The organism is Roseateles oligotrophus (assembly GCF_025717515.1).
Taxonomy (GTDB): Bacteria; Pseudomonadota; Gammaproteobacteria; order Burkholderiales; family Burkholderiaceae_C; genus Paucibacter_A; species Paucibacter_A oligotrophus.
This window is the reverse complement of record NZ_JAJIRN010000003.1, coordinates 341,925-397,732: the sequence shown is the minus strand read 5'-3', so window position 1 is coordinate 397,732 and position 55,808 is coordinate 341,925. Positions and strand designations below refer to the sequence as shown.

The 55,808-nt window shown below is 62.5% G+C and carries 52 protein-coding genes (2 of these 52 cut by a window edge); 32 read left to right on the top strand and 20 right to left on the bottom strand.

The features are described 5' to 3' along the window. The 8 genes from LNV07_RS07900 to glcF form a co-directional block, all read left to right on the top strand. Positions 1–2,239 carry the 3' portion of an ATP-binding protein gene (locus LNV07_RS07900; RefSeq protein WP_263570639.1) on the top strand. The gene continues 74 nt to the left of window position 1, outside the view, so only the last 2,239 of its 2,313 coding nucleotides appear in the window; the start codon falls outside the window, past its left edge; its stop codon occupies positions 2,237–2,239. Positions 2,240–2,280: 41 nt separating this feature from the next. Further along, positions 2,281–2,763, top strand: coding sequence for a retropepsin-like aspartic protease family protein (locus tag LNV07_RS07895; RefSeq protein WP_263570638.1), 483 nt, complete (start codon positions 2,281–2,283; stop codon positions 2,761–2,763). Next, the gene (locus LNV07_RS07890; RefSeq protein WP_263570637.1) at positions 2,760–3,713 is read left to right on the top strand and encodes a TraB/GumN family protein; all 954 of its coding nucleotides are present in this window, start codon (positions 2,760–2,762) and stop codon (positions 3,711–3,713) included. Before LNV07_RS07895 ends, LNV07_RS07890 begins: the two co-directional genes overlap by 4 nt. A gap of 73 nt (positions 3,714–3,786) precedes the next feature. Beyond that, positions 3,787–4,509 carry a PhaM family polyhydroxyalkanoate granule multifunctional regulatory protein gene (locus tag LNV07_RS07885; protein WP_263570636.1) on the top strand — a complete coding sequence of 241 codons (723 nt, stop codon included), beginning with the start codon at positions 3,787–3,789 and terminating at the stop codon, positions 4,507–4,509. Further along, positions 4,466–6,007 (top strand): FAD-linked oxidase C-terminal domain-containing protein, encoded by a 1,542-nt coding sequence (locus LNV07_RS07880; RefSeq protein WP_397545534.1) that lies wholly within the window; start codon positions 4,466–4,468, stop codon positions 6,005–6,007. The genes LNV07_RS07885 and LNV07_RS07880 overlap by 44 nt, the downstream gene beginning before the upstream one ends. A gap of 3 nt (positions 6,008–6,010) precedes the next feature. Then, entirely contained in the window at positions 6,011–7,096 is a 1,086-nt protein-coding gene (gene glcE, locus LNV07_RS07875; protein ID WP_263570634.1) for a glycolate oxidase subunit GlcE, read from the top strand. Continuing rightward, entirely contained in the window at positions 7,083–7,775 is a 693-nt protein-coding gene (locus LNV07_RS07870; RefSeq protein WP_263570633.1) for a class I SAM-dependent methyltransferase, read from the top strand. The genes glcE and LNV07_RS07870 overlap by 14 nt, the downstream gene beginning before the upstream one ends. Next, positions 7,775–9,016 carry a glycolate oxidase subunit GlcF gene (gene glcF / locus LNV07_RS07865; RefSeq protein WP_263570632.1) on the top strand — a complete coding sequence of 414 codons (1,242 nt, stop codon included), beginning with the start codon at positions 7,775–7,777 and terminating at the stop codon, positions 9,014–9,016. The genes LNV07_RS07870 and glcF overlap by 1 nt, the downstream gene beginning before the upstream one ends. 226 nt (positions 9,017–9,242) lie before the next feature. Here the strand turns inward: glcF and LNV07_RS07860 are convergent, their stop codons facing one another. Beyond that, complete coding sequence (locus LNV07_RS07860) at positions 9,243–10,286, bottom strand: hypothetical protein (RefSeq protein WP_263570631.1); 1,044 nt, start codon at positions 10,284–10,286, stop codon at positions 9,243–9,245. 105 nt (positions 10,287–10,391) lie between these two features. Beyond that, positions 10,392–11,009, bottom strand: a complete 618-nt coding sequence (pssA, locus tag LNV07_RS07855; protein WP_263570630.1) for a CDP-diacylglycerol--serine O-phosphatidyltransferase — start codon at positions 11,007–11,009, stop codon at positions 10,392–10,394. A gap of 424 nt (positions 11,010–11,433) precedes the next feature. Here pssA and LNV07_RS07850 point away from each other — a divergent pair, with 424 nt between their 5' ends. From LNV07_RS07850 to LNV07_RS07830, 5 genes are all read left to right on the top strand, one after another. Then, positions 11,434–12,081: a hypothetical protein gene (locus LNV07_RS07850; protein WP_263570629.1), complete on the top strand. Its 648-nt coding sequence runs from the start codon at positions 11,434–11,436 to the stop codon at positions 12,079–12,081. A gap of 74 nt (positions 12,082–12,155) precedes the next feature. Then, on the top strand, positions 12,156–12,371 hold the full coding sequence (locus LNV07_RS07845; protein WP_263570628.1) for a hypothetical protein: 216 nt from the start codon (positions 12,156–12,158) through the stop codon (positions 12,369–12,371). Beyond that, positions 12,368–13,282, top strand: coding sequence for an HprK-related kinase A (locus tag LNV07_RS07840; protein ID WP_263570627.1), 915 nt, complete (start codon positions 12,368–12,370; stop codon positions 13,280–13,282). The genes LNV07_RS07845 and LNV07_RS07840 overlap by 4 nt, the downstream gene beginning before the upstream one ends. Continuing rightward, entirely contained in the window at positions 13,279–14,358 is a 1,080-nt protein-coding gene (locus tag LNV07_RS07835; RefSeq protein ID WP_263570626.1) for a nucleotidyltransferase domain-containing protein, read from the top strand. The genes LNV07_RS07840 and LNV07_RS07835 overlap by 4 nt, the downstream gene beginning before the upstream one ends. Positions 14,359–14,493: 135 nt before the next feature. Beyond that, positions 14,494–15,294: a transporter substrate-binding domain-containing protein gene (locus tag LNV07_RS07830; RefSeq protein WP_263570625.1), complete on the top strand. Its 801-nt coding sequence runs from the start codon at positions 14,494–14,496 to the stop codon at positions 15,292–15,294. A gap of 10 nt (positions 15,295–15,304) precedes the next feature. Here LNV07_RS07830 and ypfJ read toward each other — a convergent pair whose 3' ends face one another. Further along, positions 15,305–16,186 carry a KPN_02809 family neutral zinc metallopeptidase gene (gene ypfJ, locus LNV07_RS07825; protein WP_263570624.1) on the bottom strand — a complete coding sequence of 294 codons (882 nt, stop codon included), beginning with the start codon at positions 16,184–16,186 and terminating at the stop codon, positions 15,305–15,307. A 118-nt stretch (positions 16,187–16,304) separates the two neighbouring features. On the opposite strand from ypfJ, the gene LNV07_RS07820 reads away from it, so the two are divergent. After that, positions 16,305–17,234 (top strand): sensor domain-containing diguanylate cyclase, encoded by a 930-nt coding sequence (locus LNV07_RS07820; RefSeq protein WP_263570623.1) that lies wholly within the window; start codon positions 16,305–16,307, stop codon positions 17,232–17,234. A gap of 5 nt (positions 17,235–17,239) precedes the next feature. Here LNV07_RS07820 and trhA read toward each other — a convergent pair whose 3' ends face one another. Next, positions 17,240–17,878 (bottom strand): PAQR family membrane homeostasis protein TrhA, encoded by a 639-nt coding sequence (gene trhA / locus LNV07_RS07815; protein WP_263570622.1) that lies wholly within the window; start codon positions 17,876–17,878, stop codon positions 17,240–17,242. Positions 17,879–17,986: 108 nt separating this feature from the next. Between trhA and LNV07_RS07810 the strand changes: the two genes are divergently transcribed. Beyond that, positions 17,987–18,787: a substrate-binding periplasmic protein gene (locus LNV07_RS07810; protein WP_263570621.1), complete on the top strand. Its 801-nt coding sequence runs from the start codon at positions 17,987–17,989 to the stop codon at positions 18,785–18,787. Between the two features lie 7 nt (positions 18,788–18,794). Here the strand turns inward: LNV07_RS07810 and LNV07_RS07805 are convergent, their stop codons facing one another. The 3 genes from LNV07_RS07805 to LNV07_RS07795 form a co-directional block, all read right to left on the bottom strand. Next, on the bottom strand, positions 18,795–20,459 hold the full coding sequence (locus LNV07_RS07805; RefSeq protein WP_263570620.1) for an alkaline phosphatase family protein: 1,665 nt from the start codon (positions 20,457–20,459) through the stop codon (positions 18,795–18,797). Between the two features lie 77 nt (positions 20,460–20,536). After that, complete coding sequence (locus tag LNV07_RS07800; protein ID WP_263570619.1) at positions 20,537–24,511, bottom strand: ATP-binding protein; 3,975 nt, start codon at positions 24,509–24,511, stop codon at positions 20,537–20,539. A gap of 324 nt (positions 24,512–24,835) precedes the next feature. Then, positions 24,836–25,408 (bottom strand): diguanylate cyclase domain-containing protein, encoded by a 573-nt coding sequence (locus LNV07_RS07795; RefSeq protein WP_263570618.1) that lies wholly within the window; start codon positions 25,406–25,408, stop codon positions 24,836–24,838. Positions 25,409–25,662: 254 nt separating this feature from the next. Between LNV07_RS07795 and LNV07_RS07790 the strand changes: the two genes are divergently transcribed. The 4 genes from LNV07_RS07790 to LNV07_RS07775 all read left to right on the top strand — a co-directional run bounded on the left by LNV07_RS07790 (position 25,663) and on the right by LNV07_RS07775 (position 30,209). Next, positions 25,663–26,238 (top strand): ECF-type sigma factor, encoded by a 576-nt coding sequence (locus LNV07_RS07790; RefSeq protein ID WP_263570617.1) that lies wholly within the window; start codon positions 25,663–25,665, stop codon positions 26,236–26,238. Continuing rightward, the gene (locus LNV07_RS07785; RefSeq protein ID WP_263570616.1) at positions 26,235–28,985 is read left to right on the top strand and encodes a serine/threonine protein kinase; all 2,751 of its coding nucleotides are present in this window, start codon (positions 26,235–26,237) and stop codon (positions 28,983–28,985) included. Before LNV07_RS07790 ends, LNV07_RS07785 begins: the two co-directional genes overlap by 4 nt. Further along, positions 28,982–29,332: a hypothetical protein gene (locus tag LNV07_RS07780; RefSeq protein WP_263570615.1), complete on the top strand. Its 351-nt coding sequence runs from the start codon at positions 28,982–28,984 to the stop codon at positions 29,330–29,332. The genes LNV07_RS07785 and LNV07_RS07780 overlap by 4 nt, the downstream gene beginning before the upstream one ends. A gap of 130 nt (positions 29,333–29,462) precedes the next feature. Beyond that, positions 29,463–30,209, top strand: a complete 747-nt coding sequence (locus LNV07_RS07775; RefSeq protein ID WP_263570614.1) for a PEP-CTERM sorting domain-containing protein — start codon at positions 29,463–29,465, stop codon at positions 30,207–30,209. A 5-nt stretch (positions 30,210–30,214) separates the two neighbouring features. Here the strand turns inward: LNV07_RS07775 and LNV07_RS07770 are convergent, their stop codons facing one another. Further along, a complete protein-coding gene (locus LNV07_RS07770) occupies positions 30,215–31,165 on the bottom strand; it encodes a hypothetical protein (RefSeq protein WP_263570613.1) in 951 nt (316 codons plus the stop codon). 187 nt (positions 31,166–31,352) lie between these two features. Here LNV07_RS07770 and LNV07_RS07765 point away from each other — a divergent pair, with 187 nt between their 5' ends. Both LNV07_RS07765 and LNV07_RS07760 read left to right on the top strand, forming a co-directional pair. After that, complete coding sequence (locus LNV07_RS07765) at positions 31,353–32,216, top strand: DMT family transporter (RefSeq protein ID WP_263570612.1); 864 nt, start codon at positions 31,353–31,355, stop codon at positions 32,214–32,216. Between the two features lie 40 nt (positions 32,217–32,256). Further along, on the top strand, positions 32,257–32,757 hold the full coding sequence (locus LNV07_RS07760; RefSeq protein ID WP_263570611.1) for a glutathione peroxidase: 501 nt from the start codon (positions 32,257–32,259) through the stop codon (positions 32,755–32,757). An 8-nt stretch (positions 32,758–32,765) separates the two neighbouring features. Here the strand turns inward: LNV07_RS07760 and LNV07_RS07755 are convergent, their stop codons facing one another. After that, positions 32,766–33,353, bottom strand: coding sequence for a Crp/Fnr family transcriptional regulator (locus LNV07_RS07755; protein ID WP_263570610.1), 588 nt, complete (start codon positions 33,351–33,353; stop codon positions 32,766–32,768). A 77-nt stretch (positions 33,354–33,430) separates the two neighbouring features. On the opposite strand from LNV07_RS07755, the gene LNV07_RS07750 reads away from it, so the two are divergent. Continuing rightward, positions 33,431–34,258, top strand: a complete 828-nt coding sequence (locus LNV07_RS07750) for a sterol desaturase family protein (protein ID WP_263570609.1) — start codon at positions 33,431–33,433, stop codon at positions 34,256–34,258. Here the strand turns inward: LNV07_RS07750 and LNV07_RS07745 are convergent. Then, entirely contained in the window at positions 34,242–34,907 is a 666-nt protein-coding gene (locus LNV07_RS07745; RefSeq protein ID WP_263570608.1) for a Crp/Fnr family transcriptional regulator, read from the bottom strand. The two genes, LNV07_RS07750 and LNV07_RS07745, sit on opposite strands and share 17 nt — an antisense overlap. A 63-nt stretch (positions 34,908–34,970) precedes the next feature. Between LNV07_RS07745 and LNV07_RS07740 the strand changes: the two genes are divergently transcribed. Continuing rightward, positions 34,971–36,095 (top strand): DUF2332 domain-containing protein, encoded by a 1,125-nt coding sequence (locus LNV07_RS07740; RefSeq protein ID WP_263570607.1) that lies wholly within the window; start codon positions 34,971–34,973, stop codon positions 36,093–36,095. Between the two features lie 4 nt (positions 36,096–36,099). Here the strand turns inward: LNV07_RS07740 and LNV07_RS07735 are convergent, their stop codons facing one another. From LNV07_RS07735 to LNV07_RS07720, 4 genes are all read right to left on the bottom strand, one after another. Next, on the bottom strand, positions 36,100–36,546 hold the full coding sequence (locus LNV07_RS07735) for a hypothetical protein (protein ID WP_263570606.1): 447 nt from the start codon (positions 36,544–36,546) through the stop codon (positions 36,100–36,102). A 216-nt stretch (positions 36,547–36,762) separates the two neighbouring features. Beyond that, complete coding sequence (locus LNV07_RS07730; protein WP_318013699.1) at positions 36,763–37,617, bottom strand: N-acetylmuramoyl-L-alanine amidase; 855 nt, start codon at positions 37,615–37,617, stop codon at positions 36,763–36,765. A gap of 34 nt (positions 37,618–37,651) precedes the next feature. Then, positions 37,652–39,178, bottom strand: a complete 1,527-nt coding sequence (locus LNV07_RS07725; protein ID WP_263570605.1) for a glycoside hydrolase family 10 protein — start codon at positions 39,176–39,178, stop codon at positions 37,652–37,654. Further along, a complete protein-coding gene (locus LNV07_RS07720) occupies positions 39,175–40,476 on the bottom strand; it encodes an MFS transporter (protein ID WP_263570604.1) in 1,302 nt (433 codons plus the stop codon). The genes LNV07_RS07725 and LNV07_RS07720 overlap by 4 nt, the downstream gene beginning before the upstream one ends. A gap of 179 nt (positions 40,477–40,655) precedes the next feature. Here LNV07_RS07720 and bufA2 point away from each other — a divergent pair, with 179 nt between their 5' ends. The 3 genes from bufA2 to LNV07_RS07705 are packed head-to-tail and all read left to right on the top strand — an operon-like array spanning position 40,656 to position 42,641. Beyond that, the gene (bufA2, locus tag LNV07_RS07715) at positions 40,656–40,916 is read left to right on the top strand and encodes a BufA2 family periplasmic bufferin-type metallophore (RefSeq protein WP_263570603.1); all 261 of its coding nucleotides are present in this window, start codon (positions 40,656–40,658) and stop codon (positions 40,914–40,916) included. 58 nt (positions 40,917–40,974) lie between these two features. Then, positions 40,975–41,850 (top strand): MNIO family bufferin maturase, encoded by an 876-nt coding sequence (gene bufB / locus LNV07_RS07710; RefSeq protein WP_263570602.1) that lies wholly within the window; start codon positions 40,975–40,977, stop codon positions 41,848–41,850. Continuing rightward, entirely contained in the window at positions 41,847–42,641 is a 795-nt protein-coding gene (locus LNV07_RS07705; RefSeq protein WP_263570601.1) for an HvfC/BufC N-terminal domain-containing protein, read from the top strand. Before bufB ends, LNV07_RS07705 begins: the two co-directional genes overlap by 4 nt. Here LNV07_RS07705 and LNV07_RS07700 read toward each other — a convergent pair. After that, entirely contained in the window at positions 42,623–43,504 is an 882-nt protein-coding gene (locus LNV07_RS07700) for a hypothetical protein (protein ID WP_263570600.1), read from the bottom strand. The genes LNV07_RS07705 and LNV07_RS07700 overlap by 19 nt on opposite strands. A 292-nt stretch (positions 43,505–43,796) precedes the next feature. Between LNV07_RS07700 and aqpZ the strand changes: the two genes are divergently transcribed. The 6 genes from aqpZ to LNV07_RS07670 all read left to right on the top strand — a co-directional run bounded on the left by aqpZ (position 43,797) and on the right by LNV07_RS07670 (position 52,848). After that, complete coding sequence (gene aqpZ / locus LNV07_RS07695) at positions 43,797–44,489, top strand: aquaporin Z (RefSeq protein ID WP_263570599.1); 693 nt, start codon at positions 43,797–43,799, stop codon at positions 44,487–44,489. A gap of 137 nt (positions 44,490–44,626) precedes the next feature. Next, complete coding sequence (locus LNV07_RS07690; protein WP_263570598.1) at positions 44,627–45,178, top strand: response regulator; 552 nt, start codon at positions 44,627–44,629, stop codon at positions 45,176–45,178. A 163-nt stretch (positions 45,179–45,341) separates the two neighbouring features. After that, a complete protein-coding gene (locus LNV07_RS07685) occupies positions 45,342–47,090 on the top strand; it encodes an MFS transporter (protein ID WP_263570597.1) in 1,749 nt (582 codons plus the stop codon). A gap of 83 nt (positions 47,091–47,173) precedes the next feature. Beyond that, positions 47,174–48,781, top strand: coding sequence for a DUF342 domain-containing protein (locus tag LNV07_RS07680; RefSeq protein WP_263570596.1), 1,608 nt, complete (start codon positions 47,174–47,176; stop codon positions 48,779–48,781). Between the two features lie 96 nt (positions 48,782–48,877). Further along, positions 48,878–51,256, top strand: a complete 2,379-nt coding sequence (locus tag LNV07_RS07675) for a penicillin acylase family protein (RefSeq protein ID WP_263570595.1) — start codon at positions 48,878–48,880, stop codon at positions 51,254–51,256. Positions 51,257–51,549: 293 nt separating this feature from the next. Further along, positions 51,550–52,848 (top strand): glycerate kinase type-2 family protein, encoded by a 1,299-nt coding sequence (locus LNV07_RS07670; protein WP_263570594.1) that lies wholly within the window; start codon positions 51,550–51,552, stop codon positions 52,846–52,848. Here the strand turns inward: LNV07_RS07670 and LNV07_RS07665 are convergent. The 5 genes from LNV07_RS07665 to LNV07_RS07645 all read right to left on the bottom strand — a co-directional run. After that, complete coding sequence (locus LNV07_RS07665; protein WP_263570593.1) at positions 52,837–53,205, bottom strand: NIPSNAP family protein; 369 nt, start codon at positions 53,203–53,205, stop codon at positions 52,837–52,839. The two genes, LNV07_RS07670 and LNV07_RS07665, sit on opposite strands and share 12 nt — an antisense overlap. Continuing rightward, on the bottom strand, positions 53,202–53,744 hold the full coding sequence (locus LNV07_RS07660) for a DUF1579 domain-containing protein (protein ID WP_263570592.1): 543 nt from the start codon (positions 53,742–53,744) through the stop codon (positions 53,202–53,204). Before LNV07_RS07660 ends, LNV07_RS07665 begins: the two co-directional genes overlap by 4 nt. A gap of 149 nt (positions 53,745–53,893) precedes the next feature. Continuing rightward, entirely contained in the window at positions 53,894–54,391 is a 498-nt protein-coding gene (locus tag LNV07_RS07655) for a cache domain-containing protein (protein ID WP_263570591.1), read from the bottom strand. A 35-nt stretch (positions 54,392–54,426) separates the two neighbouring features. After that, positions 54,427–54,957, bottom strand: a complete 531-nt coding sequence (locus LNV07_RS07650) for a cache domain-containing protein (RefSeq protein WP_263570590.1) — start codon at positions 54,955–54,957, stop codon at positions 54,427–54,429. A 33-nt stretch (positions 54,958–54,990) separates the two neighbouring features. Next, positions 54,991–55,808, bottom strand: the 3' portion of a protein-coding gene (locus LNV07_RS07645; RefSeq protein ID WP_263570589.1) for a methyl-accepting chemotaxis protein. Its footprint extends 745 nt past the window's final position; 818 of the gene's 1,563 nt are visible here — the last part of the coding sequence; its start codon lies beyond the right edge, outside the window — the gene reads right to left on this strand; its stop codon occupies positions 54,991–54,993.

Genomic DNA, 55,808 nt, shown 5'->3' with positions numbered 1-55,808 from the left:
GTGCACGCAGTTCGTGCTGACGCTGACCGTCAAGCATGCGGGGCGCTTCAATCTGCGCCGCGACTTCAATGGGCTCTTGTCCTTCACCGGCCGCCACTTGGTCTGGCCAGTGCGCGTGTTGGGCCGCCTGCGCGACTACCTGAATCAGCGCTGCCTCTCCAATGAACTTTGGAATGGCCATGAGGCGCTGAGCGACGAAGCTTTTTTACAGCGCCACGGCATCTGGAGCGGCCCTTTCTCGGAGTCGACGCTGTTCTTCTACCTCGATGAATATGTCAAGGACGCCCCCAAGGACATGATGGCCTTGCTGGCCACCACCAGCGAATGGCTGGACCGCCAACTCAAACGCGAATCAACGCTGGTCGAGAAAAACATCGAGGCGCTGGGCACGCTGCTGCAACTGAACCCGGCCGAGCGCGCGTTGCTGCTTTACGGCACGCTGGCCCGCTATCAGCGCGAGTTGCGCGGTGCGCTGGTCGAATTCAAGGTCAATACCGCGCAAGAGGCATTTGCGGCGATTGCCGCAGTAGCGGGCGTCAACGCGCAAGAGGTGGCCGAAGCGCTGCGCGCAGGCTCAAGGCTGGAGCGCATCGGCATGGTCGAGAACCTGATCTCCGAGCACAACATCACCGATCTGGCCGACTTGATGAAGGTCAGCGATCAGCTGCCACCGGTCTTGATGCGCGAGTACAAAGGGCCGCATGATTTGATGGCGGTGTTCACCCGGCCGGCCTCGCGCAGCCTCTTGAGCGCCGACGATTTTCAGTTCGTCGCCGATGACCTGGCCGTCTTGAACACCATGCTCGGCAATGCTGTTATGCGCCACGAGGCCGGCGTCAATGTGCTGCTGTATGGGCCACCCGGCACCGGCAAGACCGAATTGGCCAAGGTCGCCGCGCAGGCCGCCGGCCTGGACCTGTACGAAGTCGAATATGCCGACCGCGAGGGCAATTCCCTCTCCGGCCGCGACCGTTACCGCTCGCTGCAGATCAGCCAGGTATTCCTGAAGGCGAGCGAAAACGTGGCCTTGCTGTTCGATGAGGTCGAGGATGTGTTCCCGCCGCTTTCCAGCGACACCGCGCAGCTGATCGCCCGGCTTGATTCGGCGCTTGAGGCGCCGGCCTCGGGTTCGGTCAGCGGCAAGGCCTGGGTGAATCAAATTCTGGAAACCAATCCGGTGCCGGTGATCTGGATCACCAACCGCATCGAGCAAATCGACCCGGCCTTCCGGCGCCGTTTTCAGTACCACCTGGAGTTGAAGTCACCGCCACCGGGTGCACGCCTAGGCCTGGTCACCAAGGCCTTGGCCGATGTGCAGGTGAGCCCCGAGTTCACCGCCAAGCTGGCCGAGCGGCGCGGTTTGACGCCGGCGCAAATTCGCACCGCCGTGCGTTTTGCCCAACTTGCCGGCCAGGCCAATGACTGCGAGCAAATGATTGAGCGCCAGCTCGAGAACGCCGACAAGGCGCTGGGTCAGCGCAGCCGAGAGCGCTTGGCTCGTCCGGTGGTGACGCAATATGCACTGGATCTCTTGAACTGCGAATCGCGCTTCGAAATCCCCCGCATCGTCGCCGCGCTGGAAAAGCGCGGTTGCGGAAATTTATGCTTCTACGGCCCACCGGGCAGTGGCAAGACGGCCTTGGCGGAGCATATCGCGCAGGCCTTGGGTCGGCCCTTGATGGTCAAACAAGCGAGCGATCTCTCCAGCAAATTTGTCGGCGAGACCGAACAAAATATGGCGCGCATGTTCGAGGCCGCAGCGGCCGAGAACGCCGTCTTGCTGCTCGACGAGGCCGACAGCTTTTTGCGCAGCCGCCGCATGGCCGAGCGCAATTACGAAGTGTCCGAGGTCAATGAAATGCTGGCCGGCATGGAGCGGTTTGCCGGCATCTTTATCTGCACAACCAATTTGTTCGAGGACCTCGACGAGGCGGCCTTGCGCCGTTTTGCCTTCAAGATCGGTTTCAAGCCACTGAGCGGTGCGCAGCGCGAACGGATGTTTTTGCGCGAGGCGCTGGGCGAAACGCTGGACGAAGGGAGTCGCACGCTGGATGCCGATCAAATACAACGTTTGGCCGCCTTGGATGCATTGACCCCGGGCGACTTTGCCGCCGTGCGTCAGCAGGTGGAGATTCTCGGCGAGGCGCTGACGGCGGATGAATTTCTGGCCCAGCTTGAGGCCGAGCACCGCATCAAACCTCACGTGAGGAATCGTCGCTCGATTGGCTTCAATCATTGAGCGATTCGATTTTGCTGCGGAGTTCATGGCAAGCTAGCGCCATGAACAAAGAATTGCCGCAAGGCCTCAAACTGCTGACGATCTGGTTGCTGATCTTGCTCGTGGTCTTCATGGGCTTCAAGGCCTGGGAACATCAACGCGCACAAAGCCTGGTCTCAATCGATGGCGGCGCCATCGTTCTCAAGCGCGGCCCCGATGGCCATTTCCATTGGCCGGGTGAGGTCAACGGGCTGGCGGTGGATTTTTTGGTCGATACCGGCGCCACCAGCACCGCCTTGCCTCAGGCCTTGGCCGAGCGGGCCGGTTTGGTGGCGGAAGCGAGCGTCAGCTCTCAGACCGCCGCCGGTGTCACGCGCGGCTACCGGGCTCGCGCCAATATCGCGTTGAGGGGCGGCGTGCAAGCCGAGCGTTTGGCGGTGACCGTGCTGCCCGCCCTAGGCGCGCCGCTGCTGGGCATGGACATTCTGGCCAAATTGGACTTCAAACAGCAGGACGGGACATTGCATATCCGGGCGGATCGGTGAGGCGCTGGCTGCGCATTTATTGCTCGTTTTTGTTGAGCCTGGGTTTTGGCGGCCCTGCCTGCGCCGCCGCCTGCCCTCCAGCGCCGACGCAAGCGACTGCGGCCCAGGCCGCGGCTTGGAGCCGCCTGGCTCAAGACCATGGCCTGCTCTACCGCATCAGCCGGGATGGCCGTGATTCCTATGTCTACGGCAGCTTGCACATCGGCCGGCCGGAATGGGCTTACCCGGGGCCAAAGTTGCGCGCAGCGCTGGAGCGAGTCGACGTCCTGGCCTTGGAACTTGATCTCAGCGATGCGGCGACCTTGCAGGTCTTGAGCCAGCCCCCCGCGCACGCGCCTGAGCTCAAACTCACGCCCGCGCTGCGCAAACGGCTGGACGCGCAGGCAAGCGCCGCCTGCTTGCCGGCCGAGGCCTTGGCGCGTCAACACCCGTTGATGGCGCTGAGCACCTATACGGTGCTGGCGGCTCGCTGGGATGGCCTCGACCCAAGCTTCGGCCAGGAGACCCTGCTGACTCTGTGGGCGCGCGAACATGCCCTGCCCATCATCGGGCTCGAAGACGCTGCCGGCCAACTGCGGGCCTTGATCCCTGCCGATCCGAAGCTGGCCCTGCTCGCCCTGCAAAAAGGTTTGGCGCAACTCGAGCAAGGCCGCGTTCGGCCCATCATGAAGCGCCTGGCACAGGCCTGGGCGCAGGGCGATCTGGCGACGATGCAGGATTACGCGCACTGGTGTGACTGCGTGGAAGACGCGCAAGATCGCGCCGATTTCGTCCGCCTCAACGATGGCCGTAATCCGACGCTGGCCGCAGGAATCGAGGCCCGCCACGCGCAAGGTCAGTCCGTGCTGGCCGCTGTCGGTGCCTTGCACCTCAGCGGACAGCAGTCACTGCTCAAGCAATTGAGCCAGCGTGGCTTTGTTGTTCAGCAACTGCATCCCCGGCCTAACTGACAAGCTCTTCGGCAGTCGCCGGCGTACCATTCGTTCATCTCCACCCCATGCCAACTTCGCCCGAAGGAAATTTATGACCGACAACAGTTTCAGCAAATTCGTACCCGGTTTTGATTTTTTACAAGGCCTGGTGAAAGGTGCCGGCGCGGCTCTGCCCGGCGTCGGCCAATGGGTGGCACCGACCCTGAACCCGGAGGAGTTGGCCAAGCGCATCGATGAATTGCGTACCGTGCAATTCTGGCTGGAACAAAACGCCCGCATGTTGGGCGTGACCATCCAGGCGCTGGAGGTGCAGAAGATGACGCTGGCGACGCTGAAGTCGATGAATGTGCCCTTGGAACAATTGAGCGAGGCGCTACAAGCGCCTGTCGCGTCCACCTTGGTAAATCCGCTCGCCGCCGCTTGGCCTGGCTTGACGCCCGAAGCGAAAGCACCCGCTACCAAGGTCGCGCCAACGCCTCCGGCCGCGCCAGCATCAACGCCCGCCGCTACTGCGAGCGAGACTGCCGCGAAGCCCGCAGCGCCGGCCGCCGTTGACCCCTTGCAATGGTGGGGTGCACTGAGCCAGCAATTCACCCAGCTGGCAGCCAGCGCCATGAAGGACAGCGTCACCGATGGCGCCAAGAATCTGGCCGGCAATATCGTCAAGCAGTCACTCGATGTCGCCGGGGATACCCTACGCAAGGCCGGTGCCGTGCCGGGCGCCGTGGCGGGGCAAGTGGCCAAAAGCTTGGCGCCGGCCAAAGCCACCAATGCTGCGCCCAAGGCCGCTCCCGCGCGCAAGCGCAAGGTCTAAGGGGCCGGCGGACTTGAGCAAGATCGACCCCGCGCAGCGTGCACACGCGCAGGCCAAACTCGTGCAGGCATTGGCGCAGGAGTTGCCGAGCCATGCGCTGCTTTGGCATGCCGAAGACACCACGCCCTATGAATGCGACGGCCTGACCGCCTACCGCCAACGCCCCTTGGCGGTGGCGTTGCCGGAAACCGAGGCGCAGGTCGCGGCCGTGCTGCGCATCTGTCACGGCCTGCAAGTGCCGGTGGTGGCGCGCGGTGCCGGCACCGGCTTGTCGGGCGGCGCGATGCCGCATGCGCAGGGCCTGACGCTGGGTTTGGCCAAGTTCAAACAAATCATTCAAATCAACCCGATTGCCCGCACCGCGACCGTTCAATGCGGCGTGCGCAACCTTGCCATCTCCGAGGCTGCAGCGGTCCACCGCCTGTATTACGCCCCCGACCCGAGCAGCCAGATCGCCTGCACCATAGGCGGCAATGTGGCCGAGAACTCCGGCGGCGTACATTGCCTCAAGTACGGCCTCACCTTGCATAACGTCTTACGTGTGCGCGGCTTCACAATGGCTGGCGAGGTGGTCGAATTCGGCTCCGAGGCCCTGGATGCCGCCGGGCTGGACCTGCTAAGCCTGATCGTCGGCAGCGAAGGTATGTTGGCCGTCATCACCGAGGTCACGGTCAAACTGATCCCCAAGCCCGGCTTGGCGCGCTGCGTGATGGCCAGCTTCGATGACGTTCGCAAGGCCGGCTTGGGCGTGGCCAACATCATCGCCGCCGGCATCATCCCGGCCGGCCTCGAGATGATGGACAAGGCGATGACGGCCGCCGTCGAAGACTTCGTCCATGCCGGCTATGACCTGAGCGCGGCGGCTATTTTGCTGTGTGAAAGCGACGGCACGGTCGAAGAAGTGGCCGAAGAAATCGAACAGATGCAGGCGGTCTTGATGGCCAGCGGCGCGACCCATTGCGAAGTCAGTGTGGACGAGGCGCAGAGGCTGAAGTTCTGGAGCGGCCGCAAAAACGCATTCCCGGCCTCGGGCCGCATCAGCCCCGATTACATGTGCATGGATTCGACCATTCCGCGCAAGAACCTGGCCGACATCCTGCTGGCTATTCAACAGATGGAGAAGAAGTACCAGCTGCGCTGCGCCAATGTCTTCCACGCCGGGGACGGCAATCTGCATCCACTGATCATGTTTGACGCCAAAGACCCGGATCAAATGCGTCGCTGCGAGGAGTTTGGCGCCGACATTTTGGAAACCAGCGTTGCCCTCGGTGGCACGGTGACGGGCGAACATGGCGTCGGCATCGAGAAGCTGAATTCGATGTGCGTGCAATTTTCGGCTGCTGAACTGGCGCAGATGCATGCCGTCAAGCTGGCCTTTGACCCGCAAGGTTTGCTCAACCCCGGCAAGGTGATCCCGACGCTGCACCGCTGTGCCGAATATGGCCGCATGCATGTCAGCCGCGGGCTCTTGGCCCATCCCGAGCTGCCGAGGTTCTGAGCGATGCCGCATCAAATCGAACAACTGCAGGAACAAATCAAAGAGGCGGCCGGGCGCGGCGGCAAGCTGGAGATTCGCGGCCAAGGCAGCAAGGCCTTTTACGGCCAGCAAGCCAAAGGCGAGCCCCTGGACATGTCGGGCTATAGCGGCATCAGCAACTATGAGCCGAGTGAACTGGTGGTGACGGTCAAGGTCGGCACGCCGATTGCCGAACTGGAGCAGGTGTTGGCCGAGCGGGGTCAGCACCTGGCCTTTGAGCCACCTCGATTTGGCGGGCGCGGCAGCGTCGGCGGCATGGTGGCCTGCGGTTTGAGCGGGCCGGCGCGGGTCAGCATGGGGGCATTGCGCGAGCATGTTCTGGGCGTGACGATGCTGAACGGCAATGCCGAGGCGATGAGCTTTGGCGGCACGGTGATCAAGAATGTTGCCGGCTATGACGTCTCGCGATTGATGGCGGGTTCGATGGGCATTCTGGGCGTGCTGCTGGAGGTCTCTTTGAAGGTGCTGCCCTTCCCCAAGGCACAGGCAACGCTGCGTTTGGAGCTGAACCAAGAGCAGGCATTGAATCAACTGAACCGATGGGGCGGCCAGCCGCTGCCGATCAATGCCAGCGCTTGGTGGGATGGCGCCCTGCTGCTGCGACTGGCCGGCGCGCAGGCGGCCGTCCGCGCTGCCTTTCAGGCCATCGGGGGCGAGCTGATTGAGCCCGAGTTGGCCGCGCCGTTCTGGGCAGGTTTGCGTGACCACAGCGATGAGTATTTTGCCGGCGCGGCGCGCGCCGTCGAAGGCGGCGCCAAGCTTTGGCGCTTGGCATTGCCTCAGACCGCGCCGGCCTTGAGCTTGCATGGCGAGCAGCTATTGGAGTGGGGCGGCGCGCAACGCTGGGTCGCCACACCCATGTCCGGCGCTTTGGTGCGCGAGGCAGCGGCCAAGGCCGGCGGTCACGCCACCTTGTTTCGCGCCGCCGACAAAAGCGGCGGCGTATTCACACCGCTATCGGCGCCGTTGGCGCGCATTCACCGCGAGTTGAAAAAATCATTCGACCCGCAAGGCATCTTCAATCCAGGCCGGCTTTATGACGAACTTTGAACCCAGCGCCGATGTTTCGATGACCGAGCAAATGCCTCGTTACTACGCGCAACGCGCGCTCGAATACGAACAAGTCTTTGCGCGCCCGCACCGCCAGCCCAATATCGCCACGCTCAAACAATGGCTGGGCGAGCAGTTCAGCGGCCGCCATGTGCTGGAGGTGGCGACCGGCACCGGTTTTTGGCTGCCGGCTGCCTCCGCCGATGCCTTGAGCTGGCAATGCACCGATATCAATGCCGAGGTGCTGGAAGTCGCCAAGAGCAAATCGCTTGATTTCTCAAAGCTGAGTTTTCGCTTGGCCGATGCCTACGCCCTGGATCTCGTGCCCGTGGGTGCGAAATCGCCGTTTGATGCCGCCTTCGCCGGCCTGTGGTTTTCGCATATACCGCTGCACCGCCAAGCTGCTTGGTTAGCTCAGCTGCATGCGCAATTGGCACCGGGCGCGACGGTCATCTTGATGGACAACCGTTTTGTGGCCGGCGACAGCACGCCGATCTCGCGCGTCGACGCGCAGGGCAATGGCTACCAGATGCGCAGCCTGAACGACGGCAGCCAGCATGAGGTACTGAAGAACTTCCCCAGGTTTGGGCAAATGCACACGCTGCTGGACGCAGACGCGCAAGACATCGAATGGCAAGAGCTCGACTATTTCTGGACCCTCAAGTACCGCCTGCGCTGATGCAAATCCAACTTGCCCCCGAATTCCAAGGCAGCGCGGTTGGCGCCGAGGCCGAAGCCATTCTGAGCCGCTGCGTGCATTGCGGCTTCTGCACCGCCACCTGCCCGACCTACCAATTGCTGGGCGACGAGCTGGACGGACCGCGCGGCCGCATTTACTTGATCAAGCAAGTTCTGGAAGGCGTCGAGCCGACGCGCAGCACCCAGCTGCATCTGGATCGCTGCCTGACATGCCGTAACTGCGAGTCCACCTGCCCTTCGGGTGTGCAATATGGGGCTTTGCTGGAGATCGGCCGTGGCATCGTCGAGGCCAAGGTGGAGCGGCCGAGGCAGGAACGAGCCGTGCGCTGGCTGCTGAAAGAAGGCCTGACCTCCCCCGCCTTCAAACCCGCGATGAAGCTGGGCCAATGGCTGCGTCCGCTGCTGCCCGACAGCCTGAAGGACAAGGTCCCGACGGCGACAAGCGCACGCGCGCTTGACTGGCCGACTCGCAGCCATGACCGCAAGGTTGGGCTGCTGATCGGCTGTGTGCAGCCCAGCATGGCGCCCAATATCAATAGCGCGACGGCTCGTGTGCTGGACGCTGCAGGCATTCAAACCCTGGTGGCCGAGGGCGCCGGATGCTGCGGCGCGATCCGCAGCCATTTGAATGATCATGCCGGCGGCTTGGCCGACATGCGCCGCAATATCGACGCCTGGTGGCCGCTGGTTGAAGGCCTGACCGAGGCCGGCAAGATCGAAGCGCTGGTCATGAATGCGTCCGGCTGTGGCCTTATGGTCAAGGACTACGGCCACGCCTTGCGCGCCGACCCAGACTACGCCACCAAAGCCGCCAAGATCAGCGCGATCACCCGCGATCTGAGTGAATTGCTGCCCGATCTGCTGCCTCTGCTGAAGCCATTACTGAACGGCGCACAGCAAAAACTGGCCTATCACCCACCCTGCACCTTGCAACATGGCCAGCAGTTGCGTGGCGGCGTCGAGGCGGGGCTGCGTGAACTGGGTTTTGATGTGCAGCTGGCCAGTTGCGACAGCCATCTCTGCTGCGGTTCGGCCGGCACCTACTCGGTGTTGCAGCCCGAGTTGTCCAAGCAGTTGCGCGACCAGAAGCTGCAGGCCCTGGCGCCGCTGCATGCGCAGGCCATCGTCTCGGGCAATATTGGCTGTATTCAGCACCTGCAAAGCGGCACCGCGACACCGGTCCAGCATTGGGTGGAGGCGCTGGATCAGGCACTGGTCTGATAGTCGCCATGAATAGTGCGCTTACCGCACGCATCAGGGCAAACACCAAGACCACAGAAAAACCAAATTCCCATAATTGGCCACAAATACAGGAGGGGGACGCCGACGAGGGCCCCAAGCCAGCCAGCCTAAACTGAACCAGGCCAGCCAGCCAGATGAGTCCGGATACCGTGATCGGTGTCCGGACTTTTCTTTTTTCAGAGCTCTGCCCCTTGCTCGATCAGCATCATTGCTCGCGCGCGGACAGCCTCTCCCGCAAGCGAAGCATCAACGTATCGACGACAGGTAGTGCATTCCACGCCGGATCTTGCCTGTCACAATGTGCCAACGCGTCTGCCGATGCGCGCAAGGGCGCCGTCAGATGCGCATAACGCCGATTCAGCACGGGATCATTCAGCAATTCAAGAAAGCGCAGGTGGATATACAGAGCCGGCAAGCTCTTGGCATGGTGACTTCCGATGCTTGTGCCGCCAACATGCATGGCAGGCAAATCCTCTTGCGAGGAGAGAAACTTGATCTGCTGTCCCTGCGCAAGTGCCACTCCCAACAACACATGCAGGGTGTCACGGAAGTTGTGATACGACTTCCAAAAAGTCCGCTCGCCGAGGCCGATCTGAGCCATGGCGCTTCGAGCCGAGGGAGGTATCTCCCGATAGAGCTGCGCGCCGATACCAAACCGCCGCATTAAAAGCCTCAGCGGCTCCGCGTTAAAGAAGAGCAGAAAAGTCAGCGGAAACGTGAACTCAACGCTGCGGCTCTCTTCGCCAAAAAGACTGAGCAAGCATTCATCCGCTGCTGGTTTCAATTGATCAAATATGGCACCGTCAAACACATAGCAGTCATGGTCGATGATGCCGAAGTTGCCGCGGTGATTTTCCAGCAGCAGATTGATCACATGGCCGTGCTCGATGCTGGCCCAGGGGACTGTCCGCAACACAAACATCGGCAAATCTGGAAAGCGTTTTATCAGCAAATCGCGCTCCCATTGCCGTGCGCCGTTGCTAAGCAACACCAAATCTGCCCGCCCTTTCAGCAATGCCAAGCAAGGCAATAGAAAATGCAAGGTGAACGGCATCACGATGACATAGAACCGCGGCAAGGCGCTGTTTGGGAGACTGCCCTGGAACCGGACAAAGCGCCGCAAATTGAACGCTTGTTGCACGCGCCCACCGTCGAGTCGCTGCGCGAATACCCGCCACACCCTCAATAGCGTTGCCGTCGGTACGTGCAATAAAAGCACGGCAAAAAGGCCCCAGCCACGCTCGCGCATTGGCCGCATCGCCGCGCTTAGGCGCCGCAAAAAAAGTCTAAACCGCCAACCCATCAACAGGTCCGAAATTCCGACTGGGCCATAAGTCAAGCCAGCGTCAGCGGCTCAGAGCTTCGGGACGCGGATTCGGCTCACCATCAGCGAGCCCGACAGCGCATACAGCAGCACCAGGGGGTGCAAGTAGAAGCCGGCGATATCCAGCTTGCCGAACCACATCTGGTCACCCAGCGCACCTTGCGCGGCCGCGATCCACATCACGATGACCAGGACCAAGGACGTGGGGATGGGCGTGCCCTCGAAGTATTTGACCTTGTCACCGCCTTCGCTGAGCGCCTCTGCCGTGACGTTAAAACGGGCCAAGCGGGAAACCCCGCAAGCAACGAAAAAGACCAGCACGATACGATCAAACAAGCCCTGCATGCCGCAGGCGTATGCAATCGCGGCCGGGGCCACGCCGAAGGAGATCACGTCGGCGAGCGAGTCCAATTCGCGCCCCATCGTCGATGACTGCTGGCGCCAGCGCGCCACGCTGCCGTCCAACACATCAAACACAAAGGCCAAAGGAATCAAGGCGCAGGCGTAGTAAATATGCTTGACGTCGCCGGTCTGCAAGAACGTCATGACCGAGAACAGCGCGCCCATGCCGGCAAAGGAGTTCGCCAAGGTAAACCAGTCGGCGAGATGGAACTCGCGGATCATGGAGAAGGGTTTGGGTCGAGTCATGGGCGAAGCATAAGGCAAGCCAAAGGCCTGCCCAAGCGCCTTTGGCTTGCCCCTGAGAGTAGACCGCCCCGGGACTCCCCCTAGAATTTGGAAGAAAAGGAAGCGCCCTACCCCCTGATATAAGGGGGGCTTCGCCGTATCGCCAGAAGGCGGCATGGTGTCCAATGGGACCGCAAGAACCGTGAAACTGCGAACAGTCGCTATTTTTTGCGAGATTGGCCTGAGTTTTGTGTACTTGTGATCATTTGCGCTACACAGAACATTTAGGCGCTTGCTTTTTTAGCACAAAATGCTGTCTGAATATTTTAAGGTAGAGCATTTTCCGCCGCCTCGCTACACAACTATGCATGCTGTGTACGCGCTGCTTAAGGGCGATGCTGGCACCGCAAGATCCCAATTTTGAATCGACCGAGGCTTTAACACCATGAACGAGCAGACGAACGACAAAGGTAGTGACGACCAACAAGCCTCTGCGGACGACAAGGTTGATCAGGGTCGGCGCCGTTTGGGCACGGCCAGCGTCACCGGTACGGCGGTCTTGCTGTCTCTGCCGAGCCGCTCGGCGGTGGCGGGTTGGGGTTCCTGCACCGGATCTGAGCTGGCCTCGGGTAATTTGTCACGCGCTGCGACAGCCAACCCTTGTGGCTGCAGCCCCGGTTTCTGGGGCCCGGCAAACCTAAATGGCACAGCTTTGTGGAATAAAACACCAAAGCTATATACCAAGTACCCTCGGACTGCCAAGTTCAACACCGTGTTTGGCGTGACATTCTTTAAAAACACAGCCAACATTACCTTGGAGCAAGTCTTCCCGCAACAGAAAGCCGGGCCAGGGAAGGGCTATTTCAACAACTTCAATGCTAGTGACAGTACTGCGATGCATGCAGTGGCAGCGCTGCTGAATGCCGAGTTTTACGGCCTGCGTTTCCCAGCGGGTTACGCAGATGGCCTGGCCGCCATTGCAGCCTTCCGGGCCGCATGCACTGGAGGGACTCTCACTACATTCGTTACCCATGTCGACGTCTACTCGAGCAGCAATACTTGGTGCAATGGCAAGGATCACGGTGGCATATAAGTCCACAAGAACTTGTGCCTGAGCTTAACCTCCGCCTTGGTCGAAGCGTCAAATGGCGCGCTTACGCCGACGCTATGGTTGTTCATGTTGGCGAAAGCTGTGAAACCCATTTGCTACCAGTACCGTTTGAGCCACTGCTAAAGGCTCCGTTCAAGGTGGTCGCTGTAGACGAACCCGGTCGCATCGAACTGACTCCGGACGGCGCTGAGGTCAATGCTGGCCTGATTTTGGTGTCGCGCAACTTCATCGAAGAGCTGATCCAGCTCAAAGTTCTCGAATCGATCTCTTGAGGTTAAATCAACTTTCGCAGGCCGAGTTGCAGGCATGTCTGTCGCTTGACGGCCTGCTGATTCCTTGCGGCACATTCAGTGTCAAGCTCCGCTCCGATATACCTACGCTGGCGAGTGGCTTGCTGCAACTTTATGGCGACTTTCCTTTGCTGGGTCCGAAAAGCTATGTCGATTTTGAGGTTGAGCTGAATGCGCCCTCTTGGTTGCGCCGACAATTTCGGCCCCAAGTGGTATTGAAATGCGACGGGCGTATTCCTTTCAAACCCTTGCCGATGGAGCAGGCCTTCGCCATGCTGGAATGGGGGCTGAACTGGGTCATCTCCTCACACGCGCATGACTGCTTGGTGATCCATGCCGCTGTGGTGGAACGCGATGGGCGCGCCCTGATCTTGGCCGCCGACCCCGGCTCGGGCAAAAGCACTCTGTGCGCCGCTCTAGTCCACCGGGGCTGGCGCTTGCTGTCCGACGAGTTGGCGTTAGTTTCGCTGACCGATGGCTTAGTGAGACCGATTGCCCGCCCGATCAGCCTGAAGAACGCCTCGATCGGGATCGTTCGCGCGTTCGGGCCCGAAGTGGTGGTCAGTGAAGCCTGCCACGACACCGCCAAAGGCTCTGTCGCACATATGCGGCCGCCCACCGCCAGTGTGGGGGCGCTGCGCCAGACTGCCATGCCGGCCATGTTGGTATTCCCGAAGTACAGCGCAGGCGCACCGCTGCTGAGTCAGCCCGAAGGTCAGGCCCACGCCTTCATCGAATTAACTCGCCACACCTTCAATTTTTCGGTGCTGGCCGGCGAGGGTTTCGACGCTTTGGGGCGCTTGATCGATCGAGTGCGATCGCAGCGCATTCAATATTCCTCCTTCGATCAAGTCATCCCGGAGATTGAACGCCTGTGGCAGAGTGCAGCATGAGCCCCATCGCAGCGCAACCCTATTTGTTAACTGCTACGCTGCGCCAGCCAGAGCGAGCTCGGCGCTATGGCACGCGAGACTGGGAAAGGCTGGTTTGGCAGAGCCGCGCGGCCGAGTTGATGGCGCAACTGCATCTAGCCCTCGATGCCGCCGACGTTCTGCGGCTCGCTCCAGCGGAAGCGCAACGCCACCTGAATCTAGCCGCGGAAATCGCTGCCCGCCATGCCAGCGCTGTGCAAAGCGAGTTGCGCGAGCTGCAAGAGGCCTTGCATCTACTTGATGTGCCGGTATTGCTGCTGAAGGGTGCGGCCTATTGCGTGCTGGCCAACCCGGCCTCGATAGGCCGGATCTTCAACGACATCGACATTCTCGTGCCCAAGCTGGCCTTGCCGGGAGTCGAGCAGCACCTGACATGGGCTGGCTGGCATCCATCGAACACCAATGCCTACGACGAGCGCTATTACCGCGAATGGATGCATGAAATCCCGCCGATGGAGCACAAGAACCGTGCCACCGTGCTGGATGTCCATTTCACGATTCTGCCGCCCACCTCGGGCATCCGCCCCAATCCTCAAGATCTCTTCGACTCCGCACTGCAATTGCCGGGCGAGTGGTCGTTTTTCCGCGTGCTGGCGCCGACCGACATGGTGATCCACTCTGCCTGCCACCTGTTCTTCGGAGAGTTTCACAAAGGCCTGCGCGATCTTTACGACCTGCACCGACTTCTGAGCGACTTCTCGGCACGAGCTGAATTTTGGCCCGGCTTGGTCGCCCGCGCCCAACATCTTCGTCTGGGGTTGCCGCTGCTGGATGCACTCCAGCAATGCCGCCGTCTGTATGAAACCCAGATCCCGGACGATGTGATTGCTGTGTTGCAAGCGCAGGTCCGAAGTCCGTGGCCGCGCTTTATGCGCGCATGGATTTTCGAGCATGCCCTGCGTCCCGCCCATGCGTCGGCATTCGGACCAAGCACCCGCTTAGCGCACTGGATGGTGTTTGTGCGCAGCCATTGGTTGCGCATGCCGCTGCCACTGCTTGCCTACCATCTCGCCCACAAGGCCTTGTTTGCGCAGTAGCAAGCCTCACGCATGGACTCCGCCTCTAGAGCACAGCCAGAGTGCCCGCGCGCCAATTCCCGAACCGGGACCACCCAGCTCAGGATTTACGGTTTAATCGACATCTAGGCCGCAGCGGCCACGAAAGCGCAGGGCATGATGTTGAAGCGAGATGTGTTGCTGAGGGTATTGGCTTTGGGCTCGGTTTGGCTGGGGCTCATCCCTTCTGCGTCGACTGCCCAACAAGCCGGACCCGCCCCCCTCTCCGTCCTGCTCGAACCCGTCCCGCCCTTCTCCTACCCCGACGCCAATGGCAAACCGGCCGGCTATGCGGTTGAATTGATGGAGGAAATGCTCAAGCGCAGCGGTTTCAGCCATCAAACGGAATTCAACTCCTGGGCGCGAATATATCAACGCGCCGTCAGCCACCCCCATACCTTGGTCGTCAGCATGGCTCGCTTGCCCGAAAGGGAGCACCATTTCCACTGGATTGGTCCAACGGCGGCACGCCGGGTCTATCTGTACCGACTGAAATCTCGCCCCGAAATCCAAGCCCCCACCTTAGAGGCCGCCAAGGTCTACAAGATTGCGGTCGTGCGCGAGGACGCGGCGGAGCGCGCCCTGCTGGCCCAGGGTTTCGAGTTCGGCAAGCAACTCGACCGCAGCCCCGATCATGCTGCGATGCTGCGCAAGCTCTTCATTCAACGCGACGAACTATTCGCCGCCAACAGCACCGTCGCCGCCGCCGTGATGGAACAACTGGGCTATGACTTCAAACAGATCGAGCCCCAAGCCAAGCTTTCTGAAGTGAGCCTGTACATGGGCCTCAGCAAGGGCGAAGGCAGCCAGGAGATCAGCCTGAAGCTACAAGCCGCTTGGGACAGCATGCGCAAGGACGGCACGGTGGCGGCCGTCGCGGCTCGCCACCCCTATGTTGTCCAGGCCAAGAGCGACTAGCCAATATCCGTCAAACCGAGCCGCTCTTGAAGGTATCGCAAGCCTTCAATTCCCCGGACTCCAGGCCGCGTTTGAACCAGCGAGTGCGCTGCTCGCTGCTGCCATGCGTGAAACTCTCCGGCACCACCATGCCTTGCGACCTGCGCTGCAAGGTATCGTCACCGATTTGCGCGGCCGCGTTCAGGCCTTCTTCGATGTCACCCTTTTCCAGCCAGCCCTTGCTTTGCTGGGAATGGAAGGCCCAGACCCCGGCATAACAATCCGCTTGCAACTCCAAGCGCACACTCAGCGCGTTGTACTCTCGCTCCGACACGCGCTGCCGGGCGCCGTCCATCTTGGCCGTCGTGCCCTGCAGATTTTGCAGATGATGACCAACCTCATGGGCGATCACATAGGCCTGCGCAAAGTCGCCCGGCGCACCAAGCCGGTCGCGCAAGGTGTCATAAAAAGCCAGATCGATATAGACCTTGCGATCAGCCGGGCAGTAAAACGGCCCCATCGCCGCCTCGCCCAATCCGCAGCCGGTGTTGCTGCGGCCGCGGAACAGCACCAAGGCCGGCGGCGGGTATTTTTGCTGTTGGGCAGCAAAGTAGCCGCCCCAGACATCTTCGGTATCGGCCAGCACGGTGCTGACAAAACGCGCGCCCGCATCCTGCGGTTTGGCGCCTGAATGTGACTGGGCCGAAGGTGCTGGGGCGGGTGCGCTGCCGCCACCCATCAGACCTAGCACCGTCATCGGGTTGATACCAAAGGCCCAAGAAGCCAGCAAGGCAATCACAATGCCGCCCAGGCTCAGCCCACGTCCACCGGCAATGCCGCCACGACCTCCTTCGCCGCCCCCGTCACGTTGATCTTCGACGTTATCGCTTTGGCGCTGGTCTTCCCATTTCATTGTTGACTCCTCTTGCTGCCATTGACAGAAAATTCAGTGCGCATCGTAACGAGAGAATCACTCGGCAGCGAGACAAAAAATTACAGCAAAATACTCGCCTCAGCGGGAGTAATCGTCAATGACAGATGCAGACTTGCCCTTGCCAGCGGGACTGGCCGACATCTTTCTGCTAGCGCACGAACAGAGTCCGCTGATGGTCGCGCTCTTCGATGCCCAAGACGTGTTGACCTACGCCAACAAAGCCTTCCGCCAAGCCTATGTCATCGCACCCGACGGACGGCTGACTTGGGCGGACATGATGCGCGACAACCATGCTCACGGGCGCGGGGCGGCCATCGAGACCGACGATATCGATGCTTGGCTGGCGGCGGTGACCTCGCGGCGCGGCAAGACACCTTACCGAGCCTTCGAGGCCGACCTCTGCGACGGCCGCTGGATCTGGATGACAGAAACGACCCAACTGCAAGGGTCCATGTTGTGTGTCGCCAGCGACATCAGCGACTTGCGCCAGAGCGGCCGCGCCTTGCGCCAAGCCCATGTCAAGGCGCTAGCCGCCGCCCAGACCGACCCGCTGACCGGCCTCAGCAATCGCCGCCATGGCATGCAGCTGCTGCGCACAAGCCTGTCGCAAAGCGAGCACTGGCCGATCTGTATCGCCGCACTCGACCTCGACTTTTTCAAGCAAATCAATGACAGCCTCGGTCACGGCGCCGGCGACCTGGTGATCTGCGACTTTGCCCGACTGTTGCAGGCCGGCAGCCGCCGCGAGGATGGCTGCGCACGCATCGGCGGCGAGGAGTTCCTACTGATTTTGCCGGCCGCCGGCCTGCCTCAGGCGCAAGCGATTGTTGAACGCTTGCTGGCCAGAGTGCGGCTGTCGCGCCCCTTGGCCAATGAGCCCGCGCGCGGCTACTCCTGCTCCGCCGGTTTGGCCCAAGCCATCTGGGGCGAAAAAGCCGAGGCCCTGCTCAAGCGCGCGGACGCGGCACTCTACCAAGCCAAAGCAGCGGGTCGTGACCAGGTGCTCATTGCCGACGCAGAGCAATAGGCCTTTCAGACGGCATACCAAAGTGCGGCCACAAAATGGCAGCTACTGCCGGCCAGCACGAACAAATGCCAGACAAAGTGCGCGTAGCGCACCCGATGGTCCAGCATAAAAACCACCGCCCCCAAGGTGTAGGCCACACCACCGGCCACCAGCCATGCAAGGCCTGCCGAGGCCATGCGCTCCATCAAGGGACCCAGTGCAAAGATGACCAGCCAACCCATGGCAACGTACAAACCGGTCGACCACAAGGGATGACGCAAGCGATCGAAGAGCTTGGCGGTCATGCCGACCAAAGCACTGGTCCAGACCAGGCCAAACAAGGCCCAACCCCAGCCGCCATGCAGGACGCCCAGGGCAAAGGGCGTGTAGCTGCCGGCTATGAAAAGATAGATGGCTGCGTGATCAAAGCGGTTCAACCATAGCTTGGCGCGGCCCTCTGGCAGCGCGTGATACAGGGTCGAGACCAGATACAAAAGCATCATCGTGACCGAGAACACGGCGGCCGCAGCCACATTGCGCATCGAGCCCTGCTGCGCAGCCGAATAGGTCAGAACGGGCAGCGAAGCCACAGCCAGCAAAAAACCAAGCCCATGGCTGATGGCGTTGGCGATTTCTTCGCCGATGGATTGAGCTCGTGCAGTCATACTGGGATTCTGCCTACGGTCTATGACCAAAAGCTGTGCCATATTGCGGTCTCTATGCCATTCAGATCAATCTTTGCCGATTCTGTTCCCAACGAGCTGGGACGCCCGATGCGCCGCAACTGCTTGCGCGTAACGCTGGTCACGGCCGCTGCGCTTTTGGGTGGCTCTGTCGCCTCCAGCCAAACAAGCCAAGCCACGCCGATCGAGCCACCGCGGGGGCCGGTGATCAAGGTCTTGATGGAGGAGCTGCCGCCCTATAGCTATACCGACGTAGATGGTCGCCCGGTCGGCTACGCTTTCGAACTGGCGCAAGACTTGCTCGCTCGCGCCAAACTGCCGGCCACCTTTGAATTCAACTCCTGGGCGCGGGTGATACTGCGCAGCCGCAACGAGGGCCATGTATTGGTGCCTGCGATTGTTCGGTTGCCGGAGCGCGAGTCACTCTATTCTTGGCTGGGTCAAATCGCTACCCGCCGGGGCACGCTGTTCAGACTCAAAACCCGCCCCGAGATCAAACTGGAAAGCATCAATGCGGCGACCGCCTATCGCATCGGGGTCGTCAAGGATGATGTATCGGAACGGGAGCTGGTCGCGCTGGGCCTGGATGCAACTCAACACTTGGACCGCAGCGCCGACCATGCCAGTCTCTTGCGGCGCTTTTTCGCCGGCCGAACCGATCTAATGGCCTTGAACGCCGCTCTAGCTCCAGCCTTGCTGAAGCAATACGGTTTCGACCCCGGCCTGATCGAGCCGGTATTGAAGTTTTCGGAATCAAGGCCGTCTATCGCCCTGAGCCTGCCGACCGATGAGGCCACGCGTCAGCGCCTGCAGCAAGCCTGGGACGCGATGCGGCGCGACGGCACTGTTGCCGCCATCGCCGCCCGCTATCCCATGATCAGCCAGGAATGAGCCGACACTATTTTGACAAGGGCTGAGGCCAAGGCAAAACCTGACCCTGCGATTTGCTTGGTGCACGCAGCTTCAAGATTTTTGCCAGACTCGGGGCAATATCGACCACCTCGACCTTTTGCGCCACCTCGCCCCGTCCGACCCACTGCGGCCCCCAGGCCAGAATCGGCACATGGGTGTCATAGGCATAGGGCGTGCCATGCGAGCTGCCGGTCGGCCGCGAGCCAAACAACCACCCCGGCTTGACGACGACCTGCAACGGTGCCGCGACTTCCGGATGCCAGGCCTTGCGCATCGCTTCCAGATACGGCGTGGCGGTATCCGAACTCTGCAATTGCGCCAAGGTGAATACGTCGGCGATGCCTGTCATTGGCAACAACAGGCGCTTGGCTTCTTGATACATATCGGCGGGCTTGATGCCTTGAGCGGCCATCAGTTTTTCGTCAAACAAGATGCCGGCGGCCGAAAAATGGGTGGCCCAGCGCCCGGCGCCGAACTTCTTCGCCAGGCCCGCATTCAACTCCGTCATCACCTGCGTCGGGTTGATGCGGCCGGCATCGCGGCCCTGCGATTTGGCCCATTCGGGCGTATCGGCGAAACCGTGATCGGCCGTCAAGACCGCCACATAATTGCCCGCGCCTACCTTGTTGTCCAGGTATTTGAAGAAGTCCTGCAAGTGCAGATCCAGCTGCAGCATATGGTCATGCGAAAGCCGCGACTCTGGGCCGAAAGCATGGTTGATGTAATCGTGGCTGGACAGGCTGACCGACAAGATGTCCGTCTTGGCATCGGCGCCCAATTGCTCGCCCTCGATGGCGGCGCGCGCGAAGGCCAGAGTCAGCTGATCACCAAACGGTGAGGGCAGAATATTGGCGTAGAACAGCGGGCCCGGCTTGTCGTGTTTGTCGCCCAAAATGGCCGGCAGCTTGTTGCCGTTGGCCCCATTGAACTGCCAGGGCTGGCCATCGGGCACCGAACGCGCGTACTCGACCTCAAGCAATAGCGGCGACCAAGCCTTGCCGAAGAAGGCATCGGCCGGCTTGGCCGCATTGAAGCTGCTGACCCATTGCGGATGGCTGGCCATGTAGTAAGTGCTGGAGGCAAACTCGCCGCTTTCACTCATATACATATAGGCCGTGCCTTTGTGGCCGCCCGGCAGAATGGCGCCCCTGTCCTTGCCCGAGATGGAGATCACCTTGGATTCGCTATCTTGCTCGCGCAACACATCACCGACCGTCTCGGCGCGCAGATTGCGCGGGCTGGTGCCGGCCAAGGGGTCGGTCTTGTGGCCGATGTAGTGATAAGCGGTATCGCCGGTGTTGTAGACAGGCTCGCCGGTCTTGGCGTCGCGCCACTCATTGCTGATGATGGAGGTGCGCTGCGGGTAGGCGCCCGTCAACATGGTCGCGTGGCCGGCCGCGGTGACCGTGTGGCCATGGCCGTAATGGGCATTGGCAAACCAGGCACCCTGATCCAGAAAACGCTTGAAACCATCGGCTTGCAGCTGATCGCGGTAGGCCAGTACCTGGCGCATCGGCAGTCCGTCCACCACCATGAAGACCAGCAGCTTGGGTGGCGGGGCGACCGAAGGCGCGGTCGGCGCCGACGCGCAAGCCGTCAAAAAATAGCCGCAAATGGCGGCGAGAAGGAATCCGGGCACGGTCGCTTGCATGGGCTGTATCTTGCGTGAAAAAGGCTACAGCTTAGTCGATCTCGGCGACCGCACGAACCAGGCGGATCGCGCCAGCCTCAGGCCGCCTTGCAGGGGATGACGAGGGTAAAGCAGGCGCCCTCGCCCGGCTCGCTGCTGACCGAGATCGTGCCGCCGAGCACGCCGCTGACGATGTTGTAGCTGATGTGCAGCCCCAGCCCGCTACCGCCCTGCCCCAACTTGGTGGTGAAAAAAGGCTCGAAAACATGGCCCAAATTGCCGGCGCTGATGCCGCACCCGTTGTCGCTGAACACGATCTTGACTTGACTATCGGCCTGAGCCTGCGCTGCCAGCCGCAGCAGCCCATTGCGGCGCCCATCCAAGCCATGCAGCAGCGCATTGATGATCAGATTGTTCAAGACCTGGCCCAGGGGGCCGGGGTAACTGTCCATTTGAATGCCATCGGCAAGCTCCAGCCGCAGCTCATGCTCACCCTGCCCCAGCCGGTTCCCCAAGGTCAGCGCCACTTCGTCGCACAAGCTGCGCAAATCAAAGCAGCGACGCTGCTCCGAGGTCTGGTCCACTGCCAACTGTTTGAATCCACTCACCAAGGTTGCGGCCCGCCCCAGGCTACGCACGACCAAATCGGCCGAGGCCGCATTGTTCTGACAAAACTGTTCCAACTCGGAGCGCCGCAGGCCGCCCGTCTCCATACGCTGCAAGAACTCGGTGCTGATATCGCGCATGGTGCTGGCCGCAAGCAAGCTATTGCCGATCGGCGTATTCAACTCATGCGCGACGCCCGCCACCAGCGAACCCAGCGCCGCGAGCTTTTCTTGCTCGACCAACTTGGCCTGAGTCAGTTGCAATTGGCGGTAAGCCTCCGCATTGTCAATCGCCACCGCCGCATAGGCACCCAGCGTGCGCAAGATGTCCAGTTCGGCCGCGCCGAAAGCATCCGGCCGCTCGCTGAGCAGACTAATGACGCCGATCACCTCACCTTTCAACAGCATCGGCACATAGATCCCGGAACGAGCGGCCTGCGGCTCGGCCCCATTTTGCAGCTGCACCCGCCCCGGCCCGCCGTGAGTTCCACTGAGTTCACGGTTATCTTGGCTGAAGACCTTGATACACAACTCCTTGGCCTCCAGCGCGCATTGCACTGCGGGCTGCTCCCCCGCGTCGAGGCTACGGCGATAAGGCTTGAACGCCTGGCCGCGCTGCATGACGAATTCGAAATTCAACACGCGCTCACGCCTGTCGAGCAGGCCGACGCCAAACACCGAGGCATCGACCAAGTCCTGCACATGCTTGTAGAGCGTCTGCTGGATCGCGCCAATGTCCAAGGAGGTCGTGATCTGACGCCCCATCTCGCTCAGCAAGCCGATATCGCGCCTGGCCTTTTCGGCCACCTCGCGTTGCCCCAAGGCAACTTGCTTCTCCTCGGCCAGCTGCCTTGTGCGCGTCACCACCTCTTGCTCCAGCAATTGCTTGGCTTGCTGCAGGGCCCGCGTGCGCAGCCGGTATGCACCGAACAAGGCCAACACAGCCATTAGGGCCATCCCCGTGCGCCACCACCAAGTGCGCCAAAACGGCGGCAAGACCTCCACCTCGAGCAGCGTCGCCGGTTCACTCCAGACACCGTCGGGGTTGGCCGCCTTGACACGAAGACGGTAGTGGCCCGCATCCAGATTCGTATAGGTCGCCAGGCCCAAGGAGGCTTGGCCGAAGATCCAGTCGCGATCAAAGCCCTCCAGCATCCAGGCATAACGATTCAATTTGACCCGGTCAAAATGCAGGGCAGCCAGCTCAAAACTAACCATGGTTTCGCGCGGACTCAACGTGATGGCCTTGGCCAGATGCAAAGGGCCCGTGATGCCCAGGGCAGCCAAACTGACAGCCGCCGAACTGCCTGCGCCGCTGGCGGCCGCAGCCATGTCGGCCTCGTTCAGCAATGAGCGATTGAGAATCAGTAAATCGCTCAGCACGACCTTGGGCGCTGCGGGATTGTCCCGTAGGCGCTCGGGCACAAATCGAACCAGGCCGGGACCGCCAAAATACAAGCTGCCGTCGGGACCGCGTGTGGCTGCGGCAAAGTTGAAGCCGCGGTCAAACAAACCGCGGCCACCAAAAAAACGCGCTTCCCGCCGCTCGGGCCGAACACGCGTGAGCCCTTGCTCACTGCCCAGCCAGATTTCGCCGTTCAAGGCATCTTGGATGGAATAGAAGCCGCCGGCCGGCAAGCCCGGCAGGTCTCGCCAAGGCTTCAGCCCCCAGGTGCTGCCAGCCGTGGCCAGCAGCTCAAACAGACCTTGATCGGTGGCCATCCAGATGCGCCCGCTAGCGTCTTGGCGCATGCTGTGCACCGTCGGCTTGGCCTGTGTCGGCGGGGCACCGATCACCTGTATGACCGCAGAAAACTTGTCACTGCCTGCATCTCGATATTGCAGGCCACCTCTGCCGCCGACCCAGAACCGCCCCTCGCGGTCGCGCAACAAGCTGTCGATGATGGGGTTGGCCAGCGCACCGGGCTGCTTCGGGTCGGCCTGGTAGTGGCGCACTTTCAAATCGGCCTCGACGCGGTACAGGCCCGATGCCGAGCTGGCCCAGACGCCATCCCCCTCATTCAGCAAGGCGCTGATCGACGCGCTGGGTCCACCGACATTCTCGAGCGCGACGCGTTGACTGCGCTGCAGGCTTGGGTCAAACAAGACCAAGCCGCGATCACCGCCGACCCAGACCTGCCCATTCGAGGCCCAAGCCAAGGCCTTGACATGGCTGATCGGCATGTCCTTCAGCGCGATTTGCCGCACCTTGCCGCTGGGCAAATGCAGTTGGTTGAGTCCGCCGCCATAAGTACCCACCCAAGCTTGCTCGGGCCCGTCCAGCAGCGTCGCCAGCACCAAGGGCGAAGACAGGCTTTGCGCGTCACCCGGAACGCTCAGGTAGTTGCTGAAGCCCTGGCCGCTCAGGTCCACTACATCGGCCCCGTTATCGGTCGTCCCCACCCACAGTCCGCCCGAGCGATCCTGCATCAAGGAGGCCAAGGTATTGCTGGACAAGGCATTGCTGACGCCGGGTTGATGCTTGAACGTTTCGAGCGTGCTTGCGCCTGCGCGCCAACGGTGCAAAACGGCAAGTTCGCCGAGGCCTATCCACATCGACTTGTCGCGATCCAGCAGCAGAGCATGCACCGGTTGCCGCGGGAATCGCAGCGAGGCGCCAAGAGGATCGGGGCGCACGCCCTTGGGCTCATCAACACGCCAAGTCTGCACGCCGCCCACCATGCCGACCCACAAGCGGCCATCGGCATCCAGCGCCAATCGGTGCACCGCCTGATCAACGGGGCTCAGCCCCTCGCCCCCAGCCCCGGCGGTGGTACTGAAGCTGCGACCCTCGGTGAAGCCGTCGGCGCCGGCGCCAATGTGAGCAACCTTGTCGCGCCGAGCCACCCAGACGCCCCCCAAGCCGTCGGAAATCATCGTGCCAACGATGCTGCGCGACCCGCCGGAACTCGGCTGTCCACCCGGCTGCTCACTCGCCTGTGCCTCCGCCGAGTGCCAAGGCGTAAATAGCTCACGGTCGGGGTCAAACAGATAGAGGCCTCCGTTGAAAGCCACCCATAAACGGCCGGCGTCGGCCGGCGCCAAGGCCTGCACCCGGCGCTCACGGTGACTCAGTTCAGCGGGCAGGCGCAGCCGCGTGACGCGCTCGGTCAACAGGTCAAGCCGGTCCAGACCACCACGACTGCCGACCCAGAGCACGGCGCGCTGACCATCTTCCAGCAAGGCCTGAACCATCGAATGGCTCAGCGTTGCCGCTTGCAGAGGGTCATGGAGGAAGTTTCTGACATGACGGCCGTCATAACGAGCCAAGCCACCGGTCGTGCCTAGCCAAATCAGGCCATGTCTGTCTTGCAAGCTACTCAGTACATAGGGGCTCGGCAAGCCGTCATCCAGACCCAACTGGGAGAAGCGAAGACTGTTCAGCGCCTGGGCCACGGCGGGCGGCGCGAGCAAAAGTAGGCCAGCAAGCAGCAACAACAACGATAGCAAGCGGGTGCAAAAAGCCATCTCTTGTGTCCTCATCGCCACCAAGCGCGGATTCATTCACAAGCGACAAGTATCAACGATGCGAGCAAGCTCGAAGTGAATGGCTCGCGATGTTCGGGTTTGTACTCTGTGAAGCCTGACAGGATGGGCTTGCCCCGGGCCATTGCCGCAACGATGGCGCGCACCGAATTGCGTGCTACTTTTCGAACCCCGGCCACCGGCCAAATTCGCACCGAGTCAAACCAGGTTCGACCTCTCCGCAGGTAACGAAGGCAACCGCTTTTGTAAGCCGGGCTCGGCCTGCTGGGCGCGCTGCGGCGCCGGTCAATTTAAGCTATGCGGGCCTTAGCCGGCATGACGCACGGCCATCCGCGGTGCTGACGCTTGCCTGGCGTGGGCGGGCAGGGAATGACTCAGCGCCACTTCGGCGGCTCGGGTCAACTCGCTGCCGCCGATGCGCGGGCATTCGCATTTGGTGATGCCGCTTGCCAAGCTGGCGTAAAGCGGATGCGGCGCCAACTCATAGGCGCCACCCAAGACCTTCTCCAGGCGCTCCTGGATGACGTACACATTGGCGCGTTCGACGTTTTGCAGCACCACCCCAAAGCGCTGCTCACCAATGCGGGCCACCACATCGGTGCCACGCACCCGGCTGCGCAGCCGAGCGCCCAAGGCATCGAGCAAGGCCAGGGCATGCTGGCTAGGTGCGGCGGGCGCGCCCAAGGGCTCGTGCACCGCCACATCCATCAAGAGCACCGCCGGCCGCGTACCGAAACGCCGTCCTTGGTTCAGCTCACGCCCCACCAGCTTGGCAAAGCCTTGCAAGTTGGGCAGCGAAATCAGCTCGGGCAGGCCCATCAGCTCGATGCGCTGGCGCTCGGTGAACAAGGTGATGTCGGCGGTCGCTTCGTTTTGCACGGGATGTCGGAGTTTGTTGCGTCAAAAACTGGCTAGCGTGAGGGGGTGAGGATCACGACCGTTCGGCGACAGCCCGATTTTTCGGCCTCCCTGTCATCAACAAACGTTCATGTCCTCTCTGGATAAAACGGAATTGACCGGCCAAACCCGACATCGATCTGAAAATATTTTTATCCTTGCCCAAGGCTGACTCAGCCACCCGCTAGAGTGCGGGCTGCCATATGGCTTGAATCCCGCTATCTCACCAGAGCCGCATGAGCGACATCACCGTTTTGCTACGCGCAGCCGGCCTCGGCGACGCCGCCGCCGCCGAGGCCGTCGTGGCCCTGCTTTATGCCGACCTGCAAAAGATGGCGCGCAGCCGCATGAAGCAGGCCGGCCACCTGACCCTCTTGGACGCAACCGGCCTGGTGCATGAATCCTATTTGCGCCTGTTTGCCCGGTTGCACAAGTCCGAAGGTGGCCAAGCGCAAGACTTCCCGGACCGCAAGCATTTCCTCGCCTATGCCTCGCGGGTGATGCATACGATCGTGATCGACATGGTGCGCAGCCGCCAAGCGGCGCGCCATGGCGGCGAGTTTGCCCATGTGACGCTGAACACGGCGGTGGCCGACTTGCCGCCGCAAGGCGACGACGAGATCCTGCGCGTGCACGAGGCGCTGGCCGAGCTGGCGCAGATGGACGCCCGCCTCGCTGCGGTGGTGGAAATGCGTTACTTCGGCGGGCTGCTGGAGGCCGAGATTGCCGAAACGCTGGGCGTGACCGAGCGCACCGTGCAGCGTGATTGGCAAAAGGCCAGGCTGTTTTTGTCGATGGCACTCAAAACATGAATGAGACGACGCGCCGCCATATCGACAAGTCCCGCTGGCCGCGCCTGAGTCCGCTGTTGGACGAATTGCTGGACCTGCCCCCCGAGCAGCGCCCGGCCCGTTTGCTGGCCTTGGAGGCGCAAGACGCCGAGCTGGCCGCCGACCTGCACGAGTTGCTATGGCGCCAGCAGGCGATGAATGCCGCCAACTATCTGGCCACGCCCGCGCTGCAGACGATGGCGCAAGCGGACAAGCCCAACAATCTGGCCGGCCAGCAACTCGGCGCCTACACGCTGGAGCGCGAAATCGGCCAGGGCGGCATGGGCACGGTCTGGCTGGCGCGCCGCACCGATGGGCGCTTTGACGGCCTGGTGGCGATCAAGTTTCTCAACGCCGGCTTGCTCGGCCAAGGCAACGCCGGCCGCTTCGCGAGGGAAGGCCAGATCTTGGCCAAGCTGGCGCACCCGCATATCGCCCGCTTGCTGGATGCCGGCATCAGCGACAGCGGCGCGCAGCAGCCCTATCTGGTGCTGGAATATGTCGACGGCCTGCCGCTGGACCAGTATTGCAACAGCAAGGCACTGACGGCGCGCGAGCGCGTGGCCTTGTTCCAGGACGTGCTCGCGGCGGTGGCGCACGCACACACAAGGCTGATCCTGCACCGCGACCTGAAGCCGTCTAATATTCTGGTGACCTCAACCGGCGAGGTAAAGCTGCTGGACTTCGGCATTGCCAAGCTGCTGCATGAAGAGGGAAATGGCAGCTCGGACGCCGCCGCTTCCACCGAGCTGACGCAGCAGGCCGGCCGCGCCTACACCGCACGTTACGCCGCGCCCGAGCAGGTGCAAGGAGGCGAGGTCAGCACCGCCACCGATGTCTACGCCTTGGGTGTGCTGCTGTATCTATTACTGTGCGGCCAGCACCCGACGACGCCAGGCGAAGACGAAGCGCGCACCACGCCGCTGGAGCGCATGCGTGGTCTGGTCGAGGTGGCACCCAAGAAGCTGTCGGAGCAGGTCGCCGAAAAACCCCGGGCACGCGAGCTGCGCGGTGACCTGGACACCATCGTCGCCAAGGCGCTGAAAAAGCTGCCGGCCAAGCGCTATGCCAATGCCGCCGAGCTGGCCGAGGACCTGCGCCGCTGGCTCAACCATGAGCCGATCACAGCGCGGCCGGACAGCACGGCCTACATCCTGCGTAAATTCGTGCGCCGCCACCGCGTCGCCGTGGCGGCCGGCTCTCTCGGCCTGCTAACCCTGAGCGCCAGCGTCGGCATGGCGCTGGTGAAGGGCCAGGAGGCGCAGGCCCAGCGCGTTCAGGCCGAGGGCCTGATCGAATTCATGCTCGGCGATCTGCGCAAAAAGTTGGAGCCGGTTGGGCGGCTGGATGTGCTGGATGCGGTGGGGGAAAAGGCGCTGGGCTATTACGCCGCCCAGCAAACCGGCCGCCTGGACGCCGGCGCGCTGGGCCAGCGCGCCCGGGCGTTGCACCTGATGGGCCAGATCGCTCAACAGCGCGGCAAGCTCGACGAAGCCAGCCGCATGTATGACGCTGCCGCCGGCAGCACCGCCGAACTGCTGCAGCGCGCGCCCAAAGACGGCCAGCGCATTTATGACCATGCGCAAAGCGTGTTCTGGGTCGGTGAAGCGGCTTGGCGGCAAGGCCAGGTGGTCGAGGCGGGAAAGCAGTTCAAGCGCTATCTGGAATTGGCCGAGCAGCTTTGGCCGCTGGCAGCAGGCAAGCCGGATTGGCTGGCTGAGCGAGCCAATGCCAGGGTAAATCTGGGTATTCTGCAGTTCGACTCCGGCGAGGTACAGGCGGCGCTGCTGAACTTCCAGAAGGCCTTACCTGAATATGAGGAGCTGGCCCCAGCACAACCCGATATGCGGGTCGAACAAATCAATACCTTAGGTTGGATCTCCCGAGTCCTTCAATACCAGGGCCGCTACCCGCTTGCCTTGGCAGCCGACCAAGACAGACTGGCGGTGCTGGCCCGGATACCCAACCGCGAACAAGACCACCTATTGCTGAACCTGGAAGCCAATGCCCATCACGACAGCAGCCGCTCGCAGTTCTTCATGGGGAATACCGCGGCCGCGCTGCAGGCAGCCGAAAAAGCAGTCGCGCAATTTGAGAACTTGACGTCGACAGACCAGAGCAATCTGGACTGGCTGGAAAAGCTCAGCTCGCTGCGCCTGGGCTTGGCCGAAATTCGCCTGGCTCGCGGCGAGCAAGACTTGACCCCTTTGCTGAGCAGCCTCAAGTCCGATATCGGGCGTTTGTTGGCCGCCGACGTCAAGCAAATGCGGTGGCAAGGCAATCTGCGTGGCCGCCTACTTTGGCTGCGGGCCAAAGTCGAGCGTAGCGAAGCCCAATCGCAAGCTCTTGCCGTGGAGATGACAGGGTACTTGAGCGATATGCAGGCACGCATCCAGGCTGGCACTCGATTCAACAATGAACTGCGCCTGATACTTGCCCAGTTAGAACTGACCTTGGGTGAACTATTGACCAACAGCGATGCCGCCAAGGCGGGTATGCATTGGAAGGCCGTCGCCGAGCGATTGCGTGCAAATGTCACGTCATCGGATGCGCCGGCGATGACGGTGGCCGCTTTGGCCCATTTGCATTTGAATGCGATTGAAGAAGCGCGTGCCTTGGCCGAAAAGCTTGAGGCCTCCAGCTATCGGCATCCGGACTACATCCAGTTACGAACTCAATTGCAGGCGGCAACACTTAGCGCAACTCATCATTCAACAGGGAAACCATGACAACACCTAGCGACAAGCCCGTCTTTACGTTCACCGTCTACGCCAGCGACGCCACCGACCCGCCCACGGTGACCTGCTCCCCGGCCGAGATCACCGTCGGCACCAGCAACGGGCTGATCGAGTTCGATCTGGCCACGCCGGGCTTTAGCTTCGACCCCGCGACCCCCATCGTGTTCAGCGAGCCCACGACCGACTTCCCCGACCTGTGGGCGATCAGCGCCACCCAGATCATGATGCGCGACCGCTGCACCCATGCCGCCACACTGAACTTCACCATCCATGTGGTGGAGGACAGCACCGGCCTGTGTCTGAGCCACGACCCAACCATCAAGAACCAGCCAAACTGATTTCGACCTGCCCGCGCTGACTTGCCGGGCTGCGATACTCGCGCGCCGGGCAAGCGCGAGTCCTGTGTGTTTTGCTTCGCGTTCTGTTTTCGGCACTCACGAACACGAAAACAGGATCGCAGCAGACATCATGAAGAATCGAGCCCTCATCCGCTTGGCCCGCACGGCCGCCATCGCGGTAGCCGCCACCATGCCCTTGTGGGTGGCCCAAGCCGGCGCTGCCGAGCTGTTCAACAACGGCCCGGTGGTCAATGCCAATGGCTTGTCGGTCAAGGCCGCGAGCGCCGCGACCTTGAGCTTCAGCGCGAAAACCGTTTCCAAGAACGCACTGGCCGAAGACTTCACCGTCACCGGCGCGGACTGGCTGATCAGCAGCATCGACTTCTTTGCGTTGCAGAACAACGCTTCAACCTTCACGCTGAAGGACGTCAGCTGGAGCATCCTGGCCGGCGACGCCAACAACGGCAGCGTCATCGCCAGCGGCGTCACCGCGCTGAGCAACGGCGGCCTGCTCGGCTACCGGGTCACCGACACCACCTTGACCGACAAAACCCGGTCGATTTACCGCGCCAGCGCCGACATCGCCGATGTGAGTTTGACCGCTGGCCACTACTGGTTGCGCTGGAGCATGACCGGCGCGCTCAGCTCCGGCCCTTGGACGGCGCCCACCTCGGACGCTCGCCTTGGCAATGCCATGCAGTCCGCCAATGGCAGCTCGTTCGCCAGCATCCTGGACGCCGGCAGCCAAGTCGGCGTGGAACTGCCTTTTGTGCTCAACGGCGCGATGTTGGCCGCAGTGCCCGAACCATCAACGGCGGCCTTGGCGCTGCTCGGCGGCCTGGGGCTGCTTGCAGCGACCAGGCGGCGGACGCGCTGATCGGCTCAAGACCGCCTCTTCCCCCCCGGCACCACCAGCACCTCGCCGCTGAGCACCCGCTCGATGCTCTCGGACCAGGCGCGCGCAATCTTGAGGCAGCCGCTGTGGTTGAGGTGGATCTCGTTATGCCAGTCGCCGCTGCTGCCGCTGGTGCCGGCCGTCGCCGGGGCCAAAGGCACGGCGGTCGAGTCGAACACATGCAGACCGGGGAATTGCTCCTTGTCGGCCGCCATGCTCTTCAGCAGCAGCGCCAAATGAAACACCATCAAACGGCTGACCGCCGCCCAGTCGGCGCTCGGCAAGGCGCAGGCCTTCAGCGCCGGATACAGCCAAGGGCCGGACGCGCCTAACTCCGAGTTGGCATTGGCTTCGGCGCCGGCCGGGCGCGGCATCGGCACCGCATAGCAATGCATGAAGACCGGCTTGCCGGCCGAGGGGCCCTGATCGCGCAGCGTCAGCAAATGGCGCACATTGGTGCGCAGGTAGTCGCTGTAAGTGGCCCAGCCGGGTTCGGAGAAGTAACGCGCTACGCCGGCGGACGGCGGGCCCCATTCGGTCTGGCGGCGCAGCAGGCGCAGATGCAGCGGCACATCGGCGCCGTCGGGCGTGTGGGCCGGGGTTTGCGCGGCGGAGATCAGGTCATTACCGCCGACCGAGAGCAGCACGCCGTCCCAGACCGGCGCATCTTCGGCGCTGAGCAGGCGCACAAAGTCGGGCGCCGATTCCAGATCCACCATATGGCTGAGCGCCTCGCCCGAGCCGGCGCAGTTGACTGCACAGGTGGGTTGCTTGAAGTACATCTCCTGCAGCAGATTGGCATGCGCATCGAGCTTGGCGGTGGCGGTCGAGAACCAGGAATCGCCCTGCGCCAGCAAACGCCAACGGTAGGCAGCCAGGTCGGGCGCTGCGGCTTTGGCCGTCAGGTCCTTCGGGGTAAAGCAGGCCAAATGATCCAAGAGAAGGCACTCCAGTGTTCAGCGTTGCGAAAAGAAATACGAGTTTTCGAACTGATGCGTGCGCAGCACGCAGCGCAGGCGTAGCTTAGGCGATTGCAGGGACATTTTTGCCGAATTTGCCATGCTATAAACCCTTAGCCTGCTTGCAAGTTCGGGCAAAGAATCGCCACCCCCTCCCGATCGGCCTATGCCCGCAATTGCCTTGATGTTCAACGCCCTGGTCTGGGGGCTGTCCTGGTGGCCATTCCGGCAGTTCCAGGCCGCCGGCCTGCATCCGCTGTGGACCACCGTAACGCTTTACGTCATCTCACTGGCGGTGATCAGCCTGAGCCATCGCCCTGCCTGGCGCGAGTTTGTCCGCACGCCGGCGCTCTGGCTGGTGATGCTGGCGGCCGGCATGAGCAATACCGCCTTCAACTGGGGTGTGGCGTTGGGCGATGTGGTGCGGGTGGTGCTGCTCTTCTATCTGATGCCGCTATGGGCGCTGTTGCTGGCGCGGCTGATCCTGGGGGAGCGGCTGAGCGCGCTGGCCGGCCTGCGCATGCTGCTGGCGCTGGGCGGCGCCGCCATCGTGCTGATGCCGGCTGGCGGCGGCCTGCCCTGGCCGGCAAGCCTGGCCGATTACCTGGGGCTGGCGGGCGGCTTCAGCTTCGCGCTCAATAACGTGATGCTGCGGCGTGAGGCCGCAAGCAGCTCTCATGCAAGGGCCTTGGCGATGTTCTGCGGCGGCGTGGTCGTCGCCGGCCTAGCGGCGACGGTGATGGCGGGCGTCGGCTTCATCGCTTGGCCGAGCCTGGCCGGCCCTGGCTGGCTGCTGCCGTTGGCCGGCATGGCGGTCTTGTTCTTTCTCTCCAATATCTCGCTGCAATTCGGCGCTGCTCGGTTGCCGGCCAATGTGACGGCCATCGTGATGTTGGTCGAGGTGCCGGTGGCGGCGGCCTCGGCCTTGTGGTGGGGCGGCGGCAGCCTGGACCTGAAGACCGCCTTGGGCGGCCTGTGCATCGTGGCCGCCGCGATGTTGGCGGCGCTGGAGCGACACAACAGTCGATAAGGAGCGCTACCATTCACGCCTGATGCAGCAAAGGAACATCATGAGCAGCGATAAAAAAAACATTTATGACTTCCAAGCCGTCTCGATCGACGGCAAGCCGGCCGATCTGGCCAGCCAGCGTGGGCGGGTTTTGCTGATCGTCAACACCGCCAGCGCCTGCGGTTTCACGCCGCAGTTCAAAGGCCTGGAAAAGCTCTGGGAAGACTATGCGGCGCGCGGTTTGGTGGTGGTGGGCTTCCCCAGCAACGAGTTCGGCGGCCAGGACCCCGGCGCGAATGAGGAGATCGCCTCGTTTTGCGAACTCAACTACGGCGTGTCCTTCCCGATGATGGCCAAGGTCAAGGTCAATGGCGCCGACGCCCACCCGCTGTGGCAATGGCTGCAGGCCGAGAAGCCCGGCATCCTCGGCTTGAAGGCGATCAAGTGGAACTTCACCAAGTTCCTGGTCGGCCGCCATGGCCAGGTGCTCAAGCGTTATGCGCCGAATGACACGCCGGAATCGATGCGCGCCGATATCGAAGCGGCATTGCTGGAAGACTAGCCCCCCCGCTAATCGCCCATCTGCGCGGAGCCCAAACGCCGGCGGATGCGTGACAGCGCCACATTCGTCAGTCCCAGATAGCTGGCCACATCCTTGAGCTTGAGGCGCCGGGCCAGCGAAGGCTCATCGCGCAAAAAGCTCTGGTAGCGGGCGCCTGCGTCCAGCATCAGCCATTGCTGCTGACGCTCGGTCAGGCGGCGCACCTGCACCGCCAAGGCCTGCCAGAGCAGCTCGCCAATGCCGGGCCAAAGCGCCTGCCAGCCTTGCAGCTCGGCATGGGTGAAGACGACCAACTGACTGCGCTCCATGGCCTCCAGCGTGTAGGGGCTGGCTTGCTCGGCGCCGGGCAGGCCCAGCCATTGCAGCTCGGGGTAAAAGGCATGAATGCGCTCGCGCCCATCGGCGTCGAGAAACTGCCCGCGCAGCAAGCCGACCTCGACAAACCAGAGTGCCGGCGCCACCTCACCGGCGCGCAGCAAGCAGTCGCCGCGCTTGAGTTGGCGGCGCGGCAGGGCCTGCCAGCGTTGAAAACGTCCGGGTTCGGCTTGCAGGAAGGCAAGCAATTCGGGGCCGCAAGCGGGGCAAGTTGAATTCATGAACCGAGGTTAATGCATACAAGGCGATTTGCGCCGAGCATGCGGCCAAGCCCTTCACTTCCAGCCCCCCCCGACTCATGCAAACTCCACTCCGCTCCTTCAACTGGCCTCATTTGCTGCTGCTGCTGGCGCTCTGGCCCTATGCCGCGCTGACGGCCGCAACCGGCTGGTCGGCCGACGCGGTGCTGGGCGCTGGCACGCTGGGCGCCTTGCTCTGGCTGATGCTGTGGGAGCGGCGGCTGCCGCAGCGCCAGCAATGGCAGGCACAGCCGGCCGAGCTGGCCCGCGACGGGGCGTTTCTCGGCATCAATGCCGTGGCCGATGCCTTGGCCGGCGCGCTGCTGATGGGCCTGGCCATTTATTGGGCGAGCTTCCTCGCCGAGCCCGGCTGGGCCGCCGACCTGCCGCCGCTGCTGGCCTTGCCCTTGGCCATCGCCTTGGGCGAGCTGGGGCCGTTTGCCTTGCACCGCCTGGCCCATCGGCGGCCTTGGCTGTGGCGCATTCACGAGTTGCACCACCGCCCGGCCAAGCTCAATGCCGCCAACAGCGTGCTGGCTCATCCGATCAATGTGATCTGGAACAAGCTGGCGCGGGTCTTGCCCTGGCTGCTCTTGGGTTTCGAGCCGCAGGTGTTGTTGTGGGCGGCGCTTTTCATACAGGTGCAAGGCATCGCCGTGCATGCCAATATCCGCGGCAGCCTGGGCGCCCTGGATCTGCTGATCGGCAGCGCCGAGTTGCACCGCTGGCATCACAGCGTGATCGAAGGCGAGGCGCAAAACTATGGCACCGCCATCCCGCTGTGGGACCAAGTCTTCGGCAGCTACATCCGCCGGCCCGGCAAGGAGCCGGCGCTGCTCGGGCTGTATGAGCCAAGCGATGACCCGTCGGCTATCCCCGCTGCCTGACCCACAAGCGACCATAGCCGCAGCGCAGCTCGCCGCGCGCAACCGCCTGGGCCAACAACTGGTTGACGGTCTGGCGCGACAAATTCGCCAAGGCCGCCAGCTCGGCCTGGCTGGCCTTGACGCTCAAGCCGCCCTCGGCATCGGGCGACCCACGACCGCGCTCGCGCGTCAGCTGCGCCAAGGCCAATTGAAAACGCTCGGCCGCCGTGCGGTGGCGCGAGGCCTCGAGCAGGCGCAGGGTGCCGTCATAGCGCTGCGCGAACTCGGCCAAAAGCGCGCGCGCAAAACCCGGCACCCGGTCCATTAGCAACTCGTAGGCGGCCGGACCAAACACCAGCAGCTGCGTCGGTTGGCGCGCCACCGCCTCATAGCTGCTGGCTTGGGCCGCGGCGAAGGCGGCCAGGCCGAACAGGCGCGGCGGCTGCACATGCTCCAGCACCGAGACCTCACCGCCCAGGCCGCTGAAGCGCGCTTCGATCTCACCACTCAAGACCGCGTAGAAAGCCTGTGTGGACTGGCCTTGCAAGAACAGGCTGCGGCCGCGCGCCAGCTTGCGCGTGCCGACCAACTCGGCCAAGGCCTGCAGCTCGGGCTTGGGCCAGCTCAGGGCGGGAAAATTGCTGTGCAGCAATGCGCTCAGATCGTCCAATTTTCGCGCTCATTTGTCGGGTACTCGACATTCTGCCGCAAGCCTTGGCGCCACACTTGAGCCATGGACAAGCAAACGCAAACAAGTTGGGCCCAACAGTTCCGGCGCTTCGCCGAACTGGAATGCCCGCAAGACCCGCTCTATGTGGCGATCTGCCACGCTGTGGCCGAGCAAGCCGAGTTGCTGGCGCTGATGAGCCATGCACCGGCCACGCAGGCCAAGCCCAATCTGCTGCTGGCGGCGCTGCATGAGCGGGTGTTAGCGGGTATCAGCCATCCGCTGGCCGACTATTACCCCAGCGTAGGCGGCCAGCGCTTGCCGGACGCCGAACTGCCGGCCTTGCTGCTGGACTTTGCGAGCGGGCAAAGCGCCGAGTTGGGCGCGCATATGCAGACACGCAGCACGCAGACGAACGAGATCGGCCGCTGCGCCATCCTCTGGCCGGCGCTGCAGCAGATCGCCGCCATGACCGGCAGGCAAGACCTGGCCCTGTTCGACCTGGGCAGCAGCGCGGGCCTGAATCTGGGCGTGGACGCATATCACTACCGTTATCTGAAAGACGCGGCCGGCTTCAGCCTGGGCGCAGCGCCTGAGCCGCTGCGGCCGTCGATCGATTGCCGCCTGCTTGGCGAGTTAGCCTTGCCCGCCGCCAGTCACTGGCGTTTGAGCCACAGGATCGGTGCCGACCCTGCACCGATCGATGTCAATGACGCTGCAGCCACGCGCTGGCTCGCGGCCTGCTTGTGGCCGCATGACCTGGTGCGAGCGCAGCGCCTGCAACAGGCGCTGGCGCAGGCTAGGCAAAGCCAGCATGAACTGCGCCGAGCGGATGACTGCCTGGCGCTGCTGGAGGAATGGCTGAAGGAGCTGCCGGCGCAGACGCAGCCGGTGCTGTTCAATAGCTGGGTGCTGGCCTACTTCGAGCCCGCCGCGCTGGCTGACTTTCAACTGCGGGTGGCGCGCTTGCAGCGCGACCATGGGCTGATCTGGCTCAGCGCCGAAGCACCGGGCTTACGCCCCAGCGGCCTCGCCTTGCCGGATCTGGCCGCCGGCGCCACGGCCTCAACCTTGTGGTCCTTGCAATGGGCGGACAGCGACGAAACCAGGCAAGTTGCCTTGGCCTGGTCGCATCCGCATGGGGCTTGGCTGCAGTGGCTGGGCATCCAGCCAGCCAATGCAACCAACTAAGCCATTACTTGCTGAGCATCGCGATGACTTTATCGCCGGCCTTTGCATCCTTTGGCTGCGTGAAGCTCAGCTCGAATGCATAGAGCTGATTAGCGCCGCTCTTGTCGGCACAGGCCAACTGGCGCACCGCCTGGCGAATCGGATTACGGTACTCGCTCGGGCCGCCGGTGGCGGCGACAGAACTGACCTGATCACCTTGCACGCGGAACTGCACCTTCACCACGCCGGTTGTTTGATAACGATCAAAAGCATTGGTCAGCATGCTCTTCATTTCCTGCGTGATACCAGGGCAGGCGGCCTGGACATCAAAGCGGGCAATATCGGCGGCCTTTTGGCCGGCGACTTCAACGCGCTGCATCTCGACCGGTGCATTCACTGCGGCCATGGCGGTGCCGAAAGTCATGGAAATTGCCAGCAAACATGCGGCCTTGAGGGATGACGTGCGGTTCATGAGTTACTCCTTGTATTCATCGGGGCTAGACGCGACCGCTTCCGCTTTGTTTTTGAGTGAAGCAGTTGCTGATCTGGGTTCAGAATAGTTGCCAAGGAGAGCGCTTCCAAGCGCCAAACGACGAGACTCGGGTTTAACGGGATAGACAGCCGAATTCGGCGACGAACTGCGGCCCGCCGGCGGGCTGAAAAGCCCGCTCGGAGGGTGAGAATTTGTCTACCAGCGTGAGACGTAGGGAGTTGGGGCCGCGTTGGGCACGGCCAGCAACATGCCGCCGGGGGTCGTCACCACATCAAGCAGGGCGGCCGTCTCGGCATCGGCGTTGCCGCTGTAGTCGCTGGGTCGGTACTTCATCTGAAAGGTGGCGATCACGCTCTTGGTCTGCGTGTCCATCTCGCCGTTGCGGGGGACCTGATAGCCGACGCGTGCCAGCTTGTCCTGGAACCAGGCGGCATCCGGCGGCAGCGCCTCATACAGGGGCAACTTGGCCGTGACCTGTGCGGGGGCGGGCCAGGGAATGATGCCGGCCTCGGCAAGACGCCGCCAGGGGAACAGCGGGCCCGGGTCCTGCTTGCGGCCGGGCGCGATATCGGCATGCCCGATGATGCGGTCGGGCCGGATTTGGTGGCGAGCAACAATGTCTTTGATCAGCAGAATCAACTCCTGCACCTGTGCTTCGGGGTAAGGCGCATAGACGCGGCCCAACGGGCCATCGGTATAGCCGGCGTTGACGATCTCGATGCCTATCGAGGCGGCGTTCAGATTCTGATTGCCGGCCCAGAAGCTCTGGCCCGCATGCCAGGAGCGGCGGTTCTCATCGACCAGCTGGTAACTGATGGCCGGCTCATCGCGCAGCAGGTAATGGGCGCTGACCTGACCACCGGTGCTCAGGACCTTCAGCGATTTCTCCCAGTCCAGCGCGGTGTAATGCAAGATCAGGAACAGCGCCCGGCTGTCTTGGGCGACGGAGCTGTAGCTGCGGTCGATCTTGGGGCCGCTGGGCAGGGTGGAACAGGCGCTGAGCAAGGCAGCGCTGGCCGCGCCGATTAGGATTTTGGAGATTTTCTGCATGATTGTCTGTGGGCTTCCAGGTAGCCCGCGATTGTCACAGGCGCAGCCCCAATCTTGGCCCTTCCTGGCCTATCCGGTTCAGCGCCGAGACCACCAGCCCGCTCAAGCCGGCCGCCGGCACCCTCAGCAACTCGCCGCACAAGCGCAATTCCCAGCGCTCGCCATAAAGCAGCCAGACCGAGTGACGCCGATCCGGCGCGAAGCTCAGCTCGAACAGCGGCTCGGCGCCGACAAAGACCGGCTTCAGCTGCGGCACGGCGGCGGCGGGCGCTTCCCTTTCGACCAGCCAAGGCGTTGCCGGCACCAAGGCGGCCTCGGCGTAAGGCCCGGCCATCAACGCGTCCGCGAGGCCGCGGCGGTTTTGCAGTAGGGCCACCATGCTGAAATGCGCATGGCCGCTGCCCGGCCGACGCTGCCGCACGAGTTCGATCTGCTGCAGGATTTCGTCCAGCGGCCAACTGTCCGGCTTGTCGGTGAGCTTGCTGGTAAACAGGCCCGGCCAAATATGCCGGCCCTGCAGATTCTGGCCATGCCAATAGTCCAGCAAGACGCCGAAGGCCTGCGGTTTTTGCGCGATCGGCCAGTACAGCTGCGGCGCCAGATAGTCCAGCCAGCCCTCGTTCAGCCAGCGCTCCACATCGGCATAGAGCTTGTCATATTGGCTGAAGCCGGCAATGCCTGCCGGGCGCAGCGCCGGTTTGGGCAGGCCGAAGGGGCTGATGCCAAAGCGCACCCAGGGCCTTGTCCGCTTCACCAGTTCGGCAATGCGCTGCACCAGCCGATCGACATTTTGGCGACGCCAGTCGGCGCGCTCCAGCGCCCCTCCGGCTTGGCTGTAGCGCCGCCAAGCCGGCTCGTCGGGGAAGTCGATCTCCTGCTTGCTGACGCCATCTTGCAGCGGATAGGGATAAAAGTAATCGTCGATATGAACGGCATCGACGTCATAGCGCCGCAAGACATCGGCAATCACCGCCAGCGCATGCTCGGCGGCGGCGGGCTCGCCGGGGTCTATCCACTGCTGATCGCCATATGGCTTGACCCAAGTCGGCTGGCTGCGGCTCAGGTGCTGAGGAGCGGCCTCCGATTTCGCTCCGCTCTGACGGGCCCGAAACGGGTTGAACCAGACATGCAGCTCGATGCCGCGCCGGTGTGCCTCGCTGACCCATAGCGCGAGCGGGTCATAAAACGGCTCCGGCGCCTGCCCCTGCGTGCCGCTCAGATACTCGCTCCAGGGCTCCAGCGCGGACGGATAGATCGCGTCCGCACTGCTGCGCACCTGCAGGATGAGGGCGTTGAGCTTCAGCGCGCTGGCACGGTCCAGCAAGGCCAGCACTTCGGCCTGCTGCTCGGCGCTGCTCAGGCCCTTGCGGCTCGGCCAGTCGATATTGGCGACCGTTGCGACCCAGGCGGCACGGAACTCGCGCGGCGCGGCGGGTGCGAGGCTTGCCAGTTCCGGCGCCGGTATAAATTTAAGGCCGGCCTGCGGGCTGACTATGGGCAGGGGCTGGCAGGCGCTCAGCCCGGCACCGGCCAGCAAGAACGAGCGACGCGGCAAGCTCATTCGTCGGGCTCGGTTTTCTTGCCAAAGTCGGCCGGAATCTTGATCAACGCGGCCAAGCCAAAAGAAGGCAGCGTCGCCACCATCACCCAGGCGAAGAACATCGTGTAGCCGAGTTGCTGCTGCAACCAGCCGCTCCACATGCCGGGAATCATCATGCCCAGCGCCATGAAGCCGGTGCAAATCGCATAGTGAGCCGTCTTGTGTTCGCCATCGGCGACCAGAATCATGAACATCAGATAGGCGGTGAAGCCGAGGCCATAACCGAATTGTTCGACGGCCAAGGCCGCACTGATCAGAGCCAAGTCGCTGGGCCTGCCGAGCGCCATCAGCAGGAACATGATGTTGGGCACATGCATCAGCAAGATCAGCGGCCACAGCGCCCGCTTCAGGCCGATACGCGAGATCACCCAGCCACCCAAGAGACCGCCCAGCGTCAGCGCAATCAGCCCGACCGTGCCATAGGCGATGCCGACCTGTTTGGTCGAAAGCCCGAGGCCGCCGGCCGTGGCCGGGTCAAGCAAAAAGGGCGTGGCCAGCTTGAGCAGTTGCGCCTCGGGGAAGCGGTAGAGCAACAGGAAGCCGATGATGACAGCGATGCCGGGCTTGCGGAAGAACTCCGCGAAGACCTCGATAAAGTCGCGCCACAGCTCATTGCCGCCGCGCCTTGTCTGGGCGACCAAATCGCTGGCCGGGCGCGGCAACATCAAGTGGTGGTAGCTGCCGAGCAGCAGGAATATCCCCGCCAGCAAGAAGAACACCATCGTCCAGGCCTGCTGCATGCTTCCCGTGCGTTCCTGCAATTCGCCGGCCAGATACACCAGACCGCCTTGCCCCCCGATATTGGCCAGGCGATAGAAGGTCGAGCGCACCCCCACAAAAGCAGCTTGGCTGCGCTGCGGCAGCGCCAACATATAAAAGCCATCGGCGGCAATGTCATGCGAGGCCGAAGCAAAGGCCATCAACCAGAACATCGCCAGCGTCATCTGAAAACTGCGCGGCCCCGGAATGCTCAAGGCCACCAGCGCCAGCGTCGCGCCGATGAGGAATTGCAACGCGACGATCCAGCCCCGCTTGGCGCCCAGGAGTTCGATCAAGGGCGACCATAGCGGCTTGATCACCCAAGGCAGATAGAGCCAGCTGGTGTAGAGCGCAATCTCGGTATTGGACAGGCCCAGGTTCTTGTACATGATGACCGACAGCGTCATCACCACCACATAGGGCAGGCCCTGGCCGAAATAGAGCGAGGGGATCCAGGCCCAGGGCCGACGGTCGGAAGAAGTTTTACGTTGGTCGGGCATGTTCTATGTGGGCGGGGCTGGCTGGGCTGCACTTTAGCCTGCGGCGGCAATTTCAAAATATTTGCTGCGCGTTGTAAGGAAGTGGCGCAGCATCACGACCCAGATGGGTACGCAACAAGGCTTCTATGCCCAGCGTGCTTTTCTAAGTCAACTTGAACATCACCATACTGGAGATTCACATGCAAGCATCTATCAAGACTGGCCTGAGCATCGCGGCCGCCGCGGCTGCACTGTTCGCCACCGCCGGTTTCGCGACCGTCGCCCAAGCTGCCGATGAGGGCATGGTCAAGTGTTCCGGCATCAACAGCTGCAAGGGCACCTCCGACTGCAAGACCGCCAAGAGCGAATGCAAAGGCCACAACAGCTGCAAGGGCCAAGGCTGGAACAGCAAGAAGTCGGCCGAGGAGTGCACCAAGGCCGGCGGCAAGGTTGCCGGCTAAAAGTGCGGCATGGGCGGGCGGTACTTGCTGCTCGACCCTTTGCGATTTGGAGCATTCAATGCCACACAGCCCCCTGCAGGGTTTCGGCCTCGGACTCAGGACCGAACACTATGCCGACTTTGCCAACCCCGATGCGCCGCTGCCGGCCGCGCTGAAGCCCGACTGGCTGGAGATCATCTCCGAGAATTACATGGTGCCCGGCGGCAAGCCCTTGCACCATCTGGACCGTATCCGGCGCGACTACCCGATGGTGATGCATGGCGTGTCGATGTCGATTGGCAGCTCCGACCCCCTGAACCTCGATTACTTGCGTGAGCTGAAAGCGCTGGCCTTTCGTGTCGAGCCGGCCTGGATTTCGGACCACCTGTGCTGGACCGGTGTTGACCACCGCAATCTGCACGATCTGCTGCCCATGCCCTATACCGAGGCAGCGCTGCAACACCTGACCCCCCGCATCGCCCAAGTGCAAGAGCTGCTGCAGCGGCCGCTGGTATTGGAGAACGTGTCCAGCTATGTGCGCTTCGCCACCGACGAAATGAGCGAGGCCGAGTTTGTGGCCGAGTTGCTGCGGCGCAGCGGGGCCAAGCTGCTGCTGGATGTCAATAACGTCTATGTCTCCAGCCGCAATCATGGTTTTGATGCGCGCTCCTATATCGATCTGATGCCGGCCAGCCAAGTGGTGCAAATCCATTTGGCCGGCCATGAGGACCGTGGCGACATCGTCATCGATACCCACGACCACCCGATCTGCGATGCGGTCTGGCAACTCTATGGCTACACGCTGCGGCGCATTGGCGAGCGGCCGACGATGATTGAACGCGATGACGCGATTCCGCCGCTGGCCGATCTGTTGCTGGAGCTGGATCAGGCGCGGCGGCTCGCGCAGACCATCGGACGCGACCAGCAAGGTGCAACAAGCGCCCTGGCCGCATGAGCGCGGTGCTGAGGTCGCAGCAACAAGGCTTGCAGGCGGCGGTCTGCGAGGGCTCGGCGGCGGAGCATTTATTACAAGAACCGAACGTAGGCCTGACGGTCTATCGGGAGGCCTTTCGCGCCCGCTTATTGGCGGCGCTGCGCGATAACTTCACCGTCCTGCAACGCGCGCTCGGTGACGAAAGCTTTGACGCCTTGGGCCTGGCCTATATTCAAGCGCGGCCGTCGCGCCAGCCTTCGATACGCTGGTTTGGCGAGAGCTTGGCCGACTTCATGGCGGATGAGTTTGCCGCCGAGCTGACGCATCCCTGCATGGTCGACTTTGCCCGCATGGACTGGGCCTTGCGCGCGGCCTTCGATAGTGCCGATGCAGCTCTTTTGAGCTTCGCGCAGCTGGCGGCGCTTGCGCCCGAGGAATGGCCTGCGCTGGTATTCGAGCTCCACCCCAGCGTGCGATTGCTGGCGATGAACTGGGCGATCGAGCCGGCATGGAGCGCCCTGCGCGCCCATGACCCGGACTCAGCGGAACCCGCACCCGAGCTGCGCGAGCCGGCCGCCCTGGATCATCATCTGCTGGTCTGGCGCGAAGGGCTGGAGACCTATTGGCGCTCGCTTGAGCCGCTGGAAGCGCAGTTGCTGCAGGCGCTGGCGGCCGGTCAAGACTTTGAGGCGATTTGCCAGCAGGCAGCGCTGACGGTCGGCACTGACCTTGCCGCCGCTGCGGTCGTGCAGGCGCTGCAAGGCTGGCTGGCGCGTGGCCTGTTGAGCCGCCTTCAGAGCCGGGCGTCGTAACTTGCCGTTTGTTTGACACGGCGCTCGGCCACGATGCTGCTGTGGCGGTTCAGCGTCGAGGCAACGGTGCCGGTCTGGCTCAGCATCCATTGAAACGTCAGCTCGCAAGTCTGCACCAATGAGGCGTTAGGGCTGTTGGGATTGAAATTGACGCTGGCGTGATTCAAAGCCATATCCAAGTCCAAGGTGCTGATGCGGTAGCCATTGCCTTCGGGCGAACTTCTGAGCGGCTCGTTTTTGCTATCGAAGCTGCTGCCGTCGACGCGCTTGCAGACCATGCTGACGCTGACCCCCATCTGGTTCGTATAGGGCTGACTCATCTGTACCAGGAATTTTCCGCTTGAGCGGCTGATCAGCGGTGTGCCGAGGGGCGCCACCACGCTGAAGGTCTTGGGCATGGTGACGGTGCTGCCGTGCAGCTCGCTGCCGCGCACAAAGTTGGCGGTCACTATCGGCTGCTCGCTGGCATCGGCCAAGAACACGCTGTAGTTCGTCCGTTTGCCGTCTTCGTCCACGAGATCACGGCGCTGATTGCCAACACTGGCCGACATATGGTCGTTGCCACTGGGATGCACAACGGTGATCAGGTTGGCGGTGTAGCCGAGTCGACCTTCGACCTTGACCTGACCGTTGTCCTGCGTGATCGTGAACTTCGGGCTGATCTCGTCAACGTTCAGCGTCGCGGAATCTTTGCAATTGGTGACGGCGCAGGTCAGGTCATCGACGATGGCGTCAACGATGCTGCCCCCGCAGGCAGTCAACAACAAAGTGCTGAGCAAAGCGGCCGTGCTGACCGCGCCGTAGAGCTTGGTGGAGCCCGAGCTGTCTGCGCCTTGTGAGCGCGATGCGAAACGAACATTCATGTTGTGTCTCCCTTGACGATTAGGTCTCGGCACCGAGGCATGATTGCCTCTTTATTTGCCGCGGCCAGATTTGGCCAGAACTTCGCCGAGACTTCAAACCCCAAAAAGGAGGTATCGGATAGGGCCCCTTCGAGGCGCAGGAAACGCCACTTGTTCTCAATTTCTTAGACAAACTGCGCCGGCCTAAGGGTCAGCCCGTGACAAACGTCACGGTTTTTGCGGCATCATGGCGCGCCGCTGGGCCTATACAAAACAGGGCCCGGCAATCTTCAACATCTTTAGGGGGAACAATATGAAAGCTTACGGCGCAGAGTTTCTGGGTACGTTCTGGTTGGTGTTCGGGGGTTGCGGCAGTGCCGTTTTGGCGGCTGCGTTTCCGGAGTTGGGCATCGGCTTCGTTGGCGTGTCGCTCGCCTTCGGCCTGACCGTGTTGACGATGGCCTACGCCGTCGGCCATATTTCCGGCGGGCATTTCAACCCAGCCGTGTCGATTGGCCTGTTCGTAGGCGGGCGCTTCCCTGCCGGCAAGCTGCTGCCTTACATCGTCTCGCAAGTGCTGGGCGGCCTGGCGGCCGGCGGCGTGCTCTACCTGATCGCCAGCGGCAAGGCAGGTTTTGATCTGGCCGGCGGCTTCGCATCGAACGGTTTTGGCGAGCACTCGCCGGGCAAATTCAATATGCAAGCCGCGCTGCTCGCTGAAGTCGTGTTGACCGCCTTCTTCCTGATCATCATTCTGGGCGCCACCGACAAGCGCGCGCCGGCCGGTTTCGCCCCTATCGCCATCGGCCTAGGCCTGACCCTGATTCACCTGATCAGCATCCCTGTCACCAACACCTCGGTCAATCCGGCTCGCAGCACGGCCGTCGCCTTGTATGTCGGTGGCTGGGCGGTTGAGCAACTGTGGTTGTTCTGGGTCGCCCCGATTGCCGGTGCGGTGCTGGGCGCCCTTGCCTACAAATTCGTCGGCAGCGACAACAAGCGCTGATCCCTGCTGGATCTTGCGAGACGGACAAGCCGGCCTAGCGCCGGCTTTTTTGCGTTTAGCCGCTGACAGCAGGTGTTAGATTGGACGATCTGACGGCGGCCGACCTTGGCGCCTCCGTGTATTGGAGCTAGAAAACCATGCCGTTTGACCTGCCTGAATTATTGGGCCCTTATTTACTGCCGCTATTGATTGCGGTTCCCTTGGCCATTGTGGTCTTCATCATCAGCAGCCGCCGCGGGGATGACGGCCCAGCCACCGGTACAGCTGAACCGCCAACGCCAGTCGCACCAGCTCTGCCACCCGAGCCCGCCGCACTGCTCTTGGTCGACGATTCGGCCGTGGCGCGCGCCAAGCTGGGCAAGTTATTCCAGGGTGCGGGCTATCGCGTAACGCTGGCCAAAGACGGTGTCGAGGCACTTGATCGGCTGGCCGAGCAGCCCTTTGCGGTCTTGATCACCGATCTGGAGATGCCCAATAAAGACGGCTTCGAGCTGATCGCTGCCGTGCAAGGCAATCTGGACACCGAGGACATGCCCATCATTGCCATCACCGGCCATGACGAAATGCAGGCCCGAGTGCACCAGGTGCAAGGCCTGTACGGCATCTTCAAGAAACCCTGGAACGACCGCGAGTTGCTCAAGCGGGTGGAAACACTGACCAGTTTGCGGCCCGCTGCGCGCAAGGCCTGAGCAACCGGCTCGCCTGAGCCCACCAACTCAAGGGCATATGGGCGAAAAGGTTACGCCCCCGCGTCGGTGCCTTGCCTGGGTAAACCGCCTGTCTGTTTCGCGCCAGCCGCCGATAATCCGCCCACTTTGATTGCCAAGGGGCGCAGACCCGCGCCGACCAAGAATGAGACTCCCCAATCTGCTGGGCACCCGGAACGGCCGCTTGTCGGCCTTTTTCTTTTTGTACATGACCGAGGGCATACCGCTGGGTTTCGCCGCTACAGCCGTGGCGACTCAGCTGCGCCGCATGGGCGTGGGCCCGGCCGAGATCGGTGCCTTTGTGGCGGCCTTCTACCTGCCCTGGGCCTTCAAATGGGCGTTCGGCCCGCTGGTCGATGTGTTCCGCTCCGAGCGGTTTGGCCATCGGCGCGCCTGGATCTTCGGCACCCAAGTGATGATGGCGGCCACCTTGGCGGTGCTGATCTTTCTCAAGTTGCCCGATCAATTGGCATTGTTCACCGCGATCCTGCTCTTGCACAACACCTTTGCCGCGATGCAAGACGTAGCGATCGACTCCTTGGCCTGCAATGTGTTGCAAGAAGATGAGCGCGGCCTGGCCAATGGCCTGATGTTTGCGGGTGCCTCGGTTGGCCAGGCGGTCGGCGGCAGCGGCGTGCTGTTCTTGATGGCCTATATCGGCTTCCAGTCCAGCTTCATTTTTGTTGCCCTGTGTATTTTGGCCGTTACGGGCCTGGTGGTGCTGCCGATGAAGGAAGCATTGGTTCAAGCGACGGCGGAAACCGCCAACAAGGCCGCCTCGGGTCTGCGCCACGCCGCTGGCGAGATGCGCGACTTTGCGATGGCGGCTTTCCGATCTTTTTTGGGCACGCGCGGGGCCTTTGCCGGCGTGTTTTTTGCGCTGCTGCCGGCCGGCGCGATGTCCTTGAGCCTCGCCTTGCAGTCGAATCTGTCGGTCGAGCTGGGCCTGAACGATGACCAGGTCGCCTGGCTGCAGCTGTTCTCCACGATCGCAAGCGCCGCTGCCATGGTGATAGGCGGCATGCTGTCCGACCGCCTGGGGCGCCGCCGGGTATTGAGCGTGAGTATTGTCTTGATGAGCCTGCCGGTGCTGTATCTGATGATGGTCTTGGAGCAGCATGGCTATGTGATGCCGCGCGAGCCTGGCAGCGCAATCGAGGTGCCGGCGGCGCTGGTGACGGCGCTGTGGGTGTCAACCATCGCCTTCAATATCTTCCTGGGTCTGATGTATGGGGTGCGCTCGGCGCTGTTCATGGATGTGACCAACCCCAAGGTGGCCGCCACGCAGTTCACCGCCTATATGGCACTGATGAATCTGGCGATTGCCTACACCGCCACTTGGCAGGGTCTGGCCATCGAGGCTTGGGGTTATCCGTTGACCTTGGCGGTTGACGCGGTTTTTGGTCTCGCCTGCCTGGCCTTGCTGCCCTTGATGAAAAAGCCCGCTTCCGAGCGCGAGCAAATAGGCGACGCCCATGCCGGCATGCGGGCCCGCCGCAGCGCCTTCGGGCTGGGCCTGCTGTGTCTGGCCTGGTTGCCTTATTGGGCATTCCGGGCCGACACCGGCGCAGCCCAGGCGATCTTCAATACCTTCTTCACGTTGGTGTTTGTGGTCGCGGCCTTGTTCATGCTGGCCGGGCGCGAGGTACTAGGGGCAGCAGCGGGTGCAACGCTGCGTCGTGCCAGCATCTGGCTCGCCCCCTTGCTGCTGGCGCTGTACTTACGCAAATACCTTGAGGAATTGGCCGCTTGGAGCTCGCCGCTGCTGAGCAAGCCGGTGTTCATGAATCTGGCCGAGGGTTTGATTTACACCGTGCCCTTGCTGGCAGGTGTGCTGTTGATCCTGTTAGCGCGATGCAACTGGGCAACACTGGCGCCGGTACAGCCGCAGTGAGTTAGCACACACCTAAATTCAGCCGCCCAAAGCCGCGCTCGGCGGCTTACTATTGAACTGTTGGCGCATCGAAGGAGACAGTCATGCTTGCACCGATTCCAGGGCTTGAACTGTTCGAGTCGGACGCCGCGCTGCGCCTGCGCTGCCAAGCCGTGGCCGGCCGACCGGCTCTTGATGCGGCCAGCCTGCTGGCCCTGATCGCCGAGGTCGGTGCCGGCAACTGGCGGCTTGACGACGCGACCTTGGCGCTCGCCCTGACGCGCTGCAATACCGAGCCCGAGCCGGTCGAGATGCAGCTGGCGCTTCGCAGCCCCGCCAAGATCCTGGTCGAGATCGCTGCCGATGAGATGAGCGCCAGCGTCACGCTGGAACCGAGCGACAGCGGCCTGCCAATACAACTCGATGCGTTGATGAGCGAGTTGGCCTCGGCCGGCGTCACGCATGGCATTGATGAAAGCGCTCTGGCCGAAGCTTGCCGGGCGACCTCTGCGCAACAGCTGGTTGCCGCCGTCGGGCGCGCGCCCGTGCGCGGCGCCGACGCCAGCTTCGAGCTTTTGATTGAAGACCATAGGGAGCGCGCGCCCAAGGTCAACGCACAAGGCATGGTCGACTTCCGTGAGCATGGCGAGGTCCCGGTCGTCTCGCCCGGCCAGCTCTTGATGCGCCGCACGCCTGCCAGCGCCGGCGAGGCCGGCGTCAACGTACGCGGCCAAGCCTTGCCGGCAGAGCCCGGCCTCGACGAGCCCTTCACCATGCCGCTACTTGGCGCGGCGCTGGACCCCAGCGACGCCAACCTCTTGCGAGCCACCGCCAAGGGTCAACCGGTGCGACTGGGCAATGCGGTCAGCGTGGAACAACTATTCCAGGTCAGCGGCGTCAATATGGCTTCGGGCAATGTCAACTTCGACGGCACGGTGCAGATTGATGGCGATGTGGTGGCCGGCATGAAGGTCACGGCCACCGGCGACATCCTGGTGCAAGGCACCGTCGAGGGCGGGATTCTTGAGGCCGGCGGCGATATTCGCATCCAAGGCGGCGCGATCGCACGCGCCAGCCTCCAGGCCGGAGCCTCGGTCGAGGTCAGGTTTGTCGAGAATTCAACCGTGCACGCGGCCCTGGCGATCGTGATTGATGACAGCGCGCTGCATAGCGAATTGCAGGCCGGCGCGCAGATTTCGGTGGGTGAAAAATCTCGCCAGCGCGGCCGCTTGGCCGGCGGGTCGGCGCGGGCAAAAATGCGCATCAAGGTGCCGACGCTGGGCGCCAGCGCGGGCGGGCGCACCCGGCTCCAGGTGGGTCTCGATCCCGAGCTGGAGGACAAGCTTGCCGACTTGGTTCAACTGGCGGCCAAGCAAAAAGCCGAGGCCGAAAAGTTCGAACTGCTGGTGCAGTTCTTGAGCAAGAACGGCGACCCCAAGGGCATGTTGGCAAAGGCTAGGCCGGCTTGGCAAGAAGCGCTGCGGGTCTGGGCCATGAGCTTGCAAGAAAAAGACGCCGTCGAGCACCAGTTGGCGGATGTCAAAGAAGCCCGCATCGACGTCAGCGTTGGCGTTGAGGGCGACGTGGACCTGGTGATCGGGCGCAAGCTGTGCCACCTCAAGCACAAATACGTGACCGGCTCGTTTTCAATGCAAGACACCGTCAGCATGATCTATACCGACGCCAACGGGGGCGTGCACCCGCTGGCTTGAGCCAGCCACTGCGCTAGCTGCAGACATAACCTAATACGCAAGGTGGGCGGACTGTGCTGCAATGGCTGATTGGGTCAGCTCTGTCTTAAGCCGCCGATGAAACGCACCACCAAATTTTTTGTATTCCTGCTGCTGCTCTTGGCAGCCATCGCCGCTGCACTGAGCTGGCATGTCCACAGCAAGCAGCCGCAGCGTTCGGGCGAGCTGATTCTGGCCGGACTGCAAGCCGCCGTCACCGTGCGTTATGACGAATTTGGCGTGCCCCATATCGAGGCTCAGAACGAGGTCGATATGTACCTTGCGCTCGGCTATGTCCATGCCCAGGACCGCTTGTTCCAGATGGAAATGCTGCGGCGACTCTCACGCGGCGAGCTGGCCGCCATCTTCGGCCCCAAGCTGGTCGAGACCGATCGGCTGTTTCGCACCTTGGGCATTCGCGCCCATGCCGACGCCTATGCGGCACGTGAGTTCGCGCAGATCGACACGCCGGCCAAGCGCGCGCTGATGGCCTATCTGGACGGCGTCAACCAGTTCCAGGACAGCCGGCCGGCGCCGCTTGAGTTCGATATCATCGGCATCAAAAAACGCCCGTTCACGCCGGCCGACACCGTCAGCATTGGCGGTTACCTCGCCTACAGCTTCGCGGCAGCCTTTCGCACCGAGCCGGTGCTGACGCAGATCCGCGACCAGCTCGGGTCCGACTATCTGAAGATTTTCGATCTGGCGTGGCGACCCGATGGCGTCTTGCGCCAACAGCTGCGCCCCGGCGACTGGCAAGACCTGGGCCGCTTGGCCCGGCTCAGCCAAGACGCCTTGGAAGCCGCCGGCCAGCCACTGTTCGAGGGCAGCAATGCCTGGGCGGTGGCAGGGGCACGCACCGTGAGCGGAAAGCCCTTGCTGGCGGGCGACCCGCATATCCAATTCGCCACCCCGGCAGTCTGGTACGAGGCGCATCTCAAATGCCCCGGCTTCGAGCTTTACGGTCACCACCAGGCGCTCAACCCATTGGCTCTGCTGGGGCATAACGATAAATTTGCCTGGAGCCTGACCATGTTCCAGAACGATGATGTGGACCTGGTGGCCGAAAAGCTCAACCCGGCCAATCCGAATGAGGTCTGGCATCAAGGCCAATGGCAGGCGCTGCAATCGCGCGAGGAACTGCTCGAGGTCAAGGGCGCCGCGCCGGTCAAGCTGCTGCTGCGCCGCTCCAAGCACGGCCCCATCATCAATGACGCCTTGGCCGGCGCGGTCGGGGAAACTCCGGTCGCGCTCTGGTGGGCTTTTCTGGAAACCGAGAACCCGGTGCTGGAGGGCTTTTACGCGCTGAACCGTGCCGATAGCCTGGCCAAGGGGCGGGCAGCCGCCGCGCAAATCCATGCGCCGGGCCTGAACTTGGTGTGGGCCAATGCCGCCGGCGATATCGCCTGGTGGGCCGCCGCCAAGCTCCCCGTCCGCCCGGCCGGCGTGAACCCCAGCTTCATTCTGGACGGCGCGAGCAGCGAGGCCGACAAGCTCGGATTCTTGCCCTTTGCCCAGAACCCGCAGGAAGAAAACCCGGCGCGCGGCTATGTCATCTCGGCCAATCATCAACCGGCCGGCGCCCTGCAAGTGCCCGGTTACTACAACCTCTGGGACCGCGCCGAACGGCTCGATTCGCTCTTGCGTGACCCTTCCATCAAATGGGCGGCCGGCAACAGCAAGGCCTTGCAGCTCGATGTGCAGACCGGTTATAGCCAGCGCGTGCTGAAGCCGCTCATACCGCTCTTGCGACAAGTGCCGGAACAGGGCTTGGTCGAGGAGATGGCCGCCTGGGACGGCGCCTACAAGACCGAGCTGCGCGCGCCGGTCTTGTTTCAGCAGTTCCTGTTCGAGCTGGCGCGGCTGGCCCTGCAAGATGAGCTGGGCGAAACAGTCTTCAACAATCTGCGCCTGACCCGCGCGCTCGACCATGCACTGCCACGTCTGATGGCCGATCCAACATCGCCCTGGTGGGACAAGCGCGACACCAAAGCGGTGGAGACGCAGGCCGAGATCGTCGCCGAGGCCTGGGGCCTGAGCCTGGCTCACCTGCGCCAGACCTTCGGAGCCGATGCCAAGAGCTGGACCTGGGGTCGCGCCCATACCGTCACCCATGGCCACCCGCTGGGCCTGCAAAAGCCACTCGACCGGGTCTTCAATGTCGGCCCCTTCGCGGCGCCGGGCAGCCACGAGACCCCCAACAATATGGCCGCCCGGATCGGCCCGGCGCCCTGGGCCGTGGTTTACGGTCCGTCGACGCGACGCATTATTGATCTGGCCAGGCCGGCCGAATCGCTGGGCATCAACCCGGTCGGACAGAGCGGCGTTTGGGGCGACCGCCACTATGCCGACCAAGCGCAGATGCACGCACTTGGCCAATACCGAAACCAGCATTTGGCCGAGGCGGATGTGGCAACGCACACGCGCAGCAAGCTGAGCTTGCTGCCGCTGCGCTGAGGCGCTGTCCGAGCAGATCAAGGGCTTCGAGGACGAGCGGGGTGTTTTGCTCTTTGAGCGCGCGCCGACCGGCCGGCTGCTCACCAGTGAAGGGCGGCGCCTGCTGCCAATGACCTCCGAGGCAAGGATGCCACGCAGGAAAGCAGCTTCGGGCTGCCGCAACTCATCAAACCGGCCGGGCTGTATGTGATGGCCGGCAGCCTGTTCCTGGGCGGCATACTGGTGCTGCTGACAACGCGCGGGCAGCAGGCACCCGCCAGCCGGCCACGCGCCTAAGCTTTTTTGGAGATTTCATGACATTGCCCCCTCCGATCGATCACCGGCCCCTGCTGCGCAGCCTGTTCGATGCAGCGATTGCCGCCGCTCAGCCCGCGCTGTGCCTGCCTCGCCATCTGCCGGCACGCCCGCCGGGGCGTACGCTCGTGATCGGAGCGGGCAAGGCCTCGGCGGCCATGGCCCGGTCGCTGGAAGAGCATTGGGAGGGCCCGCTCGAAGGTTTGGTTATCACCCGCTACGGTTATGCAGTGCCATGCCGGCATATCGAGATCGTTGAAGCCGCCCACCCGATTCCGGACGCGGCGGGTTTGCAGGCCAGCGCGCGCATACAAGGCTTGGTCACCGGGCTGAGCGCCGATGATCTGGTGATCGCTCTGATCTCCGGCGGCGGCTCCGCGCTGCTGGTTGCGCCGGGTGATGGCCTCAGCCTCGCGGACAAGCAGGCAGTCAACAGGGCCTTGCTGGACTGCGGCGCCAGCATTGCCGAGATGAACTGCGTGCGCCGCCATCTCTCCAAGGTCAAGGGCGGACGGCTGGCCGCCGCCTGCCACCCGGCTCATGTACTGAGCCTGCTGATCTCCGATGTGCCGGGCGACTCGCCGATCGACATCGCATCCGGCCCCACGGTGGCCGACCCGAGCGCCTGCGCCGACGCGTTGGCCATCATCGATCGCTATCGCATTCCGGTCCCCTCCGCCGTGCGTGCACTGCTCGAAAGCGGCCAGGGCGAGAGCGTCAAGCCCGGCGATCCCCGCCTGGATGCTTGCGAAACCCGCATCATCACGGCGCCGCAATCGGCCCTGGAAGCCGCCGCTGCTGTGGCCCGTGCCGCCGGCTATACACCCCATATCCTGGGCGACAGCCTGGAGGGGGAAGCCCGCGAAGTCGGCAGGGCCTTGGCCGGCATCGCTCGACAAGTGCAGTTGCATGGTCAACCGTTTCAAACGCCCTGCGTGCTGCTGTCCGGCGGCGAAACCACGGTAACCGTCAAGGGTCAAGGTCGGGGCGGGCGCAATGTCGAATTCCTGCTGTCACTGGCGCTCGCGCTCGACGGTCTTCCCGGCGTGCATGCGATTGCCGGTGATACCGACGGCGTCGACGGTGCCGAAGAAATTGCCGGAGCGACGCTGGCGCCCGACACCCTGGCACGCGCCTGGGCGCAAGGCGTCCACCCGCGCCAAAGCCTGGACAACAACGACGGCCATGGCTTCTTCCAGGCTCTGGGCGACTCGGTCGTGACCGGCCCAACGCTGACCAACGTCAACGACTTCCGAGCCATCTTGATCGATGGTCCCGACTCCTTCTCAAGGTCTTGAGTGCAATATGTCCGCCACGCCCGACCTGATTAAACAGCCATTTGCCAGCGCATCAATCGCCGCCGCGCTCAGCGCCAGCACCACGTTGCTGTCGGTTTCGATCAATTCAACAATCGCCTCCCGCGGCCCGCTGCGCCAAGCGGGGCTTGCATAAAATGCCGCTTGGCTAGCCTCCATCTCGGCCAGATCGGCAAAGGCCCGGATCAGGTAGTAGCTGCAGTCATCATGTTGCGAGGCGCCAAAAGCCACTACGTCCATGCCCCAGGCCTGCATCAAGGGCAAGCTCTGCTGGATGATCAGTTGATGAAAGTGCTCGCGGCTGCCGGCCCGAAGCCGGTAGCTTCGGATTTCGATCACAGGCAAGGTTCGAGCCCCGGCGCCGCGTCAAGGCGGCTGAAGTCCATGACCCAGTTCGACTCCCAGCTCAAGCCACCATCGACAGAGAACGCTTGCTCCCAGCGCGGTTGACCCAACTCGGAGCGCGGCGTCCACAAGAAGCGCACGCGAATGGCCTGGCCGTTCAATGTGTCGTCGGCATAGAACAGGCCAATGCGTTCGCCGCTGGCGTCGCTGAAGCCACCGACCACAGGCACATCCAGCCGACCCGGATGGCGCCCGTCCAACCACCAGATCGACCAGAGTCCGCTGGCCGCATCGAAGCTGCGCAGGGTCACCGCCCGGTAGGCGCCCTCGGCCATGCAAAGCAGGTTGTCATCCAGATTGCCTTGGCCGCCCAGCACTTTTTGCGCCGCCGAGCTACCCTCAAAGGCCTCCCACTCTTGGCAGGCAAGCAAACGCTGCTTCAAGCGACGATGCTGCACCCGCCAATTGCCGATGAAAAAGTCAAAATCATTGGCGGCGCTTGGGCCGATATCTGCACTTCCAGGGGTGGGCATCTGTGACTCGCTTCATCAAGGTTGATCAAGCACGGAGTCTAGAAAGCCCAAGGCCTTTTTTTTACAACATTGATGCAAAGCTGGTTTGCAAATTTGCAAACCATGGTAGGCGGGGCAGCGCCGGCCCGGCGCGCCCATCAACTACGCGATTACTTGTAGATGCCCGTGCCAAGACAGAAGTCAGGCACATTCGGCACCCGCTCGACATAGGCCTGCTTGGGTTCGATCACCTTGGTCAAGGGGTTGGGCCATTTGTAGGCCGTCCAACCCTTGCCCTCTTTGGAGGAGAAACAGGTCTTCACCAGCTCTTGAATCAACATCACGCCGTCGGAATCCTTCATATCCAACGTGACCTTGCCGACGATTTTTGGGTTCTTGCCATGGATGGCTTGAAATCCCTTGGGGTCGACCGAGAATAAATAGAGGTCGCCTTTTTTGTTGATATCGCTCTTGGAATTGAACGGGCCGTCGAGCTTGTTGAATTCCGCGATGGACTTCTCCAAGCCATTGGCCTTGACATAGGCTTGCGCCGCACTGATCAGGGCCAAGGCCTCGTCGGCCGTGCTTCGTTCCTGCGCGCTGACCTGCGAAGCGCCACACAAGAGCAGCGCGGCTACAGGCAATAACTTGAATGCGGTCTTGGTCATCATCTTTCCTTTGCTAGCGGGGGGGGGACTGCTACCTACTTGAGGAAGTGGTAGCCGCAGAAGAACAGCATGTCTTCAAATTTCTCAACATAGCTCAATTTCGGCTCCATCGCCTTGCTCAAAGGGTTGAGAAACAAGTACTCGTCACTCCAGCCGGAATTTGCCTTCTCTACCGCCTTGAACATGCTGCGGATGATCATCACGCCATTGACGTCCTTCAGATCCATGATGTTGGCGCCGATCATTTTTTTCAAGGCACCGTGCGCGAGCACATTCGCCTTCGCGTCCATGACCACCACGAACAGCTCTCGGTCTCGGAATTGCCCCGATTGATCCGACACCTCCGCGAAGGTCTTGTCGCGGCCATTCGCCTTGTAGAAGGCAACTGCCTTCTTGACCATCGCCACCGCCTCTTCTTTGCTAGCTCTGGCCGGGGCCTGAGCCAGAGCCAAAGTACTGATGTTCGATAGCCCAAGGCCGAGGGCCGAGACCAGAACAGACCGGCGTAAAGAATTCATCGCAAAACCCCTTTTTAAAAGACGCGAACAAGAAAGCAGGAGAGTCACCGGCGAGGCAGCCCGCCCTCGCAAACTAGCTTTTTAGCGCGACCGATGGTCGGAGGCGAGTTGAAACACCCGCACGATCTCGGCCAACTTCCCGGCCTGATCTTTCAAGCTGATAGCCGCGGCTGCGGCCTCTTCCACCAAGGCGGCGTTCTGCTGCGTGCCATGGTCAAGGTTACCGACCGCAGAATTGATCTGCTCGATGCCGTCTTGCTGGTCATGCGACGCCTGCGAGATCTCGGCGATCATTTGCTTGACGGCGTTGACGCTATCAAGCACGCCTCGCATGGTTCGGCCGGTGTCATCAACAAGGCGGCTGCCTTGCTCCACCCGTTCAACCGAATCCGAAATCAGCGTCTTGATTTCTTTGGCCGCCGCTGCACTGCGTTGCGCCAAGGTGCGCACCTCACCCGCCACGACCGCAAAACCGCGACCCTGTTCACCGGCCCTGGCCGCCTCAACGGCCGCGTTCAGCGCCAAGATATTGGTCTGGAACGCTATGCCGTCAATCACCGAAATGATCTCGAACATGCGCTTGGAGGCTTGGTTGATCGCCCCCATCGTCTGTTCCAACTGCATCATCTTGCCGCTGCCTTCTTCACTGACCACCGCCGTTTGCTGGGCCAGACCGTCGGCCTTTACGGCGTTGCCGGCATTGCGGCGCACGGCTTCGGTCAGCACCGACATCGAAGCGGCCGTCTCCTCCAGCGTGGCGGCCTGCTGCTCGGTGCGCATGGACAAGTCTTGATTGCCCGAGGCAATCTCGTTCGAGGCGGTCGAGATGGAATCTATCGACTGCCTGACCTGCCCCACCAACTTGGCCAACTGAGAAGACATTTCACCAAAACTGCGCA

What these genes read in the sequence shown, in the direction of transcription:
- LNV07_RS07835 (WP_263570626.1), top strand. Translation starts at nt 13,279, where the DNA reads ATGAGCCCCATCGCAGCGCAACCCTATTTGTTAACTGCTACGCTGCGC.
- LNV07_RS07750 (WP_263570609.1), top strand. Translation starts at nt 33,431, where the DNA reads ATGCAAACTCCACTCCGCTCCTTCAACTGGCCTCATTTGCTGCTGCTG.
- LNV07_RS07785 (WP_263570616.1), top strand. Translation starts at nt 26,235, where the DNA reads ATGAATGAGACGACGCGCCGCCATATCGACAAGTCCCGCTGGCCGCGC.
- LNV07_RS07780 (WP_263570615.1), top strand. Translation starts at nt 28,982, where the DNA reads ATGACAACACCTAGCGACAAGCCCGTCTTTACGTTCACCGTCTACGCC.
- LNV07_RS07790 (WP_263570617.1), top strand. Translation starts at nt 25,663, where the DNA reads ATGAGCGACATCACCGTTTTGCTACGCGCAGCCGGCCTCGGCGACGCC.
- LNV07_RS07685 (WP_263570597.1), top strand. Translation starts at nt 45,342, where the DNA reads ATGAGACTCCCCAATCTGCTGGGCACCCGGAACGGCCGCTTGTCGGCC.
- glcF (WP_263570632.1), top strand. Translation starts at nt 7,775, where the DNA reads ATGCAAATCCAACTTGCCCCCGAATTCCAAGGCAGCGCGGTTGGCGCC.
- LNV07_RS07670 (WP_263570594.1), top strand. Translation starts at nt 51,550, where the DNA reads ATGACATTGCCCCCTCCGATCGATCACCGGCCCCTGCTGCGCAGCCTG.
- LNV07_RS07810 (WP_263570621.1), top strand. Translation starts at nt 17,987, where the DNA reads ATGCGCCGCAACTGCTTGCGCGTAACGCTGGTCACGGCCGCTGCGCTT.
- trhA (WP_263570622.1), bottom strand. Translation starts at nt 17,878, where the DNA reads ATGACTGCACGAGCTCAATCCATCGGCGAAGAAATCGCCAACGCCATC.
- LNV07_RS07870 (WP_263570633.1), top strand. Translation starts at nt 7,083, where the DNA reads ATGACGAACTTTGAACCCAGCGCCGATGTTTCGATGACCGAGCAAATG.
- bufB (WP_263570602.1), top strand. Translation starts at nt 40,975, where the DNA reads ATGCCACACAGCCCCCTGCAGGGTTTCGGCCTCGGACTCAGGACCGAA.
- LNV07_RS07720 (WP_263570604.1), bottom strand. Translation starts at nt 40,476, where the DNA reads ATGCCCGACCAACGTAAAACTTCTTCCGACCGTCGGCCCTGGGCCTGG.
- LNV07_RS07735 (WP_263570606.1), bottom strand. Translation starts at nt 36,546, where the DNA reads ATGAACCGCACGTCATCCCTCAAGGCCGCATGTTTGCTGGCAATTTCC.
- LNV07_RS07700 (WP_263570600.1), bottom strand. Translation starts at nt 43,504, where the DNA reads ATGAATGTTCGTTTCGCATCGCGCTCACAAGGCGCAGACAGCTCGGGC.
- LNV07_RS07845 (WP_263570628.1), top strand. Translation starts at nt 12,156, where the DNA reads ATGGTTGTTCATGTTGGCGAAAGCTGTGAAACCCATTTGCTACCAGTA.
- LNV07_RS07680 (WP_263570596.1), top strand. Translation starts at nt 47,174, where the DNA reads ATGCTTGCACCGATTCCAGGGCTTGAACTGTTCGAGTCGGACGCCGCG.
- glcE (WP_263570634.1), top strand. Translation starts at nt 6,011, where the DNA reads ATGCCGCATCAAATCGAACAACTGCAGGAACAAATCAAAGAGGCGGCC.
- LNV07_RS07660 (WP_263570592.1), bottom strand. Translation starts at nt 53,744, where the DNA reads ATGCCCACCCCTGGAAGTGCAGATATCGGCCCAAGCGCCGCCAATGAT.
- LNV07_RS07760 (WP_263570611.1), top strand. Translation starts at nt 32,257, where the DNA reads ATGAGCAGCGATAAAAAAAACATTTATGACTTCCAAGCCGTCTCGATC.
- LNV07_RS07730 (WP_318013699.1), bottom strand. Translation starts at nt 37,617, where the DNA reads ATGCAGAAAATCTCCAAAATCCTAATCGGCGCGGCCAGCGCTGCCTTG.
- LNV07_RS07820 (WP_263570623.1), top strand. Translation starts at nt 16,305, where the DNA reads ATGACAGATGCAGACTTGCCCTTGCCAGCGGGACTGGCCGACATCTTT.
- LNV07_RS07880 (WP_397545534.1), top strand. Translation starts at nt 4,466, where the DNA reads ATGCTGCGCCCAAGGCCGCTCCCGCGCGCAAGCGCAAGGTCTAAGGGG.
- LNV07_RS07800 (WP_263570619.1), bottom strand. Translation starts at nt 24,511, where the DNA reads ATGGCTTTTTGCACCCGCTTGCTATCGTTGTTGTTGCTGCTTGCTGGC.
- LNV07_RS07850 (WP_263570629.1), top strand. Translation starts at nt 11,434, where the DNA reads ATGAACGAGCAGACGAACGACAAAGGTAGTGACGACCAACAAGCCTCT.
- LNV07_RS07690 (WP_263570598.1), top strand. Translation starts at nt 44,627, where the DNA reads ATGCCGTTTGACCTGCCTGAATTATTGGGCCCTTATTTACTGCCGCTA.
- aqpZ (WP_263570599.1), top strand. Translation starts at nt 43,797, where the DNA reads ATGAAAGCTTACGGCGCAGAGTTTCTGGGTACGTTCTGGTTGGTGTTC.
- LNV07_RS07755 (WP_263570610.1), bottom strand. Translation starts at nt 33,353, where the DNA reads ATGAATTCAACTTGCCCCGCTTGCGGCCCCGAATTGCTTGCCTTCCTG.
- LNV07_RS07830 (WP_263570625.1), top strand. Translation starts at nt 14,494, where the DNA reads ATGATGTTGAAGCGAGATGTGTTGCTGAGGGTATTGGCTTTGGGCTCG.
- LNV07_RS07805 (WP_263570620.1), bottom strand. Translation starts at nt 20,459, where the DNA reads ATGCAAGCGACCGTGCCCGGATTCCTTCTCGCCGCCATTTGCGGCTAT.
- pssA (WP_263570630.1), bottom strand. Translation starts at nt 11,009, where the DNA reads ATGACTCGACCCAAACCCTTCTCCATGATCCGCGAGTTCCATCTCGCC.
- LNV07_RS07860 (WP_263570631.1), bottom strand. Translation starts at nt 10,286, where the DNA reads ATGCGCGAGCGTGGCTGGGGCCTTTTTGCCGTGCTTTTATTGCACGTA.
- LNV07_RS07725 (WP_263570605.1), bottom strand. Translation starts at nt 39,178, where the DNA reads ATGAGCTTGCCGCGTCGCTCGTTCTTGCTGGCCGGTGCCGGGCTGAGC.
- LNV07_RS07675 (WP_263570595.1), top strand. Translation starts at nt 48,878, where the DNA reads ATGAAACGCACCACCAAATTTTTTGTATTCCTGCTGCTGCTCTTGGCA.
- ypfJ (WP_263570624.1), bottom strand. Translation starts at nt 16,186, where the DNA reads ATGAAATGGGAAGACCAGCGCCAAAGCGATAACGTCGAAGATCAACGT.
- LNV07_RS07895 (WP_263570638.1), top strand. Translation starts at nt 2,281, where the DNA reads ATGAACAAAGAATTGCCGCAAGGCCTCAAACTGCTGACGATCTGGTTG.
- LNV07_RS07775 (WP_263570614.1), top strand. Translation starts at nt 29,463, where the DNA reads ATGAAGAATCGAGCCCTCATCCGCTTGGCCCGCACGGCCGCCATCGCG.
- LNV07_RS07655 (WP_263570591.1), bottom strand. Translation starts at nt 54,391, where the DNA reads ATGACCAAGACCGCATTCAAGTTATTGCCTGTAGCCGCGCTGCTCTTG.
- LNV07_RS07765 (WP_263570612.1), top strand. Translation starts at nt 31,353, where the DNA reads ATGCCCGCAATTGCCTTGATGTTCAACGCCCTGGTCTGGGGGCTGTCC.
- LNV07_RS07885 (WP_263570636.1), top strand. Translation starts at nt 3,787, where the DNA reads ATGACCGACAACAGTTTCAGCAAATTCGTACCCGGTTTTGATTTTTTA.
- bufA2 (WP_263570603.1), top strand. Translation starts at nt 40,656, where the DNA reads ATGCAAGCATCTATCAAGACTGGCCTGAGCATCGCGGCCGCCGCGGCT.
- LNV07_RS07740 (WP_263570607.1), top strand. Translation starts at nt 34,971, where the DNA reads ATGGACAAGCAAACGCAAACAAGTTGGGCCCAACAGTTCCGGCGCTTC.
- LNV07_RS07705 (WP_263570601.1), top strand. Translation starts at nt 41,847, where the DNA reads ATGAGCGCGGTGCTGAGGTCGCAGCAACAAGGCTTGCAGGCGGCGGTC.